Raw genomic sequence first — 56,249 nt, forward strand, 5'->3', positions numbered from 1 at the left:
GTCGTAGCCGTCCCGGTCGAGATCGGCCGTGGCCGTGGCCTGCCCGAAGTGGTCGTCGGTCTGGGCGAGGCCCACCACACCGGGGGTGCTCATACTGAACGTCGCCCGGTGCGCGGTCGACAGGCCGCTCGCGGAGCCGTACAGCACGGCGACGTAGCCGGCGCCCTTCTTCCCGCTGACGGTCCCGCCGGGGGCCGAGACCACGAGGTCGCGGTAGCCGTCGTTGTTGAAGTCGTCGTGTGTGATGGGTGCGGGAGCGGCGTCGGCGGACGGGGCCGTCGCCGTGATGGTGGCGCCGATCATCAGCAGCAGTGTTGCGGCGGTGGCGGTCGCGTGGCGCGGCCGACCGGCGTTGGAGGATCTGTTGTGGCGCACGGTGAGGCTCCCGGGATCGCTGCGAGGCCGGACACGGGCGGGGCCGGGCCGCGGAGGCCCGCTGCCCGCCGCCGAATAGGGGACCCGTCAGCGGGCTGAAGGGTTGTGCGAGGTCGGCCGTCGCCGACCGGCGCGACACCTCCCGACACGAGTTCGTCGCGGTAGGCCCCCTGATCCAGGGTGTAGGCGGCTTGGCCGGGTCCTCCCCGCAAGGGGCCGGGATGAGCGGCCTACAACGGGCAGCGGTACGCCTTGGCCCTCTTTGGCCCTTGAGGCCCGCTCTGAGACCGGCGCCGCTGTCCACTCGGTGGGTTCCGTGGCGGTGACGTGGGTGTCGGGCCATGCCGGTAGTGAGCCTGGCCCTGAGAGGCCTCCCGCTAGAGCGGCTAGGCCCGGCACCTCCGTGATCACTCGAAACTCACGGCGGCCGGCCAGACGTTGACCGTCACGGCGCGAGCCCACTCCAGGGTCGACCTCTTTCCCAGCCGCGAGCCTGTGAGCTCTGCAGACAGATCGAGTCCCTGGGGTGCGCTGGTGTCACGAACGGCTACTGAGATGGCGGACCGAGAGTCCTGGGATTAGGGCGCCGCGTGACCCGCACGCGCTCGTGACCTGCACAAATAAGCGGACCTGAGGAGGATGGCTTGACCGTGTTCTGCGGCATCGACTGGGCGGGGCGCCACCAGGACGTCGCCGTCGTCGACGACACCGGCACCCTGCTCGCCAAGGCACGCATCAGCGATGACGCGGCCGGCTACAGCAAGCTCCTGGACCTCCTGGCCGAACACGGCGACAGCCCGGAGACCCCCATAGCCGTGGCCATCGAGACCAGCCGCGGCCTGCTCGTGGCCCCCTGCGCACCGGCAGCCGTAAGGTCTTCGCGATCAACCCGCTCGCCGCCTCCCGCCTACCGCGACCGGCACGGCGTCAGCCGCAAGAAGTCCGACCCCGGCGACGCCCTGGTCCTGGCCAACATCCTGCGCACCGACACGCACGCCCACCGCCCGCTGCCCGCCGACAGCGAACTCGCCCAGGCCATCACCGTGCTGGCCCGCGCTCAGCAGGACGCCTTCTGGAGTCGCCAGCAGGTCGCCAACCAGGTCCGCTCACTTCTGCGCGAGTACTACCCCGCCGCCCTGCACGCCTTCCAGGGCAAGGAAGGCGGCCTGACCAGGGCAGACGCCCGGACGATCCTCACCCTCGCTCCAACCCCGGCGAAGGCCGCGAAACTCACCCCCGCCCAGCTGCGCGCCGCCTTCAAGCGCAGCGGCCGCACCCGCGCCTTCTCCACCGAGACCGCACGCCTGCGGGACATCTTCCGCTCCCAGTACGCCCGGTAGCTCCCGGCCGTCGAGGAAGCGTTCGGCCAGCAGCTGCTGGCGCTGCTCAAGCAGCTGGACGCCACCTGCCAGGCCGCGGACGACCTCGCCGAGACCGCCGAGACCGCCTTCCACCAGCACGCCGACAGCGAGATTCTGCTCAGCTTCCCCGTCCTTGGACCCTTGCTTGGTGCCCGCGTCCTCGCCGAGATCGGTGACGACCGGACCCGTTTCGCCGACGCCAGAGCACTCAAGTCCTACGCGGGCTCCGCCCCGATCACCCGCGCCTCCGGCAAGAAGCACTTTGTCGGCCGCCGCTTCGTCAAGAACAATCGACTCATGCACGCGGGCTTCCTCCGGGCCTTCTCAGCCCTCCAGGCCTTCCCCGGAGCGAACGCCCACTGCCGACGTCGACGTGAACACGTCGACTGGCACAACGCCGCCCAGCGCCACCTGCTCAACCGCTTCCTCGGTCAACTCCATCACTGCCTCCGGAAACGGCAGCACTTCGACGAACAACGCGCATTCGCACCGCTCCTTCAAGCAGCTGCGTGACCTGGAAGTAGGTACGGATGAACGTACAGAGCCAGTTGCCGCCTTTGTGACCTGTCAGCCGGCGGTCGTCGGCGGTTCCGCGGTGCCCAGGATGAAGTTGCCGCCCACGGTCCGGACATCGGCTGACCACCCCAGCGTTGCGAGCTTGCCCGTGAGCTCGCCGGCGTCGTGGAAGACCTTCACGATGCGATACGGCTGACCGTCGTCGAGTCGGCGCAGCACCGCAGGGATGGGCTGCTGAGCGAGAACCTCCTCACGGGCGGCCTCTGCGGGCCCATCGTCAATGAAGATGGCTTTGCCGTTTGGTGCGAGCGCGCCGGCAACGGTGGCCCAGAAGCCCGGTAGGCGGGACGGTGGGATGTGGGAAAGCCAGAAGGCGAAGAACACGGTGTCGTAGCGGCGTGGGGGTCGCCAGGCGAACAGGTCGGCCTGGACGAACTGGACGTTGGGGGAAGCGACCCGCGCACGCGCGATGCTGAGCGTCTCCTCCGACACGTCGACGGCGGTCACGGAGCGGGCCCGGGCGGCGAGCCCCCTGGTCCACTGGCCTGTTCCGCAAGCCAGCTCCAGTACGTCCCCCACAATCGGGAGAGGGTCCGTCGCAGCCAGCAACTCCTGCAGTTCTTCACGCTCGGCGTAGGGCCGGTCGTATCCGCCCGCGTGGGCTCGGTAGTAGGCGATCTGCTCCGTTAAAAGGGCATCCTCATCGCTGTCCATGGCCGGGGACCCTACCGATCGGGTCACTCTCCCGTCCCGCTCAATGCGACACGGGATTCACCGCGACTGAAAGATCACCAGCTTCATGACCGCCGACTGTCGAGGGACCGCTTGACTTCTTCACCCCCTGAGATGTCTCCGAAGTTGCTCCGCGAGGCCGGTCGCGGGCCGGGGTCGACGGCCCGCTGTCGGTCCCGTGGTTCCATGCCGCCGGACACGGGCTCAGCCGGACGGCGTGGGTGAGGACCACACGCCGAACCACTGCTCGGCGCCGTACTCCTCGAAGTGCTCCACTTCGGTGAACCCGAGTTTCGCCGCGAGGCGCATGGAGCGGTCGTTGGCGGTCTGGGTGCAGAGCACCACCGGTTCACCGGGGAGCGCGGCGGCGAACCAGCCGAGTGCCGCCGCGCATGCCTCAGCGGCGTACCCGTGTCCCCACGCCTGCGGCAGGAACATGTAGCCGAGCTCGGCCTCCCCGGCATCCGGACGGACGTGCCCCGGACGCTCCGCGCCGCGCCGGTCGAGCGACCTCTGGTCGCCGGAGAGGGTATGCCGTCCCGGCGCGTGGAGCGGCCCCGTGGCCATCGGTCATTCGATCTCCCGTCTCGCGCTGCCGCAGCCGGCCGTGGCACGCCGCCCTGTCGTGTCGTCACCCAAGGGCGGGGCCGGTGTGTCGGTACGGGGGGCGTTCGCACGTTGGGCAAGCAGAGGGCCGGCAGCAGGGCGTGCGGAGGTGGAGCGCAGACTTGAGTCTCCTCCAGGGGGAGACGGGAAGGTGGGCTCATGGACGGCGGCACTCTCTGCTCGATCGGTGAACTGGCCCGGCTCACCGGGCTGTCGGTCAAGACGATCCGGTTCTATTCCGATCGCGGCATCGTGGCACCTGCCGGCCGCACTCCCGCCGGCTACCGGCGTTACGCCCCGGATGCGGTCGCTCGCCTTGCCCTCGTGCGGACGCTGCGGGAACTGGGACTCGGCCTGGACGTGATCCGGCGGGTCGTGGACCAGGAACTCACCCTCGGTGAAGTCGCCGCCGAGCATGCTGCCGCACTGGACGTGCAGATCAGCGTCCTGCGTCTGCGGCGGGCCGTGCTGACGGCCGCCGCCGAACGCGAGCCCACCCCCGAGGAGATGGAACTCATGCACCAGCTGGCCACACTGTCCGCAGCCGAACGCCGACGCACGATCGACGACTTCCTCGATGCCGTCTTCGAAGGCCTGCACAGCGGCTCCTACGCCGCAGCTCGGCGCTCCATGACACCCGAACTCCCCGAAAAACCCACAGATGACCAGGTCAGGGCGTGGGTGGAGCTGGCCGAGCTGTCCCTGGACCCGGACTTCCGCGTCACTCTGCGGCGTCTGGCCGAGGACCATGCGGGCAGCCTGGCCGAGGGCGCCCCCAGACACCCGCGCCCGGACGCGGTCGCCGTCGCCCGTGATGTCGTCGCACCGGCCGTGGCGTGCGGCATCAGGGCGGATTCGCCCCAGGCCGATCCGGTCGTCGCGGCGCTCACCGCTCGCTGCGCGCTCGTCCACGGCCGCCCCGATGACGCAGAGCTGCGCACGTGGCTGCTGCACCGCCTGGAAGCCGCGAGCGACCCCCGCAGGGACCAGTACTTGCAGCTGCTCGCGCTGATCAACGACTGGCCGGTACCGGAACGTCTGGCCCCGCTGGTCGACTGGTCCGTCACGGCTCTGCGGGTACGGGCAGCCCGATGACGCAACGGCCCCACAGTCCCGGCACGCAGCCAGATCCAGCCCTGAAAACGACTGAGGGTTCGTCCTGTCAACCGATGGCCAAGACCGCTGTACAACTGAGTGCGGACGCCACACCGACAGCCCCCGCTCTCGTACTGCGCCCCTGGAGCCCGGCGGACGCCGCCGAGCTGGTCGAGCTGTCTCGCGACGAGGCCATGCGCCGCTGGACGAGCTCAGCCGTGAACGACGAGGCGGGCGCGGCGCAGTGGATTCAGGACCAGCAACGGGGGTGGGAGACGGGCCACCACTTCGGATTCGCCGTCCTGGAATCCCAACCTGGAGGCGCTGGGGGACAGTTGGCGGGGCACGTGGTCCTCAAGGACGTCACCCCGCGCGTGTCGTCCGCCGAGGTCGGCTACTGGACCGCGGCGCATGCACGCGGCCGGGGAGTGGCGCCCCGGGCACTGCGGGCGCTGACGGACTGGGCCTTCACCGTCTTCTCCCGTGACGTGCTGACCCGACTTGTACTCCTGCACCAAGTGGACAACACGGCGTCCTGCCGTGTCGCCCAGAAGAGCCGGTACGAACTGACCACCCTCCTGCCCGCGGCACCGCCCGCATACCCCCTCGCCGGCCACGTGCACGTACGGCCGCGTGACCTGTGAACCAGCCGGGTACCTGCCCCTCGCCATGCTGCTGACGGCGCCCCCGAAGGCCGGCCCGGCCCGTTGCCAGGAGTGCTTCGTACGGCGGGCGTGGGCCGCTACTGGTCAGTGCGCGCGAGCTCGCAGGCGGCGCAGCATGCGGGGGTCCTCGAAGCCGACCGCGCGGGCTGCGGCATCGACCGTGGCGCCGTGGCTGATGAGGTGCTCGGCGCGTTCGAGACGGAGGGTCTGCTGATAGCGCAGCGGGGTGAGGCCCCCGGTGGCGCGGGTGAAGAGACGGGTGAGGGTACGTTCGCTCACGCCCACGGTCGCGGCCAGGGCGGACAGGGGCAACGGTTGGTCGAAGCGGGCGTCGAGCAGGTCCTGGGCGTGGTGCACGGTGTCGTCGAGGTGGGACCGGTGCCTGAGCATGGCGCTGGTCTGCGGTTCATTTCCGTTGCGCCGTGCGTAGACGACCATGTCCCGGGCCACCTGTGCGGCGACGGCGGCGCCGTGCCGGGTGGCGATCAGGTGCAGCGCCAGGTCGATGCCGCTGGCGATGCCGGCCGAGGTGACCACCCGGTCGTCGGCGGTGTACAGAACATCGCGAATGACCGTCGCCCTGGGGTAGCGGCGGGCGAGTTCGTCCTGCACATCGTGGTGGGTGGTGCAGCGGCGACCGTCGAGCAGTCCTGCTCTGCCGAGCGCCTCGGCTCCGGCGCAGACGCTGGCAACGGTCCCGCCCCTGGCGTGGTGGTCACGGAGGGACCGCAGGGAGGCCGCGCCGATGGCAGGACTGCCGACCAGCGTGGGTGCCCGCCAGCCGGGCACCACGATCAGGTCCTCGTGGTCGAGTTCGGGCCAGTCGAGCCGGGCCGCCAAGGGCAGGCCCTGAGCGGTGGGGACCAGTGGCTGCTCGGCGATGTAGCTGAGTGTGTAGGGGTGCCCGAAGTCGGAGGCCGTGGAGAAGACCTGCGCGGGACCTGCCAGGTCCAGCAGATGGAGTCCGGGCACCAGGAGAAAGACGATGTGGCTCACGATCCGGTCATCATGCCCGAGGTCCGGCCGCGGCCTCCAGCTGCCCGACAGTGGTGATGGTGGCGAAGCGTCCGGAAAGGGCGTACTCCGTGCGCCTGATGATCTCCTCGGCGCTCAGGGTGCGGGGGTCCGAGAGCAGTTCGTCGACGCTCTGGTCGGCGGGAGCGTCACGGTGCGGGATGGGGTTGGTCGCGGTGGCGTCGATGACGAAGGTGACGAGGTAGCCGAAGTCGCTCGCGACGCGGGCGGTGGTCTCCACGCACTGTTCGGTTCGGATGCCGCAGACAGTGAGCTCGTGGATGCCGTGCTCTGTGAGGATCTGCTGCAGGTTGGTCGTGGTGAAGGCGTTGTGCGAGGTCTTGTGGATCAGCGGTTCCGTGTCCCGGCGCTGCAACTCCTCCATCAGCCGGACATGTCCGAGGGCGGGGTCGAAGACACCGCCGCTGCCGGGCTCGGAGTGCAGCACCCACACCACCAGGTCCCCGGCCTGGCGGGCGAGCCGGACCAGCCGGTCCACCTGGCCGGCGATCTTCGGGTCGGAGATGGTCTCCCACAGCGGGCGGGCGCGGAAGGATTCCTGGACGTCGATGACGATCAGTGCTCGGGTCATGTCCCCAAGCCTGACCGGTGGGGCTGGAGCGGCGACAGGCCTCATCGGGTCCGGGAACGGACCGATCCGGTCACAGCTGCAGCCGGTGAACCCCCGCTGGGCATCGGCCACCACGCTCCGGCTTCGACGCGCGGGCGGCCCGGTCAAGCGCGGTGGAGAACGCTTCGTGCAGGACGGCCGCCCGCGGACAAGCGGGGCGCCTTCCTCGCCGGCGACGGCATCTCCTGGACGGCGGGCCGGGCCGAGGGTGCCCTCCAGACCGCGCTGAACGCGGTCTGGGGCGTCATGGCAGCACTTCGGCGGTACGACCGACCGGACCGACCCGGGTCGGAGACCTCTCCGACGAGATCGTGCCGGTCGAACTCCCCGCGGACCGAGCGAGCCGGTCAGAATCCTGCCGCACGGGCCGCCGAGAACACTTCGGCGGCCACGTCCTTCAGTTCCTGCGCGTCCCGCGCGGCCCACGAGACGTCGACCAGGAACTCGTCGAGGCCGATCTCGGCGTAGGCCATCAGATCGCTGACGATCTGCTCGACGTCACCCTGGAAGGGCTGGCGGTCCGGCCCCTCGTACCGCTTGGCGGTGTAGTCCGGGTTCACGCGCACCACCGTCCGCAGCGGCCGGGTGCGGCCCCGCTCGGCCGCGAGATCCTGCAACTGGCGCCAGTGAGCGGCCACCTGATCGGGGCCGTCGGCGTACGGCAGCCAGCCGTCGGCGTGGTCGACGAGCCGGCGCATCGCCCGCGGGGTGTTCGCCGGCAGCAGGATCGGGATCGGCCGGGCCGGCTTCGGCCCGACCACGGCCGAGGCGATCCTCGTGATCCGGCCGTCCTCGTAGACCACCGGATCCGGACCCCACACCGCCCGGCACACCTCGAGCATCTCGTCCATGACCTTGCCGCGCTCCTCGAACGGACGCACCCCGGCGGCCGCGTACTCGTCGAGGGACCAGCCGCTGCCGAGGCCCGCGACCACCCGGCCGTTGCTCGCCGCGTCCAGAGTCGCCAGGGACTTCGCCAGCTGGAAGGGGATGTGCAGCGGCGCCACCAGTACGGCGGTGCCCAGTTCGACCCGCTCGGTGGCCGCTGCCGCGAGCGTCAGTGTGACCAGCGGCTCGGCCACGCCCCGGTAGGCGTCCGGCCAGGGCAGGCCCGGGACGCCGTACAGGGGCTGGGTCTGGGGTTCCGGGAACAGGGCCCGTTCGTACACCCAGAGGCTGTCGTATCCGATGGCCTCGGCGGCGCGTGCCACGTCGGGCACGTCCTTGCCGAGGTTGTACTGCCGATTCTGCGGGAGACCGATTCCGAGCCGGGTCGTCATGCCGGTGCGCTCCTCTGTAGTTGGTTGCGCAATCAAGTTAACGTTGTCTCAGTGAGGTTGGGGCGAGACCCGGCCGAGGTTGGTCTGAACGGATTCCTCAGTCGGGAACAGGACGGCAGCATCCGGCCCGCCGGTCCCACGACTCCGGCCAGCCGCTCGGTGAACTCCTCGACGAGGTCCTCGAACCGGCGCGGCAACCGCGGCGCTCGCGCCGCCGACCAGGTGGTTCGTCCTCCAGGTCGGCCGGTTCGCAGTCGTCAGTGGTGGGACAGCATGCGCAGCATGTCGGCGTATTCACCGCGGGCCTCGGCGAACCGCACCGGTTCGACCGCCTTGACGAGGATCTCATCCGGTTGTTCGCCGGAGCCGAGGATGCTCATGACCTCATCGAGAAAGGCGTCGAGGGGCATGGCGGTTTCCGAGTCCTCCTGCCCCATCAAGGCGGTGCGCACCGCCGGAGGCACCAATTCCAGGACTTCGACGCGGGTGTCCGCCAGTTGGACGCGCAGGCTCTCGGTGAAGGAGTGGATGGCGGCCTTGGTGGCGTTGTAGGTCGGTGCGATCGGGAGGGGGACGAATGCCAGCCCGGAGGACACTGTCATGATCGTCGCCCGAGGCCGGGTGGCGAGGTGTTCGGTCAGAGCGGCCACGAGGCGGATGGGGCCGAGGAGGTTGGTCGCCACCGTCGCTTCCGCCGTGTCGAGGAAACCACCGCTGTGAAGGTCCTCCGGCAGCATGATGCCGGCCATCGCCACCAAGACGTTGAGGTCGGGGAAGCGTTGCAGCAGTTGCGCGGTGGCGTCCTGGACGGCGACCGGGTCGGTGACGTCGAGTACGACGGATTCGATGCCGGGGTTCTCCGAGACGATCTGTGCCAGCCTGTCCTCGCGGCGCCCGGAAACGATGACCCGGTTGCCTGCCGCGTGCAGCCGCAGTGCGAGGCCGAGACCGATGCCGGAGGTCGCTCCGGCGACGAAGATGGTGTTGCCTGTGGCATTCAAGGGGTTCTCCGACTGTGCTTGGTGATGTGGGGGCAGCGGACGAGGGGGGATAACGGGATCTACCTGCCGGCGCCGGGTGATGGGGGCGCCGTTGGAGAGCAGGTGTCGCTCGTCTGGCACGGGGAAGAGCCGTGCCACGGTCGCGGCGGACTCTCCCGCACTTAGTAATTCAAACGCTCGCTTGAGATTATGGGGGACGATGCGGGCTGTCAAGCCGCTGTTTGAATTGATTGGTCGCGCAGTGGGGGAAGGCCTGTGTGCGGCCGCGTTGCCGCTGGTGAGGCTGCTTCTGCGATAGTGATGATCCGGCATGGTCGGGTTCGGCCTCGGCTCGCGAGGTGACTGTTGACAATGTACTCAAGCGCCTGCTTGAGTACATTGCATGACGAGGGCGGAAAAGGCGGATCTGCGCCGGGAGGCCGGGCAGCGCACGCGGGACGGCCTGCAGACGGCCGCCCTGGAGTTGCTCGCGCAACGCGGCCAGGAGGGCGTGACACTGCGCGAGATCACCGATCGCGCCGGAGCCAACGTCGCCGCGGTGAGCTACCACTTCGGGTCGCTGAAGGCGCTGTGCGACTCCGCGATAGAGCACGCACTGGAACGGTACCTGGACGCGCAGCTCCAGGAACTCGGTTCGCTTGACTCCACCGCGACGCTCCACGAGGTGGCGACAGCGTTCGCCCGGCCGATGATGCGCGCACTGGCGGCCGGAGGACAGGACCTCGCCGTGATGCGGACCGTGGCGCGGGTCGGCATCGATCCGCCCCAGGGGTGGGAGCGGCTGAACGGCAAGTTCGACCACAGCCGCCGGGAGGCCCTCCGGGTGCTGGCACCGAACCTTCCCGGAGTCGACGAGCACGAACTGATCTTCCGTACGCGCTGCGCGGCCGGCCTGCTGAACTGGCTCGCGCTGGCACCCATCGGCACCGAGCTGGCCGCCATGCCCGCCGAGCGGATCGAGCGGCGGCTGGTCCCCGTGGTGGCCGGAGCCTTCCGCGGGGACGCCCCCGTCGACAGCTGACCAGCCCAAAGGCCCCCGGCATCCGGACGACTCGAACGACTGCCGGCCAAGGAGGCGAAGGGAGCCTGCCTCGCCCAGCTCCGCCGCGGCGGAGCTGGGCGAGGCAGGCGGGCACCGGGGCCCTTCCCGAGGCCCCCGACCGACCGGATTCCCGGCGTCAGCCGATACTCAGATCGTCGATGTAGCCGCGATAGCCACCTGTCGCGCCCGGCCGGTCGTAACCGACGAGGATCTTGCTGATCGCCTGCCCCGCCTTGACCTCGCCGAGGTTCACGGTGACGTGGTTCCACGTGTCGAGCACGAGACGGCCGCACTGGTCGACCGGATGGACGCCGGAGCCGGACTGGTCGGTGGCGCCCGAGTCCCGTAGATCACTGCCGTCAGTGAAGATCAGGTCGACGGCGACGCAGGCGCTGCTGTTGTCGGATCCGGCGGGCACCCACGGAGTGGTGGCGTCGGACTGCGGGAAGATCCAGTAACTGAGGGTCGTGTCGCCGCGGACGGTGAGCGGCGCGCCGTTGAAGCCGTAGACCTGCAGGTAGGCGTGGTCGTACGATCCGCCGTTGGCGTAGCCCGAGTACATCATCGAAGCGTCGCCCGTGTGGGCCTGTTCGCCCGCGCGGACGTCCGCCTGGGGACCCGTGAGGCCGCAGCACAGGCCGGTGATGCCGTAGTTGCCGTCGCCCTTGGTGTCGACGTTGTCGACGGTGTCGGTCCAGGTCGGCTGAGGCTGTCCGGTCTCGAAACCCGTGGTGAGGGAACCGGTCGTCGCGGCCTTGGCCGGCTGGGACAGCTCGTGCCGGACGGTGGCCTCGCCGGTTCCGGCCGGGGCGAGGTCGATGGTCTCGCCGACCTTGGTGTGCAGCTTGATCGTGGTGCCGGAGAGGGTTCCCCTGTGGGCGCCGTCCGCGTAGTACTCCATGGGCTTGCCGGGCCAGGGGTTGGTGAAGGTGAGGTTGCCGCCGGACCGGCTGGTTATCCGGACGTATTCGACCGCGTTGCTCCGGATGCTGCTGGAGACCTCGAAATCGCCGTAGGCGAGCAGGCCGCCGAACTTCGCGTTCGAGCCGGCGGGCCAGTTCGGGAAGACCTTGATGTCGTGCTGGAAGGACTGCAGGAGCATCTCGTCGAGCCCCGAGGTGGTGACGTTGAGGTTCTCGACGCCGCCGCCGTAGTGGTGCACCGCCATGTTCGGGTACGAGTGGGTCGTGGCCTCGGCGTGCAACTCCTCCATCAGCGTGCTCGGGTTGTAGCCGACCATCGCCGCAGCCGCGTACAGGGTGGCCGGGGAGTTGTCGCTGTGCCAGTTGTTCAGCTGCGCGACGGTGTTGCGCGCGGTGTGGAGCAGGTCGGCGGAGTCGTTCAGTCCGACCTGCAGGCCGGGGTAGACGGCCTGGACGGCCACGTCGTTGCCGTCGGTGACCCAGCCGGAGCCCTCGGAGGTCTGCCGGAAGACGGTCTGGCCGTTGCGCGTCATCGTGGGCAGCGGCGCGAGGTGGCTGTCGATGTGCCGCCAGGTGGGGACGAGCGAGTCGTTGATGTGCAGGTCCTCGCTCATGTCGATCAGGCCCTGGAACAGCAGGTGCACCAGGCCGAGGGACAGGATGCTGTTGGTCTGCGGGTAGACGCCGCCTTCCTGCGGTGCGTCGTTCTCGATGTTGTACGTGCCCGTGGCCGCGTCCCAGGTCAGGTAGTCCTGCCAGAAGAGGCCGACCTGCTGGAGGTAGGGGAGGACCTTACGCGCGTAGGAGGCGCTACGGGTGTACTCGTACTTCATGACCATGTCGCTGGCGAAGTTCACGGCGTCGGACTTCTGGTTGTAGAGGTCGTCGGCGGCGCTGGTGCCGTTGGGCGAGATGCCCACGGGATAGAGGACGCCCTTGTAGCCGGCCGCCGCGGCCTTCGCCTTGCCTCTCGGCATCCAGTCCAGGATCGGGTCGTCGTAATTGCCCATCTGAGCAACGTGGTTGGTCGACAAGGACGGGTAGAACGCCGCTTCGTAGTTGTAGTTGGCGTGATAGTCGCCGTACCAGTTCATGGCCCCGGTGGTCCAGTTGCCCCACAGGCCCGGAGCGTACTTCCCGGCGCGTGAGACCGAGCCGAGCAGGTAGAGCGAGCCGTACCAGCTCTTCTCCACGGCCTGGTCGGGGATCTGCACGAACGACCGGGACCAGTACGCACGCCACCAGGACTCATGAGCCGCGTACAGCTTGGCCAGTGAGCCGGCGGTGAGCGCGGCTGCCGCCGAGTGGGCGACGGACTGGTAGCGGGGAGTGTCGTGGCTGCTCTGGATCGCCGCCGCGAGGGTGTACGTCACGCCGGGCCGCAGGGTCAGGCTGATGCGGTTGCCCGACGGCCTCGCGGCGGTGCCTCGCACACTTGTCGCTATACGGGCGTGGGGGTTGCCCGGCGCGTCGGTGGTGCCGGCCCGCACATCGGCGTCAAGTACGCCCTTCTCGCCGGACGTTGCCGGTGTCTTCCCGAGCCCGTCCTGCACGGTGACGGTCGCGTCCTGCGCGTGCGAGCCGGACAGCCGCAGCGTGGTGATGAAGAGGTTCTGGGTGGCCGAGACCCAACTCCTGGACGCGAGGCGCTGGTTGCCGAGCGTGTAGGTGCCCTCGACCCGCGCCTGGGCGATGTTCTGTACGACGTGGTGGTCGGCGCCGGCGAGGCCCGGGACGGCGAGCACGATCCGGCCGAGGGGCTCGATGCCGTTGGTGGCGGTGGAGAAGAAGTCGTTCTTGCCGAGGTAGAAGGTCTGGTCGTCGATGGAGCCGCCGACCGCGACGCCGACGTCGCCGTTGCCCATCAGCGGGGCGTCGACCGTCTCGCCGTTCGACAGGATGGTGGGCGGGGAGTCCCACTCGCCCTTGAACTGTGCGACGGTGCGCAGGGCTTGGGCCGTGGTGGGATCGCCGGCGGTCTGTACGGATGCCGGTGGGGATGCTGCGGCGGGCGTGCCGCCTTGGAGGGTTGTCAGGCCCAGGGCCACCAGGGCGGAGGCCAGCAGGGTGCTGATGTGGCGCCGGTGACGAAGTGAGGATGTCACTGCGGTGTGACCTTTCTGCTCATCTTTCATCCGGGGTGCCGCTCTTCCTGAGCGGGCGTTTCGGAGCGGTCCAGATAGGCCGCGCCCAGCAACGGGGCCTGGGCCGGCCGGTCCGCCGGGGTGACGGCGATCCGTCGGTTGCGGTCCGGGTCGGCTTCGACGAGCCCCGCTCGCAGAGGTTCGGCCACGAGGTCCCAGGCCCGCGCGATGGCTCCCCCGACCACGAGAACCGTCGGTTCGAAGGCGGCGAGCAGTGGACCCAGCACTCTTCCCAGGGCCCCGAACGTCTCGGTGAACACGCTCGCCGCCGCCCCGTCCCCCTCCCGTGCCCGCCGGGCGATCTCCCGGACGTCGGGCGGCGACGCACCCGTGGCCCGTGCGTAGGCCCGCCGCAGGGCACGTCTGGACACGGTCTCCTCGATCGGCTCGCCCGCGTACCGCAAGGTGTGAAGGCGGCCGTCGGGCGGGACCCCGGGCCCGTGCCGCAGGATGCGGCCGTCGCGCAGGAAGCAGGAGCCCACCCCGGTGCCGAGGGTGATCCCGGCGACCGATCGGTGCCCGCGTGCCGCCCCCGCCCACCACTCACCGAGCACGAACGCGTCCGCGTCGTTCCAGAAGCTGACCGTGGTGGCGCCGGGCAGCGACGCCGTCAGGGCGTCCCGGAGATCGAACCCGCGCAGGGAGTCGAACTTGCCGACCCCTTCGTACCGTCCGATCCCGCGCTCGTAGTCGAAGGGCCCGGGCAGCGCCACGGCCCACGGACCCGCACTCCGGCCGGAGAGGCGGGCCGCGCAGCGGACGAGGGCGGACAGTATCTCCTCGGCACCGCCGTCACCGTCCAACGGCTCACGGAAGGACCGGCCGGACCGCAGACGACGCGTCCCGACGTCCACACGCGCCGCGGTCACGTGCGTACCGCCGACCTCCAGCACCGAGACGACGCTCCCGCCGCCGGGTCTCATCGCACCAGCGCCTTCACATAGCGCACCGGTCCCGCGCCGAGGGCCCGCACGCGGTAGGCACCGACCGAGGCGGGCACGGTCAGCGTCTCGGCGTAGGCCAGTTCGAAGCCGGGCCCGCCGCTCGTCTCCAGCAGGATTCCGTCGCCCTCCACGACGTTGATGACATGGAATCGGTGGTCCGTGTCGTCGTCCGCGACGGCGTCCGGCGCCAGTTCCATGCGCCGGACCTCGAAGAACATCTCCGGGAGCCGGCCGATGACGTCCTCGCGCCAGCCGTCGCCCGAGCGCAGGGTGCGCGGCCGCTGGACCAGGTCCCGCGCCACGGCCTCGCCCGACCGGGCGGGGTCGAGGTTCTCGAAGGCATGGCCCACGTGGACCGGCCGCTGGTTGCCTTCGCGGTCCTTGCGCAGCCAGTCGTAGAGGCGAAGGCTGTACAGGTACGGCGTCGCGCTGATCTCCAGGACGACGTTGCCCTCGCCGCTGCCGTGCGGGGTGCCGCCCGGGATGAGGAAGAGCTGGTGCTGCTCGGCGGGGAAGGTCTGGACGTGGCGCTCGATGTCGAACGGCACGCCGTCCTGGACCGCGCGGTCCGCCTCCCGCCGGAAGGCGGCGAGGTCGGCGTCCTGGCGCAGGCCGAGGAAGACCTGACGGCCCGGACCGCCGAGCATCATGTAGTAAGTCTCGTGCTGGGTGTACGGCCACCCGAAGACCCGCCGCATGTAGTCCGACCGCGGGTGGCAGTGGACGGACAGGTTGCCGCCGCCGACGGTGTCGAGATAGTCGAAGCGGATCGGGAACGAGGTGCCGAACGCCGCGTGCACGCTGTCTCCGAGGAGCTCCTCGGGATGCACGGCGACCAGTGCCTGCAGGGGGACCTCGACCCGGGGGCCGTCCGGCGTGCCGACGAGGATTCCGCTCTCCGGCGCGATGAGTTCGTAGCCGAGCGCGGTGTTGGCCGCCGCACGGTTGAAGCCGAGCTGCTCCTGGGCCCAATGCCCGCCCCAGGATGTGGTGTTGAAGGTCGGGCGGGTACGGAAGGGTCGCCCGGCCAGGTCGGCGAGAGCCTCGCGCAGGGCGGCGCCCTCCAGCCAGGCCGGAGCCTGCGGGTCCTGGGTGTCCAGCCACAGGTCGACCCCGCTGACGAGGCTGTCGCGGTGCCGGTCCAGGACGGGCCAGTCGATGTAGAACAGCCGGCGTGTGGTGCCCGCTCCGGTACCGGCCGGCTGCCCCAGGTTGCGGCCCGTCCCGCCGGTGATCCCGGCCTCGGCGTACCGCTTGGGCAGATCCGCGTACCAGAGCCTGTCGTACGACACCAGGGCCGCCCCCGGTCCGAAGACGACGGTGACGGTGTCGGCGGGGGCCTCGGGCCGCGGCACTCCCGTGAAGAAGTCGGCCAGCCCGGCCCGGGACAACGGGGCGAAGTCCGGGTCGTCCGCCAGCTCCGCGGACGCGGTGAGGGCGAGGACGTCCGGCCAGGGGGCGAAGTGCTCGCGCATGTCGATCTGCTTCGCCGTGATGTCGCGGGCGGCCAGCGCGTCGCGGATGCCGCCGGTGACCGTCTCCCAGTCGACGGCCACCGGGCCGTCGACGGCCAGGACCAGCCCGGGAGCGAGCCCGGCGACCGCGTCCCGGTATCCGACGCCGACCTCTCCTGTGATGCTGTGGCAGGGGTCGGCTTCGTAGCCACGAACTCCCGGCATGACGATGTCAGCCTTTCTGTGGTTCCAACCATGAGTGCGGCGCGGGTCGTTCAGGCGACCGGGCCGAGCTGCGTGAGCGTCCCGACACCCTCGACGGACAAGGTGGCGGGCAGCAGGGCCGGGGCCCCGCCGCCGGTCGCGAACGTCGGGTTGATGTCGAACAGGGCCGAGAGCACCGCCTCCGCTCCGGCCGCGCCCGCGATGTTGTCGCGGGTGGCGGTGCCACGCTCGGCCACCCGGGCCCGGTACCGCCCGTCCGCGCCGGTGACGATCTCCATGGCCTGACCCCACAGCCCGCCCGAGGCGGCGGAGGACAGGTCGCGCAGGAGAGCGATCGCGCGGTCACGATAGCCGAGGCGGGCCAGACCGTGGGCGGTGACGCCGGGCCAGGCGGCGAAGGCGCCGGCCGCGCCGTGGTCGGGACGGTCGGAGGCGGCGGCGATGGGATCGTCGGGACTGAGTGCCCGCATCCAACCGCCCACCAGCAGACGGCCGGTGACGAAGTCGGCCATCTCCCGCCGTATCCCGTCCGGGAGTTCGCCGTGGAGGGCCACCGCGACCAGACCGAAGTCCAGACAGTGCCCGATCGAGTCGGTTCCGTCCGGGCGGAGTATCTGCCAGCGGCCCGATCCGGCGTACAAGTCTGTCAACACGTCGGCCAGTTGACCGGCCTCGGCTTCCGCACGGTCGGCATCCTCGTCGCGGCCGAGCCGTCGGTACAGTCCGGCCAACGAGCGCGTCGAGGCCACGTAGGCACCGTTGAAGGAGGCGACGACACCGGTGTAGGTGGGCACGCACTCCAGCAACTGCCATGGATCGGCGCCGAAGTCGGCGAGTACGCCTCCGGTGGCCGGGCTCCGCCGCTCGCGCCACCCCAGGCCGAGCCGCTCCAGATGCCCGAGGACCGTTGTCCCGCCGGTCGTCTCGCCGAGAAAGGCGAAGTCGCCGCTGACACAGACGTAATGCTCGATGAGCCGGAACAGGGCGTAGTCGGTGGAGCTGTAGGCGTTGCCCAGGGGCCCGCCACCGAGGTTCTCGACACCGAAGGAGTCGCGGTAGGGACCGGCCAGGACCCGCAGCAGCCAGGAGCGCAGTCCGGCCGGCTCCAGCAGGGCGTACAGGCGGCTCCACTCGCAGTGGTCCCAGAAGTAGGTGGTGGTCGGCCCGAGCCGGGGGCCGCCGGTGAGGAACACCGGTTCGCCGGGCCGGATGCGGATGTTGCGCAGGTACAGCGCTTGCAGGGCGCCCATGTAGTAGGTGCGCGCGAGTCCGGGGTCCTCGGTGGTGAAGGTCGGCAGGTGCCCGGAGAAGTCGGGGTTGCCCGGGGTGAACATGCCGGCCCACAGCCGCCGCCAACCCTCCTCCCCGGCACGTGTCGTCGCCTCGAAGTCCTCGGCGGCGGCGCGGGCTTGGGCCGAGACGGCGTCGGCGTCGGTCCCGTACGCGCAGGCGACCCCGATGGTCACGCTCCCGCCGGGCTCGATCAGGCGGCTCCACCTCGCCCGGCCGCCGGCGCCCTCGGTCCGCAGCTCGCCGGGCGGCCCGGCGAAGGCGTAGACGGCGTGCGCCGGCGAGCGGGAGTCCGCGAAAGCGACCGTGCCGTCCTCGATGCGGGACGCCCAGCGGCGTGACTCGGTCCAGTGCCGGGTACGGGCGATCTCCGAGCCCGCGAGACGCAGCACGACACGGTCGGCTTCGACGTCCACGCGGACGTGCTGCCAGTCCCCGACGGGGAGTTCGGTGTCGGTGGACTCCCGTTCCCCGGTGATGCCGAGCCACAGCCGGCCGTCGTCGACACCGATCTGGAGCGAGTCGGGGTGGTTGCCGTGCGTGAGAACCGTCCCGGACCGCCCCGCCGTGTCGAGCCGCAGCTCGAATTCGATCGTCAGGCCGGGGGACAGGACGAAGGGGGCCCGAGTCGTCTCGCCGTCGGGCGTCAGCGCGATCGGCTCGTCGGCGGCCCGCAGGATCACCTCGCCGTCGGCCCCCGCCACCCGAAGCCCGCGTACGGCCCCGGCCACGCCGGCCCGCGGCTCCGGCTCCTTGTCGTGGCTGACGTGCGCGGGGAGCGCGTCGTCCAGGAGCATCGGGCCGTGGTCCTCGTCGCGCTGGATCCCCGGGACGCGGGGCTTGCCCAGGCGAAGGCGTCGTGGTGCGGGGGAGAGCAGGTAGTGCGGCTCGCCCCCGCCCGTGGTGGCCCGGATGCGCTCCAGCGCCATGAAGTCGTGGTGCATGCCGTGATTCCACGGACCGTCGTACAGCCACCCGTACCCGACCTCGGAGTGGGCGGCCATCGCGAAGAGGTCCTGGGCCAACTCGACCGACCTGGCCTCACCGCTCTCGTTGCTGATCTCGATCCGCCACAGGAGCAGATCCCGGGAGAGCGCCATCCGGGTGTCGCTGGTCAGCAGCAGCCCGTCGTGGCGTCGGTGTTCGCGCAGCACCCCCCACGGCTTCCACAGGAACCGCTGCGCGGCCGGGACGTGGCCGTCCAGGTACAGCTCGCCGGTGTGGTAGCCGAAGGTGAACGGCGGGGCGGCCAGCCAGGACAGGGAGGTCAGGTCGTGGTTGACGTGGGCCTGGCCCTGCTGGTTGCGCAGGGAGGGCAGGTGCGCGATCTCGTCCACGCCGACCCAGTGCCCGGCGACGTCGTCCAGGTCCGGGACACCCGTCCTGCCGATGCCCACGGCCCGCGCGTCGGTCTTCGTGGTCACTTGGTCGCTCCCGAGGTCAGTCCGGCGATGAACTGCTTCTGCAGCGCGAGGTATCCGGCGACGGGAACGACCGCTGCCAGGAGCATCACGCCGAACAACTGGGCGTAGTCGGTGGAGAACTGACCGACCGACAGATAGAGCCCCGTGGTGATCGTCTGGCCGTGCAGCGGGCCCAGGATGAACTGCGGATTCATGAAGTCGTTCCAGATCCACAGCGACAGGAAGATCGTGACGGTCGCGGTGGCCGGGCGCAGCAGCGGCATGACGATCGTCCACCAGACCCGCAGGCTCCCGGCGCCGTCCACGGTCGCGGCCTCGATGATCTCGCCGGGGACCGACCGCAGGAAGCCGGAGTAGACGAACACCGCGAACGACAGATAGCCGCCGCCGACGTTGGCCAGGACCAGCCCCGGATAGGTGTGGTTGAGGTGCAGGAAGGTCAGGATGCGGATCGTGGGCAGCAGGATCACCGCGGGCGGGATCATCAGACCGGCGGCGAAGCCCGCCAGGACGATCCTGCGCAGCCGGGCCGAGCGGCGCGACAGCCAGAAACTCAGGGCCGCGCCCAGCGGGATGATCAGCAGCACCGAGACGACCACGGTGACCGCGGAGTTGGTCAGCCCGATCTGGACGATCCGGTCGGGCCGGGAGAGGGCGTCCGTCAGGTTGTGGGTGGTCGGCGGGGCCGGGGGAGCGGCCGGATCGTGGACGATCTGGTCCTGCGTCTTGAAGGCGTTGACGATCGTGAGGTAGACGGGGCTGACGAAGGCCAGCGTGAGCAGTGCCGCCGCCACGAGGTGCCCGCGCGTGGTCCAGGCACGGCGGTGCCCGCGCGGCAGGGGTACGACCAGAGGCGTTGCGGTTCGCCTCCGGGCCATGGGCCGTTGCGAAGTCGACGTGCTCACAGGTCCACCTCCCGGCGGCGCAGCAGGGCGGTCACGGACAGCGCGATCACGATCGAGACGACGAGCAGGAGCATCGCGACGGCCGAGGCGTAGCCGTAGCGGTCGTCCGTGAAGGCGAGCTGGATGATGTAAAGGGCGGTGGACTGGGTGGAGTTGGCCGGGCCGCCGGAGGTGAGCACTGCGATGATGTCGTAGAGCTTCAGCATCGTGATCAGCGAGATGGTGACGCTGATGGTGGTGCCCGGGGCCAGCATGGGGAACGTGATCCGGCGGAACCGCTGCCGGCGACCGGCTCCGTCGACCATCGCGGCCTGGTACAGCTCCACGGGGATCGACTGAAGAGCCGCCAGGTGGACGACGGTGGTGAACCCCGTCAGCACCCAGGCCGCGACGATCCCCACGGACAGGACGGCCAGGTGCGGGCTGCCCAGCCAGGTGATCGGCTTGTCGATGATCCCCAGCGAGACGAGGACGTTGTCGAGGATGCCGTCCCTGGCCAGGATGTAGCGCCAGACGAAGCCGACGATGACACCGGACAGCACCTGCGGCAGAAACGCGACGGTACGCATCATCCGGAAGCTCAGCGATGTGCTGTTGAGCAGCATCGCGAACCCGATTCCGGCGGCGTTGGCGACGATCGTCACCGTGCCGGCCAGCAGCAGGGTGAAGCCGAGGCTGTCGGCGAGGGCGCTGTCGTGCGCCATCTCCCTGTAGTTGGAGAGGCCGACGAAGTCGGCGCGTGCCAGCAGCGGGTTCTCGTTGGTGAGGCTCTTCCAGGCGCTCATGATCACGGGAACGACGATGAACAGGACGTACAGGCCGAGCGCGACGAGCGCGATCGCGCTCAGGGCGGGGTCGCCACGGCGTGGGCGGACTCGGGTGATCATGGCTCTTCCCTCGGAGGAGATCTGCGGCGCCGGAGCCGATACGGCCGGGGCCGGGCCGGTGAGGTGGCTTACTTGGTCGCCGCGTCCCAGGCGGTGTCCAGCTCGGCCAGCTGTCCGTCGACGTCGTCGGACGAGAACAGCGCCTGACTGGCCGCGTAGAAGGCGTTGTTGAGCCCCGAGGGCATGGAGTCGTCGTTGGTCGCCCAGCCGAACGCCGAGACCTTCGTGTTCCGCTGGGTGACGTAGGAGTATGAGTCCTTGAAGACCTTGGTGACGTTGACGCCGTAGTCGTCCAGGGTCTTGCCCTTGAGCATCGGGAACGCGCCGTCGCCCTCGATCAGGGCCTTGTAGTTGGCCGGGTCGAGGGACCAGGCCTGGGCGAAGGCCGTCGCCTTGGCGGGGTCCTTCGTCTTGGCGCTGATCGCCATGGAGCCGCCCACCGAGAACGGCACCACGAGCGAACCGTCCTCGGTCGGGGTGAGGAAGGCACCGAAGTCGTCGGCGTGGTCCTTGGGCACCGCACCGAGGAACCAGCTGCCCATCATGTACATCGCGGCCTTGCCGGACGTGAAGTTCGTGATGGAGTCGGCGTACTTGACGCCCAGGGCACCGTCCTCGAAGTAGCCGTTCTTCACCATCGTCCGGTACTTGCCCACCGCCGCCTTGACGTTGGCGTCGGTGAACCTGACCTTGCCGGCGTAGCGTTCCTTCAGCCAGTTCGGGTTCTTGCCAAGGACGTCGGCGGACAAAATCCCGACCAGTGGCATCGACGCCGAGAACGGATCGCCGCCGCCCAGCTCTACCGGGGTGACACCGGCGGCCTTCAGCTTGGCGCAGGCGCCCATGAACTCGGACCACGTCTTCGGGGGCGCGGTGATGTGGGCCTTGGCGAACAGCTTCTTGTTGTAGAAGACCTCGGGGATGATCTGCGAGTTGGTCGGCGGGATGTAGACCTTGCCCTTGTACGCGTTGCCATCGGGCAGCAGGAAGTTGGCGTCCACCCACTTCTGGTCGTACGGCTTCAGCAGCCCGGCCGTCGCGAACGTCGACGGGGTGATCGACTGGAGCAGATCCGGGAACTGGCCGGAGGCCTGCAACTGCTTGGCGTACGCGTCCCGGTCCGTGCTCGGCGCGACGATCTTCTTCACCGTGACGCCCGGGACCTTCTTCTCGGCGCCCGCGATCGAGGTGTCCCAGAACGTCGCGGTCAGGCTGGGGGTCTCGAAGGTGAGGTAGGTCAGGGTGCTGCCATCCTTCGTTCCCCCGGTCGACGCGGCGGAGCATCCGGTGAGGGCGAGTGCCGCGGCGAGGCAGACAACGGTCGGACGTTTGCGCCTCATGGAAGTCTCCTGACGGGACGATGCGGCCCGAGGGATGGGGCGGACCGGGCGGGATCGACGCCGCGGCATCCTTCGAGATAACGTTATCGCGAGGATAGAAGCGCGTTGCGGGAATGTGTCAAGGGCCGGTCTGATATCGGTCCGATGTTTCGAGGAGGAGTTGCCGGATGACGCGAGCACGGCGTGACAGCGGGGGACGGCCCAGGCGCCCGACGATGGTCGACGTCGCGCGCGAGGCCGGGGTGGCTCTGCGCACCGTCTCCCGGGTGGTCAACAATGACCCCACGGTGGGGCCGGAGTACGTCGTCAAGGTCGAGGCCGCGATCACCGCGCTGAACTACCGTCCGGACGACCGCGCCCGCCAGCTGCGCACCGGAGTCACCGGAACGATCGGCGCCGCCGTCCGCCGGATCGCCGAGGTCAACCCCGAACTGGCCGCCATCGAACGGACGGCCCGGGACGCGGGCCTGACCCTCTTCGCCGCCTCCACGGACTTCGACGAGACCAGGGAACGCGACGTCCTGATCTCCATGTGCCGGCAGCGCCTCGACGGCATCATCGTCGAACCGTTCGGCGAGAACCACGCATACCTCCAGCCCGAACTGGACGCGGGCGTGCCGCTGGTGGCCATGGACCGCCCGATGAGCGGGGTCTCCGTGGACTGCGTCATGTCCGACAACGCCTCCGGCATCGGCATGGCCTTCCACCACCTCCACCAGCACGGCCACCGCCGCATCGCCTACATCGGCGACAGCGAACGAGTCTTCTCCGGCCGGGAGCGCGCCGTGGCCTTCCGCGCGGCCCTGCGTGCCCACGGCGAGGCGGTCGAAGGCCTGGTGCACCCCGGCGAGATCACCCCGGAACGTGTGGCCGCCGCCCTGGACAGCGCACTGCACGGCCCGGACCCGGCCACCGCCCTGGTCACCGGCAACATGGACACCACACTCGCGGTCCTGCGGCACCTCGGCCCCAAGGCGGCCTCCCGCCTGGCCCTCGTCGGTTTCGACGAAGTCCCTCTCGCCGACCTCCTGCAACCCGCCCTCACCGTCATCGCCCAGCAGACCGCGGAGATCGGCCGGACCGCGGTCGAACTGCTCCGGGCCCGCATCGCCGACCCCGGCCGCCCGGTGCAGTCCGTGATCGTCCCGGTCACCCTGAAGGTCCGCGGCTCCGGGGAGGTGCACGCCTGACGTCCGGGGTGACGGCGCCGTCCGGGCCTCTTGGCGCGTACGGAGAGGCGTCGGGGGCACCGGATTGCACGCGCGATAACGTTATTCGATATGGGCTGGTGGCGGCCGCGACGGGTCGATGGACGGCCTTCTGGGCCCGTCGGCCGGGGCACCCGTTTTCGGTCACGATTCGATGACGAAGGTCCCTGAGGTGTGCGCTGGGCGGATGCCTGTGGCGTGGGGGTGGTGAGACGGCCGTGAGGCTCGCCCCTGTGGTCCAGGCCGTCGGACCGATCGTCCAGGACGAACGAAGGATCGACTATGCAGCACCGCAGATGGGGATTTGCCGCCGGCGGCGTCGTAGGCGTGAGTCTTTGCGCCGTGTTGGCCACGACGGCGCTCGCCTCGTCCGATCACGGAACCAGGCCTCGGGCCGTCAAGCAGTCGCAGACGAGCGCCGCGAAGCCGGAGGCGTCCTCGGGCCACAAGCCCGTGGCGGGGAACACCAGGCATTCTCAGACCACCGCCACCCAGAAGACCGCGAAGACGAAGGCGTCCTCCGGCGACGGGACCAAGCCCCGGATGTCCGAGGAGAACCGGCTGCTGCGGGAGATACAGAGGGAGATCAAGGTGTCGACCGACGGTCCGACCGCAGCCCAGGTGGCCAAGGCCGACAAGCTGGTCGGGCAGTTGAAGGCGGAAGGCAGGGCCACCGCCGCGCAGTTGGCCTGGCTGGCGCTGACTCCCGCTCAGAAGCGCGTGGAGGCGGCCCCGGTGGGCACCGACTGAGTGGAACGCACAAGCGACGGTGACCGAGGGCGGCAGGCCGACCTGACAGGCTTCGAGGACTTCTACCAGTCGGCGTACGCGCGGCTGGTCGGACAGTTGTTCTCGGTCACCGGCAGTCTCGAACAGGCAGAGGACGTCGTACAGGAAGCCTTCATCCGGGCCCTGGACCGCTGGCCCCGGATCCAGGCCTACGACGTGCCGGAACTGTGGGTACGCCGGGTGGCGATCAACCTGGCGGTCAGCGAGCTCCGGAGGCTGCGCCGACGTGCCGCGGCTCTGCTGCGCCTGGGCGCCCAGCGCCCACAGCCCCAGCTCACGCCGCAGACGGCGGACGTCGCCGAAATGCTGCGCCGGGTGCCGATGAACCAGCGCCCTGTGCTGTTGCTGCACGATGTGCTGGACCTGCCGATCGAACAGGTCGCCGAGCAGTTGGGCCTGCCGGTGAGCACCGTGCGCGGCAGACTCGCCCGAGCCCGCGCGAACCTGGCCCGCCACCTCACCGCCGATCCGGAAGGAGCCCTGTCCCGCCATGGCCGAACCTGAGCGCAGGCTTCGCGAACTCGTCGAAGAGGGCACCCGGGCCTCGCGGCAGCCGCCGGTCGCGGACCTCCGGCGCCGGGCCCGGCGCCGCCGCACCCTCCGCGACGCCGCGACCGTGGCGGCCGCGGCCATGGCCGTGACCGCCACGGTGGTGGCGATCCTTCCCCTGGCCGGCTCCGAGCGTTCCGGAACCGGCTCGCCCGGACCGACGGCCCCCAGCACAGTCGCGCCCAGCGTTACCGAGCCCACCAAGTCTCTTGCCGCTTGGCCGTCCGAGACCGTGCCCGGCGGCACGATCACGCTCACCGGCACCGGCTGCGCTCCGGGGAAGACGGTGTCGTTCGGAATCCGCTGGGACCGTGGTGCGAAGCTGAGCCTCTCGACGGAGGAGCAGAAGACGCAGGCACAACCCCGAACAACCGCCACGGCCGCCGCGTCGTACAAGCTGGCCTCGGCCAACGCGCTCGCGACCGGGTCCTTCGAGGCCACGGTGACGATCCCGGCCACTCCCGCCGTCAGCAAACCCACGCTGTGGGCGCGATGCCAGAGCCCGACCCAGGCCCCTGCCCACCAGCTCACCCAGTACGTCTCGATCGTCGTCCACAGCGCCTAGCCGGGCCGCGTCGGGGCACTAGGGGCTGTCTGACAATTCCCGTCGTCGCCCGGAGGGCGGCCTCGCGGCGTCAGGTGCGTGCTCTCGGCGCGCCGGGCGTAGGCCCTCGTACTGGACGTACTTGGGTCTGCGACCGGTGCGGTGAGAGTGCGTGCATGGCGTCGCGAGGCAGACGGGAATTGTCAGACAGGCCCTAGACAACCCGAGGTGCGCACCGAATCTTGAGACATGCTTTACGCGAAAGAGGCAACTACGGGCCATGCCATCACTGTCTGACAGTGAGTCGGGGTCGGAGTCGGGTCCGTAAGGGCCGAAGAACGAGAGAGTGGGGCAGACCGTGAGGCGGCGCAAGGGCGGCATAGGTATGGCACTCGTCACGGGCATGATCGTGGTGGGTGCGAGTGCCTGCGGCGGGGGCGGCAGCGACAAGGCGAGCGGTGACGACGCGAAGCCGTCGGGGAAGCCGAGTGCGAGTGCCTCGCCCACACCGACGAAGCCCGCGGGCCCGCCGATGCTGCTGGACACGATCACCCCGCAGACGGGAACCACGGTCGGTGTGGCCATGCCGATCTCGGTGATCTTCACGAACCCGGTGGCGGCCAAGGCACGGGCCACGGTGGAGAAGCACATGAAGGTGAGTGCCTCACAGCCGGTGGCCGGCGCCTGGCACTGGATGGGCGACCGGCGCGCCGACTGGCGGCCGAAGACGTACTGGCCGTCCGGTACGACGGTGAAGATCGACGCCGACATGAAGGGCGTCAGCAACGGCAACGGACGCTACGGCGTGCACGGTTACACGCACACCTTCAAGATCGGCGACGACGTACGCGCGGACGTCTCGGTGACCAACCACACCATGAAGGTGACCCGGAACGGCCAGACGGTACGCACCCTGTCGATCAACGCGGGCAGCGCCGAGTATCCGACGTGGAACGGCACGATGGCCGTCATCGACAAGCAGGAGAAGGTCCACATGACCTCCTGCAGCGTCGGCATCAGCTGCGACAAGGGCAGCCCCAACTACTACGACCTGACACTTCCCTGGGACGTCCACCTGACTCAGTCCGGCACGTACGTGCACTACTCGACCGGCGACCCGAACCCGGGCAGCGGCAGCGCCCGCGGCTCGCACGGCTGCGTCCACCTGTCCATGTCGGACGCCAAGTGGTTCTACGGCCAGGTCAAACAGGGCGACCCCGTGACCATCACCGGCTCGCCCCGCGCCAAGGCACCGGCCGACAACGGCTACGCCGACTTCAACCTGGGTTGGGACCAGTGGCTCGCGGGCAGCGCCTCGGGGGAGCAGACGACGGCGACGCTCTGACGCACTGAAACCCCAAGAACGAAAACAGGCGCGTTTTGAACTGATGGTTCACCGAAAAACGACCCAGAGTTCATCACTGACCTAGAGGTTCATGGGCATGACCTCAAGACCTCGCTTGCGCAAGCGCACCCGGATCGGCATAGCGATCGCTGTCACCGTCGCCGTGGCGGGCACCGGCACCGTCGTGGCCCAGGCCCACGGCTGGCTGTCCGCCCCGACGCACGACTTCGACGCGGCCGCCGACTCCTTCTCCGGCCACGACAAGGTGACGGGCGACGTGCTGCGCAACGACTCCGGCGCGACCGCGGTCGTGCGGCACACCGACCCGTCCCACGGCACGGCGACGGTCAACGCGGACGGCACGTTCACGTACACACCGAGCTCCGGCTTCAAGGGCACGGACACCTTCACGTACACGGCGACCGACGCCGTACAGCTGTTCAAGGACACCCGGCGGAACGGCGACCCGCTGCCCTCGCTCGCGACGGTCGCCGGCCCGGGCGGTACCACCACCCAGATCTCCGGTGAGGGCTACGGCTCCGCGCTCGCCCCGGTGCCGGGCAAGTCGGGCCGCTTCTACGGCCTCACCGACCGCGGCCCCAACGCCGACGCCCCCGACGGCAACAAGTCCGAGATGCTCACCGACTTCATCCCGCAGATCGGTGAGTTCAAGCTCGTCAAGGGCAGGGCCGAGCTGGTCAAGAAGATCACCCTGAAGGGGCCGAAGAGCCTCGGCGGCGTGCAGTACAGCGGCCGTCCGCCGCACGACACGAGCGAGGTGATCGACGACGTCGCCGCGACGAACGCCAACGGCGGCACCCCGACGCCCGTCGAACGGGATCCCTACGGTTACGACTCCGAGGGCCTGGTGGCGCTGCCCGACGGCACGTTCTGGGTCTCGGACGAGTACGGCCCGTACCTCACGCACTTCGACCGGAACGGCTACGAGCTGGGTCGGCTGACCCCGTACAAGGACAGCCAGGACAACGCGTACCACAAGATCCTCGGCTACCTGCCGGCCGAACTGGCCAACCGCTCGAAGAACAAGGGCATGGAGGGCCTGACGGTCACGCCGGACGGCTCGACCCTGGTGGGTGTCATGCAGGCCGCGCTGCAGCAGCCGGACCTCGGCAGCACCAAGGCGTCCAACCTGTCGCCCACCCGCATCGTCACGATCGACCTGCGCACGTGGAAGACCAAGCAGTACCTGTACCTGCTGGACGACCCGGCCACCACGGGTGACGCCAACAGCGAGATCACGGCGCTGTCGGACACGAAGTTCGTCATCGACGAACGGGACGGCAACGTCGAGCCGTTCGCCCAGAAGTCCCTTTACGAGGTCGACATCAACGGCGCGACCGACGTCAGCGGGCTGACGATCGGGGGCAAGTCGCCCGAGGCGTTCGTCGGCAAGGTCGGCACCAACGCCGCGCTCACCGCACTCACCGGTGCCGGCGTTCAGGTCGCGCAGAAGCAGCCGTACCTCAACGTCGGAACGCTGGTGAGCCAGCTCGACCCCACCGGGAAGTTCTTCGCGCACGACAAGGTCGAGGGCGTCGCCACCACGGACGCCGGCAAGACGCTGTACCTGTCCAACGACGACGACTTCGGCATCGACACCATCGCCGTCGACCCCGACGGGAAGTGGACCGTCCACCAGAAGGTGCTGCCGCCGACGGGTCAGACCGACAACGGTGAGATCCTGAAGGTCGACACCACCAAGCTGCCGGCCGTCCTCAAGACCGTCACGGTGACGATCCGCGTGAAGTGACGCATCCAGTACCCCGCCCCGGGCCCGTCCACTCCGGTGGACGGGCCCGGGGCGGCAACGGGCGGACCGGACCGAAGGATCGCGTCGCGGGTGGCGGGCGGTCGCCCACCTCGAAATCCACCGCGGTAGCCGCGTGGACCTCGCCGTAGTCCGGGTGGTCCCAACGACACGGGAGCCTCGTGCGCCGCGAGCCTCGATCCCGCCTGCTCTGGTGTTGGCGTGTGGCATGCTCCAGGAGTGGACACACTGGGGTGGATTTTGGTCGGACTGGTCGTCTTCCCAATACCTTTTATCTTTTGGTTCGGCTTGGTCCCGTTGTGGGTCGAGCGACGGCTGAGACACGTGGGTAAGGAAGTCATCGGCCGCTGTAGAAACGTTTCGGTCTCCGAGGGCAGCTACTCGACCAGCTTTGAATTCGTGACGGATTCAGGCCGGCAGGTGATGTACATATCGCCGCTCCGCAGAAGGATTCTGGGCACGCCCGGCGAGGAAACCCTTCTCGTGTATGACCCTGCCTCGCCGTGGCGACGGGTTCGCACTCGGGAGGAACTCGATTCGCGTTCTGAAGCGTGGCATCCTCTGTGGTGGCTGCTGGGCGTGGAAGCGATGATCGTGCCGCTTCTTCTGCTGTATGTGTTGACGTACGTGAAGTGATCGATTCGGTTCAACCGTCGAATTCGAGCGGTAGTGCCTGTGGACCTGGCCATGTCCATCGAAGGTGGGGCGGGTTTGCAGCCCCGCCGTCCTCGTTGAGCTATTTCAGCGTGGACATCGGGTGGGTGACGCAGACGGGATGCGAAACGCACGAGGCTCCCGTGCCAAAGCCGTCCTCACCCTGGAGAGGCAACGCTGAAAGAGCTCACTGTGCCGTGCCCCGCGGGCCAACTCCTCGACCATGCCGAAATGCCCATAGCCGGCATTGCTGACCGCGACGTCCAGTGAACCGAAATGCGAGCGGGCACGCCGCACTGCCGCGTACACCGCCGCACGGTCGGTGACATCGAGCCGGAGCGGCAAATGATGGGTGCTCCTTATGCGCGGATCGCCTACGCCGCCCGCGAATGGCCCACTCGCCTCGGTCTGGTCGCCGCCGGTCTCGGCATCGCCGTACTGCCCGAACTCGCCGCCGCGGCGGTCCCCACCGGCGTCCGCACCGTCCACGTCGACGACCCCGCCTGGCTCGGCCGGGCCACGGTCGCCGTCACAACCCGCGACCGCTCTCCCGGGGTGACGGCCACTGTGGAAGCGCTCCGCCACGAGGCCGCACGGCTCCGCGCGGCTTGACCCTCGGCTCTCGGCCTGTCCGCCTCGCCGCTCACACCCGCCAGTGATAGCCCAGGGAAGAATTCACGGCGACGGCGTAGGTGAGATACATGAGCCAGCCGCCGGTCAGGATATGGAACAACCCCAGTCCGCGTCCGCCCATTTTGACGCCGATGACGGAGAAGAAGTGACAGAAGTAGATCACGAAAAGCCCCAGGAAGAGGAGGCCCACCGGCCAGTCCCCGACCTTGAAGAACACTGTGGCGCCCATCGCGGAGATCACCATGTAGGCGACGCACATACCCGCGTTGGTACGCGCCTCATTGCCGCGATAACGGTTCCAGCCCATCGCGAACCAATGGATTCCGTATGCCGAGAAGGCCAGCGCGGCCGTGTACAGCGGCGGTGACTTGGTGAAGACCTCGAACCAGCTGAGTCCGACGAAGAGGATGATTCCTGCGACGAACTGACAAAAGCCCGGCAGCCATATTCCCCAGACACCGAGAGCACGATCCGTCTCATCGCTCTGCTGCGGATATCCGAACAGTTCGTGCGGCCCGTAGACGAGGTATCCGGTACCGAGACCGAAGAATCCGAGAGCCAGGGGCGGATAGGCCTATGGATCGAATATCACGTCCATGTTCTCCTCCTTCGAAGGACGGAGGGCTGGCTCCTGCGCGTCTTCGCCCTTGCCGTCCCTAGGGCGTGCTGCGCGTCAGACGCGCCCGCATATTTTTTCACGCGATAACTCCGCCCGTCGAAAGAGCGAATACGCTGAACCGAGGGATCCGAGCGGCTGCCGGACCGGCTCGGGAACTGGGCGGACGGTAGGTCAGGACCAGTTCCACACCTGGTTGCTGCTGCCCGCACAACCGAAGCCCTGGACCTCCTGGCCGTCCTGTCCGGAGGTGGAGGCCTCCGCGTCCAGGCAGAATCCGTCCGGGACGCTGACCAGCGTCCCGCCGCCCCCGAGACGCCACGTCTGGGCCCCCAGCCCGTCGCAGCTCCGCGCCCGGACCTTCTGGCCGTTCTGGCCGGTCGTACCGGCGTCGGCGTCCAGGCAGAGATGCGTTCCCTGATTGACCACGCGGTACTGGGCGTTCTGGTCGGCCAGTCGATACAGCGCCCACTTCTGGCCGGCCGTGTCCTTGCAACCCCAGACCTGGACGTTCGCGCCGCGGGTGTCGAGACATCGGGCGACCGAGGCGGCGTTGACGCTCTCGGTCACGGTGACCGAGCCGTGCCGGACCGGCCCACGGGGCAGGTCGTACAGAAACTTCTTGGTCTGCGCGTCGGCCTTTCCGTCGACGGTGAGCCCCGCCTCCGTCTGGAAGGCCCTGACCGCGGCGAGGGTCCCACCGCCGAACCTGCCGTCGGCCGTCACGTACAGGCCGTGACCGGCGAGGAGGAGCTGCAGGGACTTGACGCAGTCGCCGGCGGCCCCCGGGGCGATCTCGGCGGGGCAGGTGGCGGAGCGGAGATCCGGTGTCCCCGAGCCCTGTGCGTCGGAGTCCACCGTGGCCGCCGTGGTCGGCGCCTGTTTCACCGCCTGGCCGGTCTTCGACGCGGTGGGCGCGGACGTGTTGTGCGAACTGCTGGGTGTCGAGGCCGGGGTGTACGTCACGGTCACCGACGTCTCGGGCCCGGAACCCGCCGACGCCGGGGCATGGTCGTCGCCCTGCCGTAACAGCGCCACGGAGACGGCCGCGGCGACCACGACACCGGCTGTGGCGGCGGCGCCCACCATCAGCCTTCTCCGCCCTTGCGAGGGAGTACCGGCCGCGACGGAGCCGACCGGCGGGTGCACGGGCGGCGGGGCGGCAGGGGCGGCAGGGGCGGCAGGTCGCCGGTCACCGAGGGGCGTACTGTTCGCTCTCCTCGGCGCGGACCGGGGTGGCCGCCCGGCCGGGGCGGGCAGCTGGTGCCCGATGGCGGTCCGGAACACCGTCTCCGGCGACGGACGTCCCTCGGGATCCTTGTCCAGACAGGTGCGGATGAACACGCCCAGTTCCGCATCGACCGCCGTCACCTTGTCGAGGACCTCCTCCCGCGGCGGATCGAAGGCCACCCGGTGCAGGACGTCGACCCCCGTGCCCTCCCCGAACGGCGCCTGTCCCGTGACGGCGTAGGCGAGGGCCGAGGCCAGCGCGAAGACGTCGGAGGCGGCGGTCACCTCTTTACCCCTGACCTGCTCGGGGGACATGTAGGCAGGGGTCCCCACGTTCTGGCCCGTGGCGGTGATCGAGGTGCCGTCGGTGGCCTGGACGACACCGAAGTCGATGACGCGGGCACCGTCGGCTGCCAGGATCACATTGGACGGCTTGAGGTCACGGTGGACGATTCCCGCGCGCCAGATGGCCTCGACCGCACGTCCCAGGTCGGCCAGCAGCCGCCACGCGGCCGTCGCCCCGATCGGCCCGCGGTCCTCGACGAGCTCGGCGAGCGTGGGTCCGGGGACGTACTCGGTGGCGACCCACACCAGGTCCTCGTCGCAGCCGCTGTTCAGCAGCCGGACGATATGTGCCCCCTGGACCCGGTCGAGCGCGCCGACCTCGCGCTCGAATCGCTTCCGGAACTGGGGATCCTCCGCGTACTCGGGCCGGACCACCTTCACGGCGGCCAGGCCGGTCCCCCCGACGGTGTCCCGGCCCAGATAGACCCGCCCCATCCCGCCACTGCCGAGGACCGACATGAGCGCGTACGGTCCGACCCGTGCCGGGTCGTTCTTCCGGAGCGGGGTCGGAGGCGGGGGTTTCATACCGGCCGTTGCGTAGGCGAGCGCGTTGGACCGGCTGAGATGGGGGTCGGACATGGGAATCCCGGTCTCTCGCGTGACATGTGGGACGTGTGTGACTGGGGTCGGTCAGCGCGAGAGTATCGCAACATCCTTGGCACAATTGCGAGTTGGCGTTCGCTTCAATCGAACACCGCGTAGCCCGGCAAGGCCGTCGTGACGGGCCGGACATCGCGGGAGAGGCGCTCGACGGCGCCCCCGCGCGACCGTGGACTTTGAAGTCGGCGGCTCCAGGGCCGTGGCCCGGCACGGCACGTGCTGACGAACCGTGCGGGGATACCGGCGGAGGCTGCCGCCGCGGACTCCGCCGCGGACTCCGCAGCGGACGGAGCTGCGCCGAGACGCCGCCGTCGTCATGGTGAAGAGACGAACACCGACGCCTTGCGCCCACCAATGGTGCACCCGACCGGCGTCCGTGTGACCTGGCCGGGTGGATTGCGTGACGGCTCGCGGATATGCCTGGCCGTTTCGGCTGATTGGCACTCGTGAGATGGCACCAACGGGGGACACGGTGGCGTCGCCGGGCGTTTCGGCGAGTGGGGCCTCAGGCGCTTACTAGCATGCGCGAGATCCGTCCTCGCGTGATTCCGGACTGCCTAGAGGTAGGGGCCGTGGAGGTTTCGAATGACATGGGCGTGAGTCCTCCGGCCGCCGCGGGCGACCAGCGTGTCCGCGTACGGTGACCAGCTTCGACGAAGCTTCCGTGTCTGTTCTGCCTGATTCCCCACGGCGGTGAGCACGTGACTGACGCGCGAGTCGTCCGCCGCTGTCCGAGCCGGAAAGAGAATTCATGCTGTTGTCCGCGCTGCTGGCAGCCGCCGACCCGCCACAGCTTCTCCCCGCACGTGAGCAGATGGCGTTCACTCTGGGCTTCCACGTCGTTCTGGTGCCGTTCGGCGTCGCATTCACCTTCATGATGCTGGTCTGCCACTACCGGGCGCTGCGCCGTGACGATCACGAGGCGCTGCTTCTCGCGCAACGCTGGTCGAAGGTGGCTGCCGTGCTGTTCGCGGTCGGGGCGGTGTCGGGTACGGTGCTCTCCTTCGAGTTGGGGCTGTTGTGGCCCGGGCTCATGGGCCGGTACGGGGCGGCGTTCGGGTTCCCGTTCGCCTACGAGGGGCTTTTCTTCTTCCTGGAAGCCGTGTTCGTGGCCATTTACATCTACGGCTGGAAGAGGCTTCCAGCGTGGCCGCACTTCTTCACCGGCGTGGCGGTGACCCTGGCGAGTGTCGGCGGAACAGCCTCCGTCATCGCGGCGAACAGCTGGATGAACCAGCCGGCGGGCATCGTCGTCAGCCACGGGCGTGTCGTGCAGGTGTTCCCGTCCAAGGTGTTCTTCAACGGCGCCTTCTGGTGGGAGATGGTGCACATGCTCCTGGCGGCCTACATCGTCGCCGGATTCTTGGTCGCGGGGGTGTACGCGTGGGGCCTGCTCAAAGGCCGCCGGGACCGCTACCACCAACTCGGGTTCCTCGTGCCGTTCACGGTCGGGTCGATCGCCATGCCCTTGCAGTTCCTGGTCGGCGACACGATCGCCCGCCAGGTCTTCAACAGGGAGCCCGCCAAGTTCGCCATCATCGAAATGGTCCCCGAGACCGGTGACCACATCCCCGAGACGCTCGGCGGCATCTTCGTCGACGGCAAGGTCCGTTACGGCATCCCCCTTCCGGACGTGGCGTCGATCCTCGCGGGCTTCAGGCCGTCCACCACGATCAAGGGCCTCGGCGCCATCCCTCCGGCCGTGCGCCCCGACGACGAGGTGGTGAGCGTCGTGCACCTCGCGTTCGACGTCATGGTCGGAACCGCCTCGCTGCTGTTGCTGATGGCGCTGTGGTTCGGCTGGCTGTGGTGGCGGCGTCGCGAGGTCCCGGTGAACCGCTGGTTCCTGCGCGGTGCGTCGGTGTGCGGACTGCTCGCGCTCCTGTCGTTGTGGAGCGGCTGGGTGGTGACGGAGGTCGGCCGGCAGCCGTGGACAGTCGTGGGGCTCCTGCTGACCAGGGACGCGGTCACCACGGTGGGCAATCTGTGGCCGCTGTTCGCCACGGTCCTCGCGATCTACCTCTGTGTCGGGACGGGCGCGGTGCTCGTCCTGCGGGCGATGCATCGTCGCTGGTTGCGTGAGGGTACCGAGGCCGTCGCGGTCCCCTACGGTCCGGAGCCGGTGCCGGCGGCGAGCGAGCGCGGGTTCGGAGCTGATGACGTATGAGCACGCTGACCGCCGTGGTGCTGTTCGTCGGCGTGATCGCCTACGCCCTTTTCGGGGGAGCCGACTTCGGGGCCGGATTCTGGGATCTGACAGCCGGGGGCCGTCGCCGCGGCCGCCCCATGAGGGAGTTGATCAACCTTTCCATCAGCCCGGTGTGGGAGGCCAACCACACATGGCTGGTCTTCATCCTGGTGATGATCTGGACGGGATTTCCGCAGGCGTACACGGCCATCACCACCACGCTCTACATTCCCCTCGGGTTGGCAGCGCTGGGTATCGTGGTGCGGGGCGCCGGTTTCGCCTTCCGCCATGCGCTGGCGGGCGGCCGGGGCGAGGCCGTTGCCGGTGTCGTCTTCGCCTCTTCGTCGGTGGTCACACCCTTCTTCTTCGGCGCCGTCGCCGGCGCGATCGCCTCCGGCCGTGTCCCCGCGGCGGGCCACGGAGCCCCGCTGTCCAGCTGGCTCAATCCCACCTCCGTTCTCGGCGGCGTACTCGCCGTCACCGTCTGTGCCTACCTTGCCGCCGTGTTCCTCACCGGACAGGCCCGGCGCCGGGCGCAGTCCTCTCTGGAAACGGCGTTCCGAACCCGCGCCATCGGGGCCGGCGTCGTCGCGGGACTGGTGGCGCTGGCCGGCGTGTTCATCCTGCGTACGGACGCTCCGCGGCTGTTCCACCAGCTGAGCCGGGTCGGCGCGCCGCTGCTGGTCGTCTCCGCCGTGTGCGGTCTGGCCGCGCTGCTTCTGCTGCGCAGGGGCAGCTCGCCCGTCGTCCGTACCCTTGCGGCCATCGCGATCGCCGCGGTCGTGGCGGGCTGGGGGGTCGCGCAGTATCCCTACCTCCTGGGCACGCACCTGACCATCCATCAGGCGGCGTCCCCGTCGGCCACCCTGTGGCAGTTGTTCGCGGTCTCCTGCGTGGCGGCGGTCCTGGTCGCGCCGTCGCTCCTGCTGCTCTACATCCTGCAACTGCGGCGCAAACTCGGCTGACAGAGAGGCACAGTCGTGACGACCACCCACCGCCCGGGTCCCCGGGCCGCTGCCTGCGCGGCCCTTGTCGTGCTGAGCGCCGTGGGCTGCGCGGGCAGTGGCGGCAGCGGTGCCCAGACGCTCCGGCGGACGGCGCCGGCGAGTGCCTCCCCGTCCGCGACCGTGCATCCCTTTCCACGGGTGCCGACTGTCGCCGAGTGCCGCAAGGTGCTCGGTTCGCCCTGCTACACGCCCGATCTGGTCCGTACGGCCTACGGCATCGACAAGCTCAACTCCTCGGGGCTGAGCGGCAAGGGCCGTACGGTCGTGGTCTATGAACAGGTGGTTCCGGACACGCTCGGGAAGGATCTGGAGACCTTCAGCCGGGCGATGAAGCTGCCGGCTCCCGACCTGACGGTCGACCGCTACGACCCGGCCGGGCACATCGCCCCGTTCGACCCCAAGAACTCCCAGATGGCCGACGTCGCCATGGAGGCCACCCTGGACGTGCAGATGGTCCACATGGTCGCCCCCGACGCGAAGATCGTCGTCACCCAGATCGGGCTGCCCGCCGCTGTCTACCGTCCCGGTCCTCCCGCCGCTCCCACCGCGCAGACAACCGGGCAGGCCGCCGAGGGCGCCTTGTTGGGCGCCGAACTGATCCTCGACGGCATCGCCGACAGCGTGACGCGGCATCATCCGGACGCGATCTCGATCAGTTTCGGTGTGGAGGAGTATTCGGCAGCCGGAAACAGCGGCCTGCCCGCCCGGGATCTCACGCGGTTCAGCGGTCTGCTGGCCCGGGTCGTGGCCGACGGCGTCACGCTGGTCGCCAGCGCGGGTGACTCCGGTGCCGCCCCGCCTGTCGGTCCGCACGGCGAACGGGTCAGGTCGGTGTCCTGGCCCGCGTCCGACCCCAGCGTCATCTCCCTCGGTGCGTCCCGGCTCCACCTCGACGACCGGGGCCGGCGGACCGGCCCGGACACCGTCTGGAACGACCGTTTCGGCGCGACCGGCGGCGGCCCCTCCCAGACCTTCCCCCGTCCCGCCTACCAGGACGGAGTCGGGGACCGGGTCGGTACCCGGCGCGGCACACCCGATATCTGCATGGACGGTTCGGCCTCCGGTGGCACCCTGGTCTACCAGGGTTTCCTGCCGGCGGGCGCCGGTTGGCTGCCGGCCGGCGGCACCAGTGAGGCGGCTCCCATGTTCGCGGCGATGATCGCGCTCGCCGACCAGAGGGCGGGAGCCCGGCTCGGCGCCCTGCACGGCCCGATGTACCGGCTGGAGTCCGTTCCCGGCGGCGGCATCGTCGACATCACCATCGGCAACAACGGCCCGGACGGGTACCAGGCGGTCAAGGGCTACGACATGGCTTCGGGACTCGGCACGGTCGACGGATCGGCCTTCGTACCGCAACTCGTCTCAGCGGCCGCCGGCTGAACCGCGCAGCCCACGACGGCGGCAGGCGGAAGCCGCTTCCACCGCGCCGCGTGCCCCGTTCACCGCCGTGACGCCGGCCTGCACCGCTCCACCGTGCGTCGTGCAGCGACTTATCGGCCGGCTGGTGGGCCGCCGCCCGCTGACCGACGCATCGTCCGGGCCGGGTCACTCACCAAACCCCCGAGCCGCGCAGGCGGAGGCCCATGAGGTCGCTGTCGTGCCGCTCATCGAAGCCTCGCAACCAGAGTCGACAAGGCATTTCCCGGCCCCCTGCCGGCACGCCTGACCGGTGGTCCCGGTCGGCGCGACCCGAAGGACCGCCAGGAACAACACCGTCGCCGACCTGATGCGCCGGAACCTCCTCGACGTCTTCAACGAGCCGGATTTCGAGCGCCGCAGCGCGGCCATCGCCCAGACCTACGCCGAGACGTCGTCTGGCACGAACCCGACCGCGTCGTCCGAGGCCGCGAGGCCCTCGCCGAGCGCGCCGCAGAGCTTCGTGCGCAGACCCCGGACTGGGTCTTCCGTCCCGACGGCCCCATCTCCGTCAACGACGACCTCGGTCACCTCGGCTTCCAGTACGGTCCGGCCGGCCAACCGCCGGTCGCGACCGGAATGGACATCGCCCACTGCAAGGACGGCGTCATCATCGAGCTCTACACCATCGTCAGCGAAGTCCGCCAACCCTCCTGAAGCGGCGCGGATCTTTCCCTCGCCTCATTCCGGCTCGGCCGCGTGTCGGTCAGCCGGTGACGGGGGTACGGAGTCAGAGGGTTGTCAGCCAGGCCGTCGTGTCATGGGGGCGGCGGAAGCGGCGCAGACGGCTGCTCAGAGTTTGGGCGAGGGTGGATTTGCCCGGGCCGGTGACGCCCACCACCAGGATCCGTTCCACGCGTGGACCTTATCCCGGCACCTTGTGAGGAGCGTTCCCTGCCGTGGATCGTGCGGGCCTGCCGCGGGGTGCGCGGCTGCGAGCTGCTCGCCCACCGCTTTGACGCGCACGTCGGCGTGCGTGGCAGGGCCGCGGACGCATGGTCCATCAGCGGGTGCCGCCCGGGCCGCCGCTTCCGCAGCCGAGCCCCAGGCAGATCCCGCCGCGACCGCCCGTGCCGCCGCGGCCGCCGTCGCCAGTGCCCGCCGCGGCTCCGCCCGTACCGCCGGTGCCGCCGTTGGCGCTGCCGGAGCAGATCCCGGCGCAGATCCCGCCCGTGCCGCCGGTGCCGCCCTGGCGACCCGGCGCGCCGGTCGTACCGGTGCCGCCGTTGGCGCTCCCGTTGCACAGTCCGGCGCAGATCCCGCCCTGGCCGCCATTGCTCCCGTTGACGGTTGCGTTGCAGTTGCCCGCGCACACCCGGTCGCCGATCCGCACACTGCCGTTGCTCCCCTTGATGTCGCCGAACCGTCCGCTGCCGAACAGGCTGCCGCCGCCCGGCCGGGCGCTGTCAGCGGGAAGATGCCGGGCGGCCGCCATGGCCGTATGGCTCTGCGGCGCCGGTGCCGCCATCGCGGCCGGCGCGCCGACGCCGGCCGCGACGGCGGCGGTCAGGGCGGTCGAGACCGTGAGACCGAGACGCACCTTCCAAGAACGCGTACGCATGGCATTCCTCTTTCCAGAGAGTTGTTTCCCGTACCGCGGTGTCCGCTGTCACGAATAAACCCGGCCATGGGTCTCGTCGTCACGGCCCGGGAATTCGGGGCTTGACAGGAACGCCCCGGCCCACACCGGGCCGAGGCGTCGGGGAAGGTCCTTCAGGAGCCGAAGAGGGAATTGAGTGCCGCCAGTGCGGCCCAGTCCCCGTCGCGGAACTGCTTGTCCCAGCTGCCGAACTCCTTCTCGGAAATCTTGTACTTCTTGATGACGTCGGCCTTCTTCGCCTGCCCGGATTCCACGGTCAGCATGATCCGTATCTTGTCCGTGCCGGTGAGGTGAGACTTGGGCTTGTCGGGCAGGTCACCGAACGTGAAGCAGCCGATCCGGCCGGGCTTGCCGGGCTCTCCCGGCTGACCGGGCGCACCGCCCTTGCCGCCTTCCCCGCCCTTCCCGCCTTCACCACCCTGGCCGCAGTGGTACGGGTCGGCCGGGGCCGTGTGGCTGGTGCCTGTGGTGGCACCCGGCGCCGCCTGGGCGGCACACGCGGTGCCGGTGGCCAGGGCCACCGAGGCCACCGCCAGGACGAGCGGACGCTGCCAGCGAGTTGTGGACATGAGGGCTCTCCGTTTCCTTGATCAGGACTGTGGTTCTGCGGGTGCTGCGCCGGTCGCCCGGCTGCGCACACCGGTCAATGGGGTGCGGGCGTGGGGGCCGGGGGACGGAGGCCGCGCGGGCCTCCGTCCCCGACCCGGGAGAGGCGGTCAGAAGATGCTGCCGCCGCCGGCGCCACCGCCGCCGCCCAGGCCGCCGAAGAGGACGCCGAGCCCGCCCGCGCCGCCCTTGCCGCCGCTGCCGCCCTGGAAGACGCCGAAGCCTCCGTTGCCGCCCTTGCCTCCGTTGCCGCCCTTGAGGATGCCGTCGCCGCCGGTGCCGCCGGAGCCGGCGCTGCCGCCGAACAGGCCGGTGCCTCCGCCCCCGCCGGTGCCTCCGTTGCCGCCGACGACACCGTCACCGCCGCCACCGCCGCCGCCACCACCGCCACCGGACAGGACGCCGTCGCCGCCCTTGCCGCCCTTGCCTCCGTCGCCGCCGATGCCCAGGACACTGCCGCCGCCGGAGCCGCCGGAGCCCCCGCCGCCGCCGATGAAGCCGCCGCCTCCGGCACCTCCGTCACCGCCGGCGCCGCCGCCGTGGACGAAGCTCACGACCTGCGAGGCAGGCATCGGAGCGGCCGTCGCGGCGGACGCGGGAAGGACGATGCCCCCGGTGATGACCGCAGCCGAGGCGGCGAGTGCCGCGAGGCGGAAACCTCGGCGCTTGGAACGGACGTCGCTGGGGGTGTGAAAGTTACGGGTCATGGGTTCTCTCCTATCGATACTGGGGGCCTTTTCTGGCTGCCCCGGAAATCCCGGACGATGACTGGCGGACCGCTTTCCCCGGACAGTCATACCGGGGACAATTCGCGGTTTCGGTGAAAGAGGAGAACCTCTGTGAGGATTTCCGTCCTGCCGACCTGCCTCGTTTGTTTCCGGATTCCCTCTCCGGCGAGGCCCGCACTTCAAGTAGGCCCTGCGGACACCGCGCGGTCACGTTCCGAGGGGTCGTGGCTTGACCCGGAGGGATAAATCGGCTAGTGCGCGTAAAGGGGTGCCGTGCGATGGTCCTGGGACACCGCGCCGAGCACGCGCGCGAGCGCTGCGCCGATGCTCCGACCGGGACGGTCCCCCGGGGCGGCGGTGGGAACGGTCGGGCGGGTGGTGACGTCCGTTGCGACGTGTGTGAGTGGTCACGGCGGCCACCTCGAAGCCGTCCGCGTCGGCCACAGCCGCGCCGCGGACGGGGCTGCTTACCGACGCGCCCTGGGAAAAGTTGTGGCCCGCTGTCGATCCGGCCACGTTCCGATCGACGTCATGATGTGCGGCGTCCCGCCGCACGATGACGCGACAGGACCAGGCGAGGAAACACGTGGATCAACTGCTGAGAGTCATGAACTTCAACGTCTCGGGTGACGGGATCGGTGCGGGTGAGAACCAGAGTCTCGAGCGGCCGTTCGGCCTCGATCATGCCGGGTCGCTGTTCGCCTGGGCCGGAGCCACCGCGAGCTGGCCCATGCGTACGGATCCCGGGGGGAGCCGGGGCCTGGACGACTACTTCACGCGAGACTTCGCACGCAACATCGGTGCCGAGATCATGGGGCGCAACAAGTTCGGGCCCCAGCGTGGGCCCTGGCAGGACCATGAGTGGTGCGGCTGGTGGGAGAAGGAACCCCCGTTCCGTACGCCGGTGTTCGTCATGACCCACCACGAGCGTCCGTCGTTCACGCTCTCCGACACCACGTTCCACTTCGTGGACGGCGACCCGGCCGAGGTCCTCGCTCGGGCGCGCGAAGCGGCACAGGGCATGGACGTCCGACTCGGCGGTGGGGTCACCACCATCCGGCAGTTCCTTGAGGCTGACCTCGTCGACACCATGCATGTGGCGGTCTCGCCGATGGAACTCGGGTCCGGACTACGGCTATGGGAGTCACCCGACGAACTGCTCGACCGGTTCCACCTGGAGGTCGTGCCCAGCCCGAGCGGCGTGCGGCACCACCTGTTCTGGCGGAGGTGACGCGAGGGCCCACACGGGTTGTGGCTGCGTCCGCGAGGGGGGCGTCCGTCCCGTCGGATGCCCTTCCGTCACGGATGCGGGCGCGTTCCCTGCGCCGGACGGCGAGTACTTCGCGGTGGTCGGTGGGTGAGTGGGCGGGGGGCCGTCCCCGCCGGCTCAGTCACCACACAGTGCCGACCCGGGCACTGCACGTCTGTCTGCGACGGCGCGACGCCCGCGCCCGACACAGCGACGTCCTGGCCGCCGAACGCAAGGAACGGGCCCGCATCCGAAGTGAGAAGGGCAACCACTGGGGAGGACGCCCGCTCCACAGCCTCCGCCTGACCCAATCCGGCGAACCTGCGCGGTCACCAGCACACTAGTGAGCCCAGGGCGGTGTCATGGTGCTGCCGTCAGCCAGTTTGGCGGTGAGCCCGACCCGTGTGGTGACCCACATGTGGGCGGCCTGGTCGCTGGTGTTGGCGACCGCCAGTTCCGAGCCCGCAGGTGCCACCGCCGCGTCACCTGCGCGGAGTTCGGCGCTCTCGCCGTCGATGGTGAGTCGGAGGCGACCGGAGAGGACGTAGAACGTCTCCTCGTCGCTGATCGTGTGAGCTGGCCCCACCATGCCGGTCGGGATCTCGACGCGCCAGGCGGCGAGGTCCCGGCTGCCGGTGTCCGGGCGGACGTAGGAAACGAAACGGCCACCGTGAACCTCATGTACGACGGCCTCGTCGCTGCGGATGAACATGTCAGCCCCCATCTAGACAACCAGCTTGTCTAGATAGACAAGCTGGTTGACGAGTTATAGTCAAGCCCATGGACGACGCCCTGGCCTTCTCCGCACTCGTGCTGGCACTTTCCGGACACCTGGTGCAGGAAATCCACACCGGCGTGTCCCAACAGGGATTCGAGGACCTACGACCTGCACACGGCTTCGCCTTCGTCCGCATCTCGATGGGCGGCGCCACCGCGGCCGACCTGGCCGAGCACCTGGGGGTGACCAAGCAGGCCGCCGCCCAGTTGGTCGAGGAGCTGGTCCGAAAGGGATACGTGGAGCGGCATCCACACCCGCGCGATGCCCGCGCCCGCCTCCTGGCACTGACCGAGACCGGGTGGGCCGCCACGCGCGCGGCTGACCAGGCGGCCCGGGCCGCCGTCACACCGTGGCGAGAAGCACTGGGTGAGGAGCGCTTCAGCGAACTCGTCGCCGACCTGACACAACTCACGCCGCCGGGGCCGATCCGCCCTGCCTGGTGAGCCGATGGCCCACCGACCTGGAGACAGTCGGCCGTGAGCGGACCGTCTGCCGGCGCGAGGCACCCTCAGTCAGACAGGCTGAATGCCCGCCTCGTACGGAGCGTGCTCGCGCGCAGGGACATCGAGGCCCAGCGCCGTCATGCCCTCGCCGGCGATGAGTGCCTCAGCGGACGCGAGGATGGCGGATCCATGCCCGAGACGTCTGAATGGCCTGAAGGTGGCCGCGAGGGTGCGGGCGCCGTAGACCGGCCGCACGGTCGCGCCGGGCGGCGGGACATCGACGTCGTACGGTCACGAGGAACTCGCGCTGCCCGAAGCCTGGTTGGGATCCGGGCCGACCCATGTGTTCCCCGCCGCCTCGCCGGCTTCGTTCTCCGCCGTCAGGAGATGATGACCGGCCGTGTCGAGCCCATCCGGCAGGAACCTGGCCGTGCCGTGCTGGAGGAGCCAGTCCGGCAAAGCCTGGTTGATGCGGCATTGGCCTGACGGTTTACGTGAATGCCGTCGGCTCCGGTATCGACGGACGTAGGAACGCGAAAACGCTCCATCTGGAGGGCAGAAGGCTGCAATGGGGATGACGGACAGGCGCAGCGGGGCCAGGCCGTACGGCCCAGCCACGCTTCATCACCTCTTCGACCACTGCAGCCGTTCCTACGTCATGGCCCAGTTGTCCCCGATCTCGTAACCGGCTTCACGCAATCAGGTGTAGAGGAGTTCGTCCTGCCACTGGTCCTGCGGCTGCTGATGCAGGTTCAGGTAGGCTGCGGCCAGATTCTCGGGAGAAAAACGAGGGTTGTCACCACCGATGGCGCCACCGATCGTCACGGTGGTCACGTGCACGCCGGAGCCTTGCTGCTGCTTGTGGAGAGACTGGACGTATGCCCGCAGCGACGCCTTGCTCACCGACAGAGACGTGAATGCGGGCGACGGGTCCAGAGCCAAACCACCACCGGTGAACAGCAGGCTCCCTCGGCCCTCACGCAGGAGCGGGAGGACCGTCCGGGCCGCGACGACGGCTCCGGTGACGTTGACCGCGAGGATGTGTGCAAACTCCCGTGCGTCCAGCTCGGTTGGCGTGTCAGGGCTCATCATAGCCGCGTTGTACACGAGCACTTCCGGCGCCCCGAGCTCGTCTGCGGCACGCGTGAGCGCAGCCTCCAAGCCTTCGGGATCGGCCGCATCAACCGAGTAGGCGCGCGCTGTGCGGCCCTCAGCGGTCAGCTCAGACGCGTACTTGTCCAGGCGCGCCGCGTCGCGCCCGAACAGCCCCACAGAGTGGCCGTCCCTGGCGAAGGCCTCAGCAAGGGCCAGGCCGAGGCCGGGGCCGACTCCGATGACAAGCGCGGATCCCTTGGACATGATCTCTACTCCTTCTACCGAATGTTGATATGGGGCTCGACAGTGCGTCGACCGATGTCCCCACCAGGGCGGGCGAGCCTGGCGGAGTCTGGTCCGACGTAGCAGCCAACAGCCCGGGGGATGAGCTTGTTCCGCTTTTACGGCCGGCGTTGGTGCGGTGGTCAGGCCGGAAGGACGGTTCCGAAGCCGACGGCGGTGACCTAGGCCGGCCCGCGGGCGGAGCCGTCGGCACTACCGGCCAGTCCGAGGCGTCGGCCGCCGCGTCCGGGCCCGGCTCGGCCGCCTGCGAAGCCGCCGAAGAGGGCGGCGTCGCAAGCGCCTCCGGTTCCCGCGCCTCCGGTTCCCGCGCTTCCGGTTCCCGCGCCTCCGCTTCCCGCGCCCCGGCCACGGCCTCGCCCTGCTCGGCCAGCGCCCACGACACCTCCTTTCGGCCGGCCCGGGCGCAGCCCGAGCACTGGTGGCAGACGGCCACACGCTCCGACGCCTCGCGCAGCCGCTCCGACGAGGCATCCAGATCTTCCCGGGCCCGTCGCTCGCGATGTCGCAGCAACGCGATCACCGACGGTATGAACCGCACCTCCACGACCTGCTTCACTGCCGGACGGCTGCCCAGCAGACCCCGCCCGCCGCCACGACGCCGAGAAAACCCCCAGCTCATCGAGGTACCGATTGGTTCACGACCATGCTCTGAAGACATTCGGATCCCCGTCCCGACCGGTCGTCCGACCCACGGCCGACACCGCATCCCGCTACCACCTGCTACTCGGCCTCCGGCGAGCGGGAGGCCGATGGCGGCATGGCACGGCTGGCGAGCGCGAGGACAGCCATGATGGCGATTTGAGCGGCACCGGCGGCGGCGAAGGCTTGAGAGATGCCGTGGTTCTCAAGGCCGAGGTAGAGCGTGCCGATCGTGGCGACGCCGAGGGCAAGACCGCTTTGCTGGATGGTGACGAGCACCCCTCCACCGACACCGGCGTGATGGAGCGGAACGTCGGACAGTACGAGGCGGAACAGCGATCCGAACACGAGGGCTTGGCCGGACCCGACCACGGCCAGAGCAGGGGCCAGGGAGAGCAGGCTGACGTGTGGCCACATGTCGGTCACGACGACGACCAGGCCGATCAGCCCGATCCCGTTCACTGTTGCTCCGAGAGCGACCGTCATACGGCCACCGAACCGTCTGACGGCCTTGGGACTGAGGAGCGAGCCGACGAAGAAGGCGACGGCCATGGGCACGATGGCGAGGCCACTTCGAAGCGGGTCGGCGTGCAGCCCGTTTTGCACCGTGAGCGCGAACACGAACATGAGCGCGCCGTAGCCGAGCATGAACAGGAGCTGTAGGAGCAGTCCTCGGCGCATCGACCGGGTTCTCAGGAGGGACGGGGGCAGCAACGGGACTCCACCGCTGCTCTCGAAGCGACGCTCGAAAACGAGGGTGATGAACGCGAGGACGGGTGCGCAGGCGAGGAGAATCCAGGTCCACGCCGGCCACCCGATGGTTTGGCCTTCGGCGAGGGGCACGAGCAGAGCGACGAGCGTGGCAGCGAAGAGCAGAGTTCCGCGGGTGTCGATGGTCGCGGGGCGCTTGGAGCGTGTCGGAGGCACGAATCGTGGGACGGCGATGAGCGTGGCGAGACCGATGGGGACGTTGACCCAGAAGATCGGTCGCCATGTGGTGCCGGCGATGTCGATGGTGACCAGGAGTCCGCCGGCGATCTGGCCGACAGCGATGGCCAGCCCGGCGGCTGCACCATAGAGGCTCTGCGCGCGGTGCAGTTCGGCCCCTTGGAGTGTGGCATGGAAGGTGGCCAGGACCTGGGGGACGATGAGTGCCGCGGAGGCGCCTTGCAGGAGACGCGCGCCGAGCAGGAACCACACGTCCGGGGCCATCCCGCAGGCCAGTGAGGCGGTCGTAAAGCCGGCGAGGCCGATCGCGAAGACGCGGCGTCGGCCGAGCATGTCGCCGAGGCGGCCGCCGACGACGAGCAGCGCTGCGTAGACAGTGCCGTAGCCGGCCACGATCAGCTCGAGGGCTCCGGAGGATGCGTGGAGCGACTGGTCGATCGTGGGGAGGGCGACGTTGACGATGAAGTAGTCAGCCTGGGGCATGAACACGCCGATGAGCAGAACCATGATCCCGGCAGGACCCAGGTCGCGGGTGCCGTGGTCGCTGGTCAGGCGGCTCTTCAGACGGAGGTTCCTGGTGGCCTGGGGGTCGGTGCGGCGGTGGACGACGGTGCGCATGGCGTCGACGGTAGGCAGGGCCGAACCTAGCAGCCAGCAACCATTTATACTGGTAGTGCCTCTACCAGCCTGGAAGGACCAGCGAGGATGGCGACAGCGATACCGTCTGCCGGCCCCGAGGATCGCGGCAGCTTGCGGCGCGCAGAATTGGCTGAGTTTCTCCGGAGCCGACGAGAGCGCCTCACGCCCCAGCAAGCCGGAGTGATCCACACCGGCCGCCGCCGCACGCCGGGCCTGCGCCGGGAAGAGGTCGCGCAACTGAGCGGGATGAGTACGACCTGGTACACATGGCTCGAGCAGGGACGCGACATCAGGGTTTCCGATCAGGTACTCGATGCGCTGTCACGGACATTGCAACTCGACCATGACGAGCGAAGTCACCTGTTCGCTCTGGCCGGCGCCCCGGATCCCACCACGACAACGGAGTGCGACGCCGTCACACCGCAGATGCGCGCCGTGCTGGCCAAGCTGGATCCGTATCCCGCCTGTGTGCAAGGCGGCAAGTACGACCTGCTGGCCTACAACACCGCACTCCGCTTGCTGCTCACCGACCTGGACGAGGTTCCCAGAGAACAGCGCAACTGCGTGTGGTTGACCTTCACCCACCCGGCTTGGCGGGAGAGCATCGTCAACTGGGAAGCCACCGCCGCGCGCATGGTCGCCAACCTACGAGTCGCCATGGCCGAACACGTCGGTGACCCCCTGTGGCGGAACCTCGTGTCCCGGCTTCGGGCGGTGTCCCCGGAGTTCGCCGAACTATGGGACCGTCACACGGTTGCTCAGGTGGAGGACTCCGGAGTGCGGACGATTCGCAACGCCATCGTCGGTGAGCTCCACTTCGAGGTCTCCAACACCTGGCTGGCACCACGGTCGGGCCACCGACTGCAGGTCTTTACCCCGGCCGATTCTGAGACCGAACGACGTCTCGCCGTGTTGGTTGGTCGGACCCCCCACGCGCGGCCCGCGCCGTAAGCGCCTGGGAGATCGTCTCAACTGGCCCGCTCACCAGGCCGGCGGTCGTGACGGCGATGGTGGAGCGGCTGGTTCAGGACGGGCTGTGGGAGGCGTTTCAGCGGGTGCTCCCGGCAGTTCCGGTACGGCCCCACGGCGATGGCCGACGCCGGTTCGGGAACGGGCAGGTGCCGGCAGCCATCGGGTTCGTGGCCGTTGCTCGGCGGCGCAGTCATCACCGGTGACGACAGCATGCGCCTCTACTTCCGCTCGCCCGCGCGGGACCGCACGTGCGGAGTGGACGTACTGATCAGCCATACGGGGCCCGGCCTGCTGGGCTTCCTGGCGTCCCCGGCGTTCCTGGCGAACGAGCATGGGGCCGTGAAGCGAAGGTCTCACGCGAACCGGGCGGCCAGGCGCCGGAAAAGGGCTGGGGCGGCACCGTGCAGGCGGGCGGGGAGTCGCATCCAGCCGGGGGCAAAGGACTCATCCTGACGCCGGCCGACCGCACGGACGACGGTCTCAGCAACCTGGTCAGGCGGAATCAGATCAGGGAACCCGCGTGTGTACGGGCTTCCCCGGCGTTCGAAGAACGGGGTGTCCACGGCGCCGGGCACGACGACGGAGACTCTCACATCACTGCCCGCACCGCTGCTGGCTGCGGCGCCGACCTCGTAGCGAAGGCTTTCGGCGAAGGCGTTGAGCCCCGCTTTCGTGGCGGAGTACACGGCTTCCCCGCCCACGGCGACGCACCCCGCGATCGAGGAGACGAACACCAGATGCCCGCGTCCGCGCCGCACCATGCCCGGCAGCAGGGCCCGGGACAGGTGCAGAGGGGCGAGGAGGTTAACCGCGAGGAGCCGGTCGATCATCTCGGGCGGGGTGTCGATGAAGGCCCCGGCCCAGCCGATTCCGGCGTTGGCGACCAGCAGGTCCACCTCGCCGACCAGATCGATCGTGGCGGCTGCCAGCTTCTCCGCTCCGCCGATGGAGTCGAGTTCCATGGGCAGGGTGAGTCCGCCCGTGCGGTCGGCGACCTGGGAAAGCCGTTCCCCGTCACGGCCGTTGAGCACCAGCCGCCACCGGCCGCTCGCCGCGAGCCGGTCAGCGACACATGCCCCGATGCCGGAGGAGGCCCCTGTCACCAGGGCCACGGGCAGTGTCACTGGGTCTCCCGGGCGGGCAGGACGGCGTCCCAGGTGATCGGAAGGGCCGCCGGACCCGGCACGACCGAGTCTTCCTTGAAGACGATCTGCTCGAGCGGGAGGGCCGGGCGAATGGTGGGTATTCGGCGCAACAGTGTCTCGAAGACCGCTTTCAGCTCCAGACGGGCGAGTTGCTGCCCTACGCACTGGTGCGGACCATGGCCGAATCCGAGATGCGGCACGGGTTTCCGCCCGATGTCCAGCACGTCGGGGTCGGGCACCAGGGCCTCTTCCCGGTTGGCGGTCTGCACGACCGCGACAACATAGTCGCCGGCCGCCACCGCCTGGCCCGCGATGTGAGTGTCCTCGGTGGCCCTGCGCAGGACGCTTCCGGGGAGGCTGCTGGTGCCGAAGCGGATCAACTCCTCGACAGCGTTGCCAGCCTGTTCGGGTTCCGCGCGCAGCCGGTCCAGCTGGGTCGGCTGCTGGAACAGGGCGAGCAGCCCGCAGGCGGCGATGGTATCCGTGCTGGCGAAGCCGCCTACCAGCAGGGCGGCGCTCGTCATGACCAACTCGGTGTCGGTGAAAGGCCGTTCAGTCCGCTCTCCGCGGGCGATGATCCGGCTGAGGAGGTCCTCGCCAGGATTGCCCCGTCGGTCTTGTACGAGCTTCAGCAGGTACTCGAAGAGCGGCAATCCGACCTTGATGACCTCGTCTTCACTGGTCGTGGTATCAAACAGGGTCATGGCGGTCTTCTGGAAGACTCCGCGGTCGGCGTACGGAACGTCGAGCAGTCTGGCAATGACCTGGGTCGTGACCGGCGTGATCAGCTGAGTGCAGAAGTCGGCGGGGCCCGGAGCCGTTGCCAGCTCGTCGATCAGGTCGTCGACGATCCGCTGGACGGCGGGGCGAAGTGCGTCAAGCTGTCGGGGGGACAGTTCGGGGGCGATGGCACGGCGGAGCCGCAGGTGCTCGGCACCGTCCATACGTGGGAAGTCGCCCTCGACAATGGGGGCGTCGGGGTTCAGGCCGCGGACGAGATGGGCGATGGATCCGGGCTGGGAGCTGAACCGTGCGGTGTCGGCGAACACCTCGCGGACGTCGGCATACCGGGTGATCAGCCAAGCGTCGATGCCGGTCGGGCAGGCCACCTTGGCCCCCGGAGCCTCGGTCTGCGTCTGGGCTGTCTCCGGGGTGAAGCCGAAGGGGCATCCCTGTCCCCGCCCCCCGGGCACCGGAGGAGCCGAAGTTTCTTCGCCAAAAAACATTGATCGCCTTTGTTTGTTTCCGGAACTCGGAGAATTTATTGACGAAACTCAATTCCAGAGAATTGCGCCCCGCCATGTGTGCATGTGTAATGCGACTGTTCGGCGGGACGCGCTAGATCCACCTGCCGCGATCTCGTCAGCGGCGCATCACTTGAAATGTCTCAAAACGTCTCGCATGGCAGCGCAATTGCGAGAGGCGGTAACGGAACGCTGCGGGGTGACCGTGTCTCGCCGCCGGGTACGCCGCGTGGCTCGGTCGCGCCGGTCTGGCGGTCGAGCGTTGGGGGGTGATGGGTGGTCGGTAGCGCGCGGGGGCGGCGCCCGGTGGGGGAGTGGTTCAGTGCGTGCTGGCCGCCGAGGTCCAGCCCCTGTCGACGCTCAGCTGCTGGTTCATGGTCGGGTACCCGACGAGGCAGTTGAACGTCTTGACCTTGCCGCTGTGTGGATACCAGAGGTCGGCGGTCGGGACGTCGATCTGCGCGCCGTTCGGCTTGGCGGTTCCGGCCGGTGACTGTGGCGGCCCTTGGAATGTGCTCTGGACGGACAGTTCGATGCCCCAACAGGCCCTTGATGTCTGTGCTCTTGCCCTCCGCTACGTGGTGGTCGCGCCGGACGGCTGCGAGGTTGTGCCTGTGCCGGCGCGGCGGCGATGGGAGGACCGTCCAGGGTGGCTGACGCGGGCGCGACGGTTTCTCCCGCACTTAGTAATTCAAACACTCGATTGAGATTAGGGGGTGGTGGTGTGGGCTGTCAAGCCACTGTTTGAATTCCGCGGGGGTGGGTCGCGGTCGCGGAGTCCCATGCCTGCATGACGCCGGGCGTCACGCCGAGTTGTGTGACACGCCCGTGGGACAGTAGGCGCCGGAAGTTATTTTGTGAAGCAAATCTGGACGGATATCGCACGTCATGCTGAGGAGTGCGGCGCCCTGGCAAGGGCCGATGTGGGAATCCACTGTGTGGGCGGGCGCAGCCTGTTGCCAGGCACATCGACAGGCGGGCGTGCGGGCGACCATTCTCATGGCAGGAGGAGCACCCCGCGGCTGACACGAGGCCGGTGAAGGGGATCGGGTGTCGCCGCTCGGCACGGATGTGACCTCTCGACCATGACGTCGATAAGGTCAGGCGATCGGTGGACCGTCGCAGCAGGCCGGACCCGTGTGCTTATTTCCGGAGGCAGGTTGTCGATGCGTCTGCGTCCAGGCGAGACCGAGGCCGTTGGCTGGCGGGTGGTGACCGTGCTCGACGCCGTCCGGCAGCTGCGCGACGCGTCCCCCGACGTTCTCGGACGTCCGCGGTTGATCGCGATCGACGGCCGGGGCGGTGCCGGCAAGACGACCTTGGCCGAGCGGCTGCGCAAGGTGGTGCCCAACTCCGCCATCCTGCACACCGACGACATCGCCTGGAACCACGCCTACTTCGACTGGGGTGCCGTACTCATCGAGAACATCCTGCAACCCCTGCACCGGGGCGAGGCGGTGGACTTCCGCCCTGCTCCCTGGATCGCCCACGAACGGCCCGGATCGATCACCGTCCCCGCGAGCGCGGACTTCATCTGGGTCGAGGGCACCGGCATCATCCGCGAAGGGCTTGCCTCGTGGTTGGACGCCTCGGTGTGGATGCAGGGCGACCTCGATGAGCAGGAGCGCTTGTTGGCCGTCCGCGACGGCGACTCTCCCCGGCAGCGGGAGCACGTGGTGAACTGGCTGCTGGAGGAAGTGCCGTTCATGCTGCAAGAACAGCCGTGGGCCCGAGCCACCATGATCGTCGCCGGCCCTCCGCAGATCGACCACGACCCGGACACCGAGTTGGTCGTCGCCCCGCCGACCAGCCCTTAGACGTCGTTGGTTCGATCGCCAGTGTTCGGGCGTGACGATCGTGGAGCGTCTGGTCCCTGACAGGCTGTGGGAGTTGTTCGAGCGGGTTGTGCCAGCTGCGCACGTACGACCCCAAGGAGGCGGCCGGCGGCGGTACGGCGACCGGAACATACTGGCCGCGATCTTGTTCGTGGCGGCCTCCGGCTGTACGTGGAGACAGACACCGGAAGCATTCGGACCATCGTGGTCAACGGTGGGATCTCCGCCACAAACACCCATGACAGTCTGGGACTTGAGCCGCTGGTGCGGGGTATACCGCCCATCCGCTCCCGCCGCGGCCCCCGACGACGCCGTCCCGCCAAGCTCCATGCGGACAAGGGATACGACTACGACCACCTGCGTCGATGGCTCCGCAGCCGCCGCATCGTGCCCCGGACAGCCCGTAAGGGCGTTGACTCCTCGGCCCGGCTCGGCCGACACCGCTGGACCGTCGAACGGACGGTCAGCTGGCCCGGCGCGATCCGCAGACTCCACCGCCGCCACGAGCGTAAGGCCGAACACTTCCTGGCTTTCGCAGGCATCGCAGCAACCCTTATCTGCTACGGCCGTCTAACGAGGGGACGCCCTGCTCGCTAGCATCGCCCCTCATGATCGCAGTGGTCGTCACCATTGGGCTGGCGTTCGTCGGCTATGTTGTCACCTACCTCAACGGCCTGCGCCTGTCGCAGCGGCAAGAACACCTGGCCCGCGTGAATCGCCAGCTCAGCGACTTCTATGGGCCCCTGTTCGCCCTTACGGAAGCCAACAGCCGCACCTTCGGTGCGTTCCTGGAACGTCACGCTCGCCCTGGCGGAACGTCACCGTTCGTACATGAGACCCCGCCCACTCCAGAAGAGCTCACCGAGTGGCGGCTGTGGGTGACTACCGTCTTTCTGCCGAACATCCAGGCCATGCGCGACCTGGTCATCAAGCACGCGGACCTGTTGAGCGAACCAGAGATGCCGCCGCTTCTGCTCCAGCTGTGCGCGCATGTGTCGGGCTACGAGATCACAGCTGCCCGGTGGGCGCAGGGAAACCACGACCAGCACCTCTCGGTGGTGTCGTTCCCCAGCGAGGAGCTCGCCGCCTACGCGCGTCAGGGATTCTCCGCGCTGAAGAAGGAACAGGCCCGCCTGCTGGGGCAACGGCAGGAGAGCTGACCAATGGCAACGACGTCTTGGAACGGCTACTGAGGTTGAACTCGTGGTGTGTCCGGCATCAGGGGTCAAGGCCTTCCCTCGCATGGCCGCACTACATCGTCCTGCCGGCTGAACGGCACACCCTGACGGCCTACGACCGGAAAGACCCTGGAGAACCAGACCACCGCGCTGGTCTCCGCCCTGTCCGAACACCGAAAATCGCGTCGGCCGGCCGACAAAAGTCCCCCTCAACGACTCCTCATCGCCCCAACCAAGCCAGCGAGGTTGGATCGTGATGAGACGTCTGGCTGGCCGCGCCTACGGGTGCGTGTCCGTGATCGCGATGACCTTGTCGAGGTGGTCCAGGGCGGCCTGCATGTCGTCGATCTTGGCCTGGATACGCTCGCGCTCGGCTCGCAGCATGGCTCGTTGCTCGGCGTCGGTGTGCCCGGAGTCCCAGCACGGCAGGAGTTCGGTGATCCTTCGGCTGGTGAGCCCGGCGGCGAACATCTGCTGGAAGAAGCGGACCAGGGGGATGGCGTCCTGCCGGTACAGGCGCTGGCCGGACGGGCTGCGCTCCGCGACGAGCAGCCCTTGCTGCTCGTAGTAGCGCACGGCGCGCACTGAGACGCCGGCACCTCGTGCCACCTCGCCGATGCGGATCAACCGCTCGGCTGCGGCCACTGTGACAGTCATGGTGATTCCTCTCACCCCTGGCCCTGACGATCAGCACTTGCCTCTGACGTTAGCGTCAGGTTTTAGCGTACCGGCCATGGATATCAACAACTCAGTTGCCCTTGTCACCGGAGCCAACCGCGGCCTGGGCCGCGCCTTCGCCCAGCGCCTGCTCGAACGGGGCGCCCGCAAGGTCTACGCGACGGCCCGCCGACCGGAGACCGTGGACCTGCCCGGGGTCGAGGTGCTGCCCCTCGACATCGCCGATCCCGCATCCGTGAGGGCCGCCGCCGAGGCCGCCCCGGACGTCTCGCTACTCATCAACAACGCGGGAATCAATACGGGGACCGACCTGGTGACCGGTTCGCTGGACGCGGTGCGGCACGAGCTGGAGACCAACATGTTCGGCCACCTGGGAATGATCCGGGAGTTCGCGCCGGCGCTCGCCAGGAACGGCGGGGGCGCGATCGTCAACGTCCTCTCCGCCATGTCGTGGTTCGGGGGCAAGGGCGCAAATGCCTACCACCTGACCAAGGCCGCCGCCTGGGCCATGACCAACGGCGTCCGCCTGGAGCTCGCCGAGCAGGGCACGCTCGTCACAGCGGTACACCTCGGCCTGGCCGACACCGACATGGCGGCGGGCTGGCCCGTGGACAAGATCGCTCCGTCGGACCTGGCCGACGCGGCGCTCGACGGTGTTGAGGCGGGCTCCGCCGAGGTCCTCGCCGACCAGTGGAGTCGGGACGTCAAGTCCCGTCTGCCGCTGACGCCGGAAGAGTTCAACGCCGCAATGGACCGCGCCCTGGCGGCGCTGATGGCAGCCTGAGGGGCCCCTCGGGCCGCACGGACTTCGGTCGGCTGCTTCTCCATCGGCCTCCCGAACTCCTCTACTTGAGGTTGAACTCGTGGTGCCGTGTCGCTGATCAGGCGGGTCCGATGGTCAGGCCGGCCTCGGCGAAGCACCCGTCTATGTGGATCAGGGCGGTGACTGCGCGTGGGCCACTCGCGCCGGTGGTGGGGCGGTGGCGATCACCTGGTCGCCGATGTCGATGTCCTCGACGGGTTCGGCTGGACGCGCTGACCAATGCGGACCGCGTGTGTCGGGGTGACCGGAGCCTTCCGAGACGTGATCCCCGGACTCACCTACGAGTGCGGCATGGCGTCGGTGGACGCGGAGTTTGCGCAGCAACGTGGCTGGCTCAAGCCGGAAGGGGCCTTACGGAGGACGCCTACGAAGCCCCCGAGGGTCGAGCCCGGCAGGGGGCCGGGGAGGACCGTACGTGGGGAGGCGTAGCGGCGGAGTTCGGTGCTGCGGCGGTTGATGCACCGCTCGACGGTGTCCGCTGCTTGTAGACCTCTCGGTCAAACCCGGGTGGCCTGCCGCCGCGGCTGCCAGGTCGTGCGCGGTGGGCCTGCTGGTCTGCCGGGATCGGACTCACGGCACGGGTCCCTCGTCGTCTGAGGTGGGTGCGGATGGCGCGGAACGAATACGCCCTGGTCTGCCAGTACCAGTGTCGGCCGCGTGCGCGGGGCCGCCCTTGGCGGCGGGGCATCCTCAGGGCAGCCACGACGGATGCGAGAGCCGGAGCCTCCCCGGCCTGGCCAGGCGTGAGGGCAAAGGCCGATGGTCGGCATCGACCATCGGCGGCCAGATGGGCCTTTGCCGTCAGGCCACCGCGCTACCGGCCAAGGGCGTGATCGTCCGGTTCGCCAGCTGCGGCCCCTTCTTGCGGACGCCCGCACCATGTTGGTGAGCACGCGATGCGGACGGGCAGCAGCGGCCCGTCCGCACGTGTGCTGGGAGTACATCCAACGGGCGGCAAGGCGCCCAGACGTTTTGGCCCCCTGTGCGGGCGAAAATCGTGGTCGGCTTCCGCGGCTCGGTGGCAGGCTTCCGCAGGACCGCTGCCTCGTCATCTACGCGCCGGACCGGCCGGCCCGCAGACCGCCGGCAGAGCCCGACCGGGCGCGTAGGCGGCATCAGAGGTCCTTCTGGTACCACCCCTGGTTCTGCGAACCGTCGCACGTGTGCTGGATGAGGACCGTATTGGTCGTGACGGCGGCTCCGTTGGTGCCGATACACATTCCGCTCTTGCGGTTGATGATCCGGACAACGTCGGAGGGGTACAGACGGTAGTGCTCGATGTGCCAGTCCTGGTTGACGGAGTTGTCCGGCGTGGCCGCGATGATCTGGGCGTTTTCGGCGGTACTTCCCCCGCTGACGCCAAGGTTGAGCTTTGTGAGCACATTCGTGTACCGGCTGTACGCGGGGGTGGTCTCCTTCCACAGTTCAACGCCGGCGTAGTCGCCGGCGACGATGACACTTGGGTTCAGGATGACGGGATAGGCGTTTCGGGCATTCGATGCCGTCATCATCTGGTTGGTGCCGGCCAGGACGGATTTGTAGTTGAGGAATCCGTACTGCTTGTCGCCCGCGGTCGCATGGGCGTCTGTCGCGGCGATCACCGGTGTGACGACCACCATCGCAGTCATGGCGGCCGTCACGGCGATCACCCGTGGTAACCAGCGGACTTCCACTGTCATTTCCTCACGCTCCCAATTGAAATCAGGGATCTTGCTGTACGGAACGACCGCTACGCCTACGTCTGGTGGAACGGCCCCGAGAATGGGAACGCTACGGAAATCACCCGCACGGGCGTACCTATTGCATGTACAGGCAAAAGCGAGGCCTCACGGGGCGTTCCGTGCCTGCGTCAGGTTCCGTGCACCAGCGCGGTCCCGAGCCGGGTGCGCGTGTGCAGTACGGATGTGCCCAGCCGCTCGGTGCCGACCAGGCCGGCCCGGCGTAGCGCGGCGGCGTGGCGGCTGGCCGTGGACGCGGACACGCACAGCCGCGTCGCGAGCGCGGTGGTGGTGTGGCCCGTGTCGAGAAAGCGCAGCGCGGTCGCCCGGGTCGGCCCGATCAGTTCCTCCAGCCCCTGACCGCCCGGTCTGTCCGCTGAGGCCCGCGGGATCCACAATGGCGCGCGGGCGACCGGGTAGATGAGGACGGGCGGCAGTTCGGGGTCGGCCAAGCCGATCGGATGGTTGTGGCAGAAGAAGCTGGGGATCAGGCACAGGCCGCGCCCGGCGAGATGGAGGTCGCGGTTGACCGGGTAGCTGACCTCCAGGATCGGAGGGCGCCAGCGCATTCCGGGTCTGAGGCTGTTGAGCATGGCCTCACTGCCCTGTTCCAGGAGCAGTTCGGCTCGGCGGGCTGTGTCCCGGCCGGCGCACGCCAGCGCGCTGGGAGCGTACGGGGCGAGCGCGGTGTCATGGTAGCGGTGCAGTGCCGCGCCGAGTTCGCGCAGCGCGGGCGGGCTGCCGGTCCCGATGGCGTCGAGCCGGGCTGACGGCCGGGACCGACTCTGAGCGAGCTGGTCGATCTCGGTTCGCAGCCGGCGTCTGCTCGTGGACAGGGCCACGTCGATGCCCGCCTCGACG

General features: G+C 69.2%; 51 protein-coding genes and 6 pseudogenes (2 of these 57 running past the window's edge). 27 read left to right on the top strand and 30 right to left on the bottom strand.

What is annotated here, in order from left to right:
* Positions 1-375, bottom strand: the start of a protein-coding gene (locus tag ACZ5K7_RS33765) for a hypothetical protein (protein ID WP_468919409.1). 1,125 nt of this gene lie to the left of the window's left edge; the window shows 375 of its 1,500 coding nt (coding positions 1-375); its start codon is at positions 373-375; the stop codon falls past the left edge of the window.
* 650 nt (positions 376-1,025) lie between these two features.
* Between ACZ5K7_RS33765 and ACZ5K7_RS33770 the strand changes: the two genes are divergently transcribed.
* Both ACZ5K7_RS33770 and ACZ5K7_RS33775 read left to right on the top strand, forming a co-directional pair.
* The gene (locus ACZ5K7_RS33770) at positions 1,026-1,715 is read left to right on the top strand and encodes an IS110 family transposase (protein ID WP_468919718.1); all 690 of its coding nucleotides are present in this window, start codon (positions 1,026-1,028) and stop codon (positions 1,713-1,715) included.
* A gap of 135 nt (positions 1,716-1,850) precedes the next feature.
* Positions 1,851-2,249, top strand: a complete 399-nt coding sequence (locus ACZ5K7_RS33775) for a transposase (protein WP_468919721.1) — start codon at positions 1,851-1,853, stop codon at positions 2,247-2,249.
* Between the two features lie 54 nt (positions 2,250-2,303).
* Here the strand turns inward: ACZ5K7_RS33775 and ACZ5K7_RS33780 are convergent, their stop codons facing one another.
* Together ACZ5K7_RS33780 and ACZ5K7_RS33785 are read right to left on the bottom strand one after the other, a co-directional pair.
* On the bottom strand, positions 2,304-2,966 hold the full coding sequence (locus ACZ5K7_RS33780) for a class I SAM-dependent methyltransferase (protein WP_468919412.1): 663 nt from the start codon (positions 2,964-2,966) through the stop codon (positions 2,304-2,306).
* A 222-nt stretch (positions 2,967-3,188) separates the two neighbouring features.
* Positions 3,189-3,494 (bottom strand): annotated as a pseudogene (locus ACZ5K7_RS33785) (GNAT family N-acetyltransferase); the annotation flags it as partial.
* Between the two features lie 255 nt (positions 3,495-3,749).
* On the opposite strand from ACZ5K7_RS33785, the gene ACZ5K7_RS33790 reads away from it, so the two are divergent.
* Positions 3,750-4,685 carry a MerR family transcriptional regulator gene (locus ACZ5K7_RS33790; protein ID WP_468919415.1) on the top strand — a complete coding sequence of 312 codons (936 nt, stop codon included), beginning with the start codon at positions 3,750-3,752 and terminating at the stop codon, positions 4,683-4,685.
* Between the two features lie 74 nt (positions 4,686-4,759).
* Positions 4,760-5,329, top strand: coding sequence for a GNAT family N-acetyltransferase (locus tag ACZ5K7_RS33795; protein WP_468919418.1), 570 nt, complete (start codon positions 4,760-4,762; stop codon positions 5,327-5,329).
* Positions 5,330-5,434: 105 nt separating this feature from the next.
* On the opposite strand, the gene ACZ5K7_RS33800 is transcribed toward ACZ5K7_RS33795, so the two are convergent.
* Together ACZ5K7_RS33800 and ACZ5K7_RS33805 are read right to left on the bottom strand one after the other, a co-directional pair.
* Entirely contained in the window at positions 5,435-6,346 is a 912-nt protein-coding gene (locus ACZ5K7_RS33800) for a GlxA family transcriptional regulator (RefSeq protein WP_351710786.1), read from the bottom strand.
* Between the two features lie 10 nt (positions 6,347-6,356).
* Positions 6,357-6,956, bottom strand: a complete 600-nt coding sequence (locus ACZ5K7_RS33805; RefSeq protein ID WP_468919422.1) for an isochorismatase family protein — start codon at positions 6,954-6,956, stop codon at positions 6,357-6,359.
* A gap of 63 nt (positions 6,957-7,019) precedes the next feature.
* Here ACZ5K7_RS33805 and ACZ5K7_RS33810 point away from each other — a divergent pair.
* Positions 7,020-7,330, top strand: a pseudogene (locus tag ACZ5K7_RS33810) (amine oxidase); the annotation flags it as partial.
* 12 nt (positions 7,331-7,342) lie between these two features.
* Here ACZ5K7_RS33810 and ACZ5K7_RS33815 read toward each other — a convergent pair.
* On the bottom strand, positions 7,343-8,275 hold the full coding sequence (locus tag ACZ5K7_RS33815; protein ID WP_468919425.1) for an LLM class F420-dependent oxidoreductase: 933 nt from the start codon (positions 8,273-8,275) through the stop codon (positions 7,343-7,345).
* Positions 8,276-8,532: 257 nt separating this feature from the next.
* Complete coding sequence (locus tag ACZ5K7_RS33820) at positions 8,533-9,276, bottom strand: SDR family oxidoreductase (protein ID WP_468919724.1); 744 nt, start codon at positions 9,274-9,276, stop codon at positions 8,533-8,535.
* A 382-nt stretch (positions 9,277-9,658) separates the two neighbouring features.
* Between ACZ5K7_RS33820 and ACZ5K7_RS33825 the strand changes: the two genes are divergently transcribed.
* Positions 9,659-10,297 carry a TetR/AcrR family transcriptional regulator gene (locus ACZ5K7_RS33825; RefSeq protein WP_468919428.1) on the top strand — a complete coding sequence of 213 codons (639 nt, stop codon included), beginning with the start codon at positions 9,659-9,661 and terminating at the stop codon, positions 10,295-10,297.
* A 157-nt stretch (positions 10,298-10,454) separates the two neighbouring features.
* Here ACZ5K7_RS33825 and ACZ5K7_RS33830 read toward each other — a convergent pair whose 3' ends face one another.
* The 7 genes from ACZ5K7_RS33830 to ACZ5K7_RS33860 form a co-directional block, all read right to left on the bottom strand.
* Positions 10,455-13,346 (bottom strand): glycosyl hydrolase family 95 catalytic domain-containing protein, encoded by a 2,892-nt coding sequence (locus ACZ5K7_RS33830; protein ID WP_468919431.1) that lies wholly within the window; start codon positions 13,344-13,346, stop codon positions 10,455-10,457.
* A gap of 26 nt (positions 13,347-13,372) precedes the next feature.
* The gene (locus ACZ5K7_RS33835; protein WP_468919434.1) at positions 13,373-14,308 is read right to left on the bottom strand and encodes an ROK family protein; all 936 of its coding nucleotides are present in this window, start codon (positions 14,306-14,308) and stop codon (positions 13,373-13,375) included.
* Entirely contained in the window at positions 14,305-16,008 is a 1,704-nt protein-coding gene (locus tag ACZ5K7_RS33840; RefSeq protein ID WP_468919437.1) for a class I mannose-6-phosphate isomerase, read from the bottom strand. The genes ACZ5K7_RS33835 and ACZ5K7_RS33840 overlap by 4 nt, the downstream gene beginning before the upstream one ends.
* A 50-nt stretch (positions 16,009-16,058) precedes the next feature.
* Entirely contained in the window at positions 16,059-18,722 is a 2,664-nt protein-coding gene (locus tag ACZ5K7_RS33845) for a hypothetical protein (RefSeq protein ID WP_468919439.1), read from the bottom strand.
* Positions 18,719-19,600, bottom strand: coding sequence for a carbohydrate ABC transporter permease (locus ACZ5K7_RS33850; RefSeq protein ID WP_468919441.1), 882 nt, complete (start codon positions 19,598-19,600; stop codon positions 18,719-18,721). Before ACZ5K7_RS33850 ends, ACZ5K7_RS33845 begins: the two co-directional genes overlap by 4 nt.
* A 23-nt stretch (positions 19,601-19,623) precedes the next feature.
* Positions 19,624-20,514: a carbohydrate ABC transporter permease gene (locus tag ACZ5K7_RS33855; protein WP_468919443.1), complete on the bottom strand. Its 891-nt coding sequence runs from the start codon at positions 20,512-20,514 to the stop codon at positions 19,624-19,626.
* Between the two features lie 68 nt (positions 20,515-20,582).
* Positions 20,583-21,854, bottom strand: coding sequence for an ABC transporter substrate-binding protein (locus ACZ5K7_RS33860; protein WP_468919445.1), 1,272 nt, complete (start codon positions 21,852-21,854; stop codon positions 20,583-20,585).
* A 167-nt stretch (positions 21,855-22,021) separates the two neighbouring features.
* Here ACZ5K7_RS33860 and ACZ5K7_RS33865 point away from each other — a divergent pair, with 167 nt between their 5' ends.
* From ACZ5K7_RS33865 to ACZ5K7_RS33895, 7 genes are all read left to right on the top strand, one after another.
* Positions 22,022-23,044 (top strand): LacI family DNA-binding transcriptional regulator, encoded by a 1,023-nt coding sequence (locus tag ACZ5K7_RS33865; protein ID WP_468919448.1) that lies wholly within the window; start codon positions 22,022-22,024, stop codon positions 23,042-23,044.
* A 360-nt stretch (positions 23,045-23,404) separates the two neighbouring features.
* Positions 23,405-23,812, top strand: a complete 408-nt coding sequence (locus tag ACZ5K7_RS33870) for a hypothetical protein (RefSeq protein ID WP_468919451.1) — start codon at positions 23,405-23,407, stop codon at positions 23,810-23,812.
* The gene (locus ACZ5K7_RS33875; RefSeq protein WP_351710814.1) at positions 23,813-24,355 is read left to right on the top strand and encodes a sigma-70 family RNA polymerase sigma factor; all 543 of its coding nucleotides are present in this window, start codon (positions 23,813-23,815) and stop codon (positions 24,353-24,355) included. It begins immediately after the preceding gene.
* Positions 24,342-24,965 carry a hypothetical protein gene (locus tag ACZ5K7_RS33880; RefSeq protein WP_468919454.1) on the top strand — a complete coding sequence of 208 codons (624 nt, stop codon included), beginning with the start codon at positions 24,342-24,344 and terminating at the stop codon, positions 24,963-24,965. Before ACZ5K7_RS33875 ends, ACZ5K7_RS33880 begins: the two co-directional genes overlap by 14 nt.
* Positions 24,966-25,329: 364 nt before the next feature.
* Complete coding sequence (locus tag ACZ5K7_RS33885) at positions 25,330-26,289, top strand: L,D-transpeptidase (RefSeq protein ID WP_351710818.1); 960 nt, start codon at positions 25,330-25,332, stop codon at positions 26,287-26,289.
* A 97-nt stretch (positions 26,290-26,386) separates the two neighbouring features.
* The gene (locus ACZ5K7_RS33890) at positions 26,387-28,060 is read left to right on the top strand and encodes an esterase-like activity of phytase family protein (protein ID WP_468919457.1); all 1,674 of its coding nucleotides are present in this window, start codon (positions 26,387-26,389) and stop codon (positions 28,058-28,060) included.
* Between the two features lie 342 nt (positions 28,061-28,402).
* Entirely contained in the window at positions 28,403-28,714 is a 312-nt protein-coding gene (locus tag ACZ5K7_RS33895) for a hypothetical protein (protein WP_468919460.1), read from the top strand.
* 105 nt (positions 28,715-28,819) lie between these two features.
* Here ACZ5K7_RS33895 and ACZ5K7_RS33900 read toward each other — a convergent pair whose 3' ends face one another.
* Entirely contained in the window at positions 28,820-29,041 is a 222-nt protein-coding gene (locus ACZ5K7_RS33900) for a hypothetical protein (protein ID WP_468919727.1), read from the bottom strand.
* Between the two features lie 36 nt (positions 29,042-29,077).
* Between ACZ5K7_RS33900 and ACZ5K7_RS33905 the strand changes: the two genes are divergently transcribed.
* Positions 29,078-29,344, top strand: a complete 267-nt coding sequence (locus ACZ5K7_RS33905; RefSeq protein WP_468919462.1) for a LysR substrate-binding domain-containing protein — start codon at positions 29,078-29,080, stop codon at positions 29,342-29,344.
* 31 nt (positions 29,345-29,375) lie between these two features.
* On the opposite strand, the gene ACZ5K7_RS33910 is transcribed toward ACZ5K7_RS33905, so the two are convergent.
* Complete coding sequence (locus ACZ5K7_RS33910; RefSeq protein ID WP_468919464.1) at positions 29,376-29,672, bottom strand: hypothetical protein; 297 nt, start codon at positions 29,670-29,672, stop codon at positions 29,376-29,378.
* Positions 29,673-30,155: 483 nt separating this feature from the next.
* The gene (locus tag ACZ5K7_RS33915; RefSeq protein WP_468919466.1) at positions 30,156-32,135 is read right to left on the bottom strand and encodes a protein kinase domain-containing protein; all 1,980 of its coding nucleotides are present in this window, start codon (positions 32,133-32,135) and stop codon (positions 30,156-30,158) included.
* 772 nt (positions 32,136-32,907) lie between these two features.
* On the opposite strand from ACZ5K7_RS33915, the gene ACZ5K7_RS33920 reads away from it, so the two are divergent.
* The 4 genes from ACZ5K7_RS33920 to ACZ5K7_RS33935 all read left to right on the top strand — a co-directional run bounded on the left by ACZ5K7_RS33920 (position 32,908) and on the right by ACZ5K7_RS33935 (position 37,424).
* A complete protein-coding gene (locus ACZ5K7_RS33920) occupies positions 32,908-34,323 on the top strand; it encodes a cytochrome ubiquinol oxidase subunit I (protein ID WP_351710828.1) in 1,416 nt (471 codons plus the stop codon).
* A complete protein-coding gene (locus tag ACZ5K7_RS33925; protein WP_450973362.1) occupies positions 34,320-35,309 on the top strand; it encodes a cytochrome d ubiquinol oxidase subunit II in 990 nt (329 codons plus the stop codon). Before ACZ5K7_RS33920 ends, ACZ5K7_RS33925 begins: the two co-directional genes overlap by 4 nt.
* Before the next feature lie 15 nt (positions 35,310-35,324).
* Complete coding sequence (locus ACZ5K7_RS33930) at positions 35,325-36,731, top strand: S53 family peptidase (RefSeq protein WP_468919469.1); 1,407 nt, start codon at positions 35,325-35,327, stop codon at positions 36,729-36,731.
* A 282-nt stretch (positions 36,732-37,013) separates the two neighbouring features.
* Entirely contained in the window at positions 37,014-37,424 is a 411-nt protein-coding gene (locus tag ACZ5K7_RS33935; RefSeq protein ID WP_468919730.1) for a nuclear transport factor 2 family protein, read from the top strand.
* Between the two features lie 73 nt (positions 37,425-37,497).
* Here ACZ5K7_RS33935 and ACZ5K7_RS33940 read toward each other — a convergent pair whose 3' ends face one another.
* The 4 genes from ACZ5K7_RS33940 to ACZ5K7_RS33955 form a co-directional block, all read right to left on the bottom strand.
* A complete protein-coding gene (locus ACZ5K7_RS33940; RefSeq protein ID WP_468919471.1) occupies positions 37,498-37,623 on the bottom strand; it encodes a hypothetical protein in 126 nt (41 codons plus the stop codon).
* 147 nt (positions 37,624-37,770) lie between these two features.
* Positions 37,771-38,328 carry a hypothetical protein gene (locus ACZ5K7_RS33945; protein WP_468919473.1) on the bottom strand — a complete coding sequence of 186 codons (558 nt, stop codon included), beginning with the start codon at positions 38,326-38,328 and terminating at the stop codon, positions 37,771-37,773.
* Positions 38,329-38,480: 152 nt separating this feature from the next.
* Positions 38,481-38,936 (bottom strand): DUF1153 domain-containing protein, encoded by a 456-nt coding sequence (locus ACZ5K7_RS33950; protein ID WP_351710840.1) that lies wholly within the window; start codon positions 38,934-38,936, stop codon positions 38,481-38,483.
* 147 nt (positions 38,937-39,083) lie between these two features.
* Complete coding sequence (locus ACZ5K7_RS33955; RefSeq protein ID WP_468919476.1) at positions 39,084-39,680, bottom strand: hypothetical protein; 597 nt, start codon at positions 39,678-39,680, stop codon at positions 39,084-39,086.
* A gap of 607 nt (positions 39,681-40,287) precedes the next feature.
* Between ACZ5K7_RS33955 and ACZ5K7_RS33960 the strand changes: the two genes are divergently transcribed.
* Together ACZ5K7_RS33960 and ACZ5K7_RS33965 are read left to right on the top strand one after the other, a co-directional pair.
* Positions 40,288-40,932, top strand: a complete 645-nt coding sequence (locus ACZ5K7_RS33960; RefSeq protein WP_468919479.1) for a dihydrofolate reductase family protein — start codon at positions 40,288-40,290, stop codon at positions 40,930-40,932.
* 161 nt (positions 40,933-41,093) lie between these two features.
* Positions 41,094-41,294: pseudogene (locus tag ACZ5K7_RS33965) on the top strand (hypothetical protein); the annotation flags it as partial.
* Here the strand turns inward: ACZ5K7_RS33965 and ACZ5K7_RS33970 are convergent.
* Complete coding sequence (locus ACZ5K7_RS33970) at positions 41,291-41,662, bottom strand: cupin domain-containing protein (protein WP_468919482.1); 372 nt, start codon at positions 41,660-41,662, stop codon at positions 41,291-41,293. The pseudogene ACZ5K7_RS33965 and the gene ACZ5K7_RS33970 sit on opposite strands and share 4 nt — an antisense overlap.
* A 68-nt stretch (positions 41,663-41,730) precedes the next feature.
* On the opposite strand from ACZ5K7_RS33970, the gene ACZ5K7_RS33975 reads away from it, so the two are divergent.
* Positions 41,731-42,171 (top strand): MarR family winged helix-turn-helix transcriptional regulator, encoded by a 441-nt coding sequence (locus tag ACZ5K7_RS33975; protein WP_351710854.1) that lies wholly within the window; start codon positions 41,731-41,733, stop codon positions 42,169-42,171.
* A 699-nt stretch (positions 42,172-42,870) separates the two neighbouring features.
* Here ACZ5K7_RS33975 and ACZ5K7_RS33980 read toward each other — a convergent pair.
* Positions 42,871-43,530 carry an SDR family NAD(P)-dependent oxidoreductase gene (locus ACZ5K7_RS33980; RefSeq protein WP_468919486.1) on the bottom strand — a complete coding sequence of 220 codons (660 nt, stop codon included), beginning with the start codon at positions 43,528-43,530 and terminating at the stop codon, positions 42,871-42,873.
* A 759-nt stretch (positions 43,531-44,289) separates the two neighbouring features.
* Positions 44,290-45,663, bottom strand: a complete 1,374-nt coding sequence (locus ACZ5K7_RS33985) for an MFS transporter (RefSeq protein ID WP_351710858.1) — start codon at positions 45,661-45,663, stop codon at positions 44,290-44,292.
* A 198-nt stretch (positions 45,664-45,861) separates the two neighbouring features.
* Here ACZ5K7_RS33985 and ACZ5K7_RS33990 point away from each other — a divergent pair, with 198 nt between their 5' ends.
* On the top strand, positions 45,862-46,746 hold the full coding sequence (locus ACZ5K7_RS33990; protein WP_468919490.1) for a helix-turn-helix transcriptional regulator: 885 nt from the start codon (positions 45,862-45,864) through the stop codon (positions 46,744-46,746).
* Positions 46,747-47,120: 374 nt separating this feature from the next.
* Here ACZ5K7_RS33990 and ACZ5K7_RS33995 read toward each other — a convergent pair whose 3' ends face one another.
* Positions 47,121-47,924 carry an SDR family NAD(P)-dependent oxidoreductase gene (locus tag ACZ5K7_RS33995; RefSeq protein WP_468919733.1) on the bottom strand — a complete coding sequence of 268 codons (804 nt, stop codon included), beginning with the start codon at positions 47,922-47,924 and terminating at the stop codon, positions 47,121-47,123.
* A complete protein-coding gene (locus tag ACZ5K7_RS34000) occupies positions 47,888-48,856 on the bottom strand; it encodes a cytochrome P450 (RefSeq protein ID WP_468919736.1) in 969 nt (322 codons plus the stop codon). The genes ACZ5K7_RS33995 and ACZ5K7_RS34000 overlap by 37 nt, the downstream gene beginning before the upstream one ends.
* A 1,466-nt stretch (positions 48,857-50,322) precedes the next feature.
* On the opposite strand from ACZ5K7_RS34000, the gene ACZ5K7_RS34005 reads away from it, so the two are divergent.
* From ACZ5K7_RS34005 to ACZ5K7_RS34020, 4 genes and pseudogenes are all read left to right on the top strand, one after another.
* Positions 50,323-50,973: a uridine kinase family protein gene (locus ACZ5K7_RS34005; protein ID WP_468919493.1), complete on the top strand. Its 651-nt coding sequence runs from the start codon at positions 50,323-50,325 to the stop codon at positions 50,971-50,973.
* Between the two features lie 88 nt (positions 50,974-51,061).
* A pseudogene (locus tag ACZ5K7_RS34010) lies at positions 51,062-51,148 on the top strand (IS5/IS1182 family transposase); the annotation flags it as partial.
* 29 nt (positions 51,149-51,177) lie between these two features.
* Positions 51,178-51,588 (top strand): annotated as a pseudogene (locus ACZ5K7_RS34015) (transposase); the annotation flags it as partial.
* A gap of 11 nt (positions 51,589-51,599) precedes the next feature.
* Complete coding sequence (locus ACZ5K7_RS34020) at positions 51,600-52,151, top strand: hypothetical protein (protein WP_351710868.1); 552 nt, start codon at positions 51,600-51,602, stop codon at positions 52,149-52,151.
* Between the two features lie 297 nt (positions 52,152-52,448).
* Here the strand turns inward: ACZ5K7_RS34020 and ACZ5K7_RS34025 are convergent, their stop codons facing one another.
* Positions 52,449-52,826 (bottom strand): MerR family transcriptional regulator, encoded by a 378-nt coding sequence (locus ACZ5K7_RS34025; RefSeq protein ID WP_468919497.1) that lies wholly within the window; start codon positions 52,824-52,826, stop codon positions 52,449-52,451.
* 76 nt (positions 52,827-52,902) lie between these two features.
* Here ACZ5K7_RS34025 and ACZ5K7_RS34030 point away from each other — a divergent pair, with 76 nt between their 5' ends.
* Positions 52,903-53,631, top strand: coding sequence for an SDR family oxidoreductase (locus tag ACZ5K7_RS34030; RefSeq protein WP_351710872.1), 729 nt, complete (start codon positions 52,903-52,905; stop codon positions 53,629-53,631).
* A gap of 488 nt (positions 53,632-54,119) precedes the next feature.
* Here the strand turns inward: ACZ5K7_RS34030 and ACZ5K7_RS34035 are convergent.
* From ACZ5K7_RS34035 to ACZ5K7_RS34045, 3 genes and pseudogenes are all read right to left on the bottom strand, one after another.
* Positions 54,120-54,564: pseudogene (locus ACZ5K7_RS34035) on the bottom strand (transposase); the annotation flags it as partial.
* A gap of 221 nt (positions 54,565-54,785) precedes the next feature.
* Positions 54,786-55,349 carry an RICIN domain-containing protein gene (locus ACZ5K7_RS34040; protein WP_351710874.1) on the bottom strand — a complete coding sequence of 188 codons (564 nt, stop codon included), beginning with the start codon at positions 55,347-55,349 and terminating at the stop codon, positions 54,786-54,788.
* Positions 55,350-55,519: 170 nt separating this feature from the next.
* On the bottom strand, positions 55,520-56,249 hold the 3' portion of the coding sequence (locus ACZ5K7_RS34045) for an ArsR/SmtB family transcription factor (RefSeq protein WP_468919501.1). Its footprint extends 155 nt past the window's final position; the window shows 730 of its 885 coding nt (coding positions 156-885); its start codon lies off the right edge, out of view; the stop codon is at positions 55,520-55,522.

Source organism: Streptomyces sp. NPDC031497, from assembly GCF_055580905.1.

Bases quoted from the DNA above. Each gene is read 5' to 3' on its own strand.
- ACZ5K7_RS33780 (WP_468919412.1), bottom strand. From the start codon at position 2,966: ATGGACAGCGATGAGGATGCCCTTTTAACGGAGCAGATCGCCTACTAC.
- ACZ5K7_RS33790 (WP_468919415.1), top strand. From the start codon at position 3,750: ATGGACGGCGGCACTCTCTGCTCGATCGGTGAACTGGCCCGGCTCACC.
- ACZ5K7_RS33795 (WP_468919418.1), top strand. From the start codon at position 4,760: ATGGCCAAGACCGCTGTACAACTGAGTGCGGACGCCACACCGACAGCC.
- ACZ5K7_RS33805 (WP_468919422.1), bottom strand. From the start codon at position 6,956: ATGACCCGAGCACTGATCGTCATCGACGTCCAGGAATCCTTCCGCGCC.
- ACZ5K7_RS33815 (WP_468919425.1), bottom strand. From the start codon at position 8,275: ATGACGACCCGGCTCGGAATCGGTCTCCCGCAGAATCGGCAGTACAAC.
- ACZ5K7_RS33825 (WP_468919428.1), top strand. From the start codon at position 9,659: ATGACGAGGGCGGAAAAGGCGGATCTGCGCCGGGAGGCCGGGCAGCGC.
- ACZ5K7_RS33835 (WP_468919434.1), bottom strand. From the start codon at position 14,308: ATGAGACCCGGCGGCGGGAGCGTCGTCTCGGTGCTGGAGGTCGGCGGT.
- ACZ5K7_RS33840 (WP_468919437.1), bottom strand. From the start codon at position 16,008: ATGCCGGGAGTTCGTGGCTACGAAGCCGACCCCTGCCACAGCATCACA.
- ACZ5K7_RS33850 (WP_468919441.1), bottom strand. From the start codon at position 19,600: ATGGCCCGGAGGCGAACCGCAACGCCTCTGGTCGTACCCCTGCCGCGC.
- ACZ5K7_RS33855 (WP_468919443.1), bottom strand. From the start codon at position 20,514: ATGATCACCCGAGTCCGCCCACGCCGTGGCGACCCCGCCCTGAGCGCG.
- ACZ5K7_RS33860 (WP_468919445.1), bottom strand. From the start codon at position 21,854: ATGAGGCGCAAACGTCCGACCGTTGTCTGCCTCGCCGCGGCACTCGCC.
- ACZ5K7_RS33865 (WP_468919448.1), top strand. From the start codon at position 22,022: ATGACGCGAGCACGGCGTGACAGCGGGGGACGGCCCAGGCGCCCGACG.
- ACZ5K7_RS33880 (WP_468919454.1), top strand. From the start codon at position 24,342: ATGGCCGAACCTGAGCGCAGGCTTCGCGAACTCGTCGAAGAGGGCACC.
- ACZ5K7_RS33885 (WP_351710818.1), top strand. From the start codon at position 25,330: ATGGCACTCGTCACGGGCATGATCGTGGTGGGTGCGAGTGCCTGCGGC.
- ACZ5K7_RS33890 (WP_468919457.1), top strand. From the start codon at position 26,387: ATGACCTCAAGACCTCGCTTGCGCAAGCGCACCCGGATCGGCATAGCG.
- ACZ5K7_RS33905 (WP_468919462.1), top strand. From the start codon at position 29,078: ATGATGGGTGCTCCTTATGCGCGGATCGCCTACGCCGCCCGCGAATGG.
- ACZ5K7_RS33910 (WP_468919464.1), bottom strand. From the start codon at position 29,672: ATGGGCTGGAACCGTTATCGCGGCAATGAGGCGCGTACCAACGCGGGT.
- ACZ5K7_RS33915 (WP_468919466.1), bottom strand. From the start codon at position 32,135: ATGTCCGACCCCCATCTCAGCCGGTCCAACGCGCTCGCCTACGCAACG.
- ACZ5K7_RS33920 (WP_351710828.1), top strand. From the start codon at position 32,908: ATGCTGTTGTCCGCGCTGCTGGCAGCCGCCGACCCGCCACAGCTTCTC.
- ACZ5K7_RS33925 (WP_450973362.1), top strand. From the start codon at position 34,320: ATGAGCACGCTGACCGCCGTGGTGCTGTTCGTCGGCGTGATCGCCTAC.
- ACZ5K7_RS33945 (WP_468919473.1), bottom strand. From the start codon at position 38,328: ATGCGTACGCGTTCTTGGAAGGTGCGTCTCGGTCTCACGGTCTCGACC.
- ACZ5K7_RS33950 (WP_351710840.1), bottom strand. From the start codon at position 38,936: ATGTCCACAACTCGCTGGCAGCGTCCGCTCGTCCTGGCGGTGGCCTCG.
- ACZ5K7_RS33955 (WP_468919476.1), bottom strand. From the start codon at position 39,680: ATGACCCGTAACTTTCACACCCCCAGCGACGTCCGTTCCAAGCGCCGA.
- ACZ5K7_RS33970 (WP_468919482.1), bottom strand. From the start codon at position 41,662: ATGTTCATCCGCAGCGACGAGGCCGTCGTACATGAGGTTCACGGTGGC.
- ACZ5K7_RS33975 (WP_351710854.1), top strand. From the start codon at position 41,731: ATGGACGACGCCCTGGCCTTCTCCGCACTCGTGCTGGCACTTTCCGGA.
- ACZ5K7_RS33980 (WP_468919486.1), bottom strand. From the start codon at position 43,530: ATGTCCAAGGGATCCGCGCTTGTCATCGGAGTCGGCCCCGGCCTCGGC.
- ACZ5K7_RS33985 (WP_351710858.1), bottom strand. From the start codon at position 45,663: ATGGTTCTGCTCATCGGCGTGTTCATGCCCCAGGCTGACTACTTCATC.
- ACZ5K7_RS33990 (WP_468919490.1), top strand. From the start codon at position 45,862: ATGGCGACAGCGATACCGTCTGCCGGCCCCGAGGATCGCGGCAGCTTG.
- ACZ5K7_RS34000 (WP_468919736.1), bottom strand. From the start codon at position 48,856: ATGGACGGTGCCGAGCACCTGCGGCTCCGCCGTGCCATCGCCCCCGAA.
- ACZ5K7_RS34005 (WP_468919493.1), top strand. From the start codon at position 50,323: ATGCGTCTGCGTCCAGGCGAGACCGAGGCCGTTGGCTGGCGGGTGGTG.
- ACZ5K7_RS34020 (WP_351710868.1), top strand. From the start codon at position 51,600: ATGATCGCAGTGGTCGTCACCATTGGGCTGGCGTTCGTCGGCTATGTT.
- ACZ5K7_RS34025 (WP_468919497.1), bottom strand. From the start codon at position 52,826: ATGACTGTCACAGTGGCCGCAGCCGAGCGGTTGATCCGCATCGGCGAG.
- ACZ5K7_RS34030 (WP_351710872.1), top strand. From the start codon at position 52,903: ATGGATATCAACAACTCAGTTGCCCTTGTCACCGGAGCCAACCGCGGC.
- ACZ5K7_RS34040 (WP_351710874.1), bottom strand. From the start codon at position 55,349: ATGACAGTGGAAGTCCGCTGGTTACCACGGGTGATCGCCGTGACGGCC.